The organism is Stenotrophomonas sp. YJH_SMC_57 (assembly GCF_059369755.1).
Genome location: NZ_JCAFSZ010000005.1, coordinates 1 through 56,383, shown reverse-complemented (window position 1 = coordinate 56,383; position 56,383 = coordinate 1). Strand labels below are relative to the sequence as shown.

General features: G+C 66.9%; 52 protein-coding genes. 28 read left to right on the top strand and 24 right to left on the bottom strand.

Annotated features, from left to right (window positions below):
- Positions 1-36: 36 nt before the first annotated feature.
- From AC5P7U_RS07725 to murJ, 7 genes are all read right to left on the bottom strand, one after another.
- Positions 37-726 (bottom strand): lysoplasmalogenase, encoded by a 690-nt coding sequence (locus AC5P7U_RS07725; protein ID WP_414555831.1) that lies wholly within the window; start codon positions 724-726, stop codon positions 37-39.
- Positions 723-2,606, bottom strand: a complete 1,884-nt coding sequence (locus tag AC5P7U_RS07720) for a M61 family metallopeptidase (protein ID WP_308308749.1) — start codon at positions 2,604-2,606, stop codon at positions 723-725. The genes AC5P7U_RS07725 and AC5P7U_RS07720 overlap by 4 nt, the downstream gene beginning before the upstream one ends.
- 207 nt (positions 2,607-2,813) lie before the next feature.
- Positions 2,814-3,764: a 4-hydroxy-3-methylbut-2-enyl diphosphate reductase gene (gene ispH, locus AC5P7U_RS07715; protein WP_308308750.1), complete on the bottom strand. Its 951-nt coding sequence runs from the start codon at positions 3,762-3,764 to the stop codon at positions 2,814-2,816.
- Between the two features lie 27 nt (positions 3,765-3,791).
- Entirely contained in the window at positions 3,792-4,316 is a 525-nt protein-coding gene (gene lspA, locus AC5P7U_RS07710; RefSeq protein WP_008266713.1) for a signal peptidase II, read from the bottom strand.
- Positions 4,316-7,147: an isoleucine--tRNA ligase gene (gene ileS, locus AC5P7U_RS07705; protein ID WP_197564405.1), complete on the bottom strand. Its 2,832-nt coding sequence runs from the start codon at positions 7,145-7,147 to the stop codon at positions 4,316-4,318. Before ileS ends, lspA begins: the two co-directional genes overlap by 1 nt.
- Positions 7,144-8,091: a bifunctional riboflavin kinase/FAD synthetase gene (locus AC5P7U_RS07700; RefSeq protein ID WP_006424830.1), complete on the bottom strand. Its 948-nt coding sequence runs from the start codon at positions 8,089-8,091 to the stop codon at positions 7,144-7,146. Before AC5P7U_RS07700 ends, ileS begins: the two co-directional genes overlap by 4 nt.
- Positions 8,092-8,166: 75 nt before the next feature.
- The gene (murJ, locus tag AC5P7U_RS07695; RefSeq protein ID WP_040008511.1) at positions 8,167-9,771 is read right to left on the bottom strand and encodes a murein biosynthesis integral membrane protein MurJ; all 1,605 of its coding nucleotides are present in this window, start codon (positions 9,769-9,771) and stop codon (positions 8,167-8,169) included.
- Between the two features lie 117 nt (positions 9,772-9,888).
- Here murJ and rpsT point away from each other — a divergent pair, with 117 nt between their 5' ends.
- Positions 9,889-10,158, top strand: coding sequence for a 30S ribosomal protein S20 (rpsT, locus tag AC5P7U_RS07690; protein WP_005408560.1), 270 nt, complete (start codon positions 9,889-9,891; stop codon positions 10,156-10,158).
- A 221-nt stretch (positions 10,159-10,379) separates the two neighbouring features.
- Here rpsT and cgtA read toward each other — a convergent pair whose 3' ends face one another.
- From cgtA to rplU, 3 genes are all read right to left on the bottom strand, one after another.
- Positions 10,380-11,432 (bottom strand): Obg family GTPase CgtA, encoded by a 1,053-nt coding sequence (cgtA, locus tag AC5P7U_RS07685; protein WP_006424789.1) that lies wholly within the window; start codon positions 11,430-11,432, stop codon positions 10,380-10,382.
- A gap of 203 nt (positions 11,433-11,635) precedes the next feature.
- The gene (gene rpmA, locus AC5P7U_RS07680; RefSeq protein WP_005415704.1) at positions 11,636-11,899 is read right to left on the bottom strand and encodes a 50S ribosomal protein L27; all 264 of its coding nucleotides are present in this window, start codon (positions 11,897-11,899) and stop codon (positions 11,636-11,638) included.
- A gap of 18 nt (positions 11,900-11,917) precedes the next feature.
- Positions 11,918-12,226: a 50S ribosomal protein L21 gene (rplU, locus tag AC5P7U_RS07675; protein WP_006424709.1), complete on the bottom strand. Its 309-nt coding sequence runs from the start codon at positions 12,224-12,226 to the stop codon at positions 11,918-11,920.
- Positions 12,227-12,544: 318 nt separating this feature from the next.
- Between rplU and uvrA the strand changes: the two genes are divergently transcribed.
- The 3 genes from uvrA (at position 12,545) to AC5P7U_RS07660 (ending at position 16,778) form a co-directional block, all read left to right on the top strand.
- Positions 12,545-15,547 (top strand): excinuclease ABC subunit UvrA, encoded by a 3,003-nt coding sequence (uvrA, locus tag AC5P7U_RS07670; RefSeq protein WP_197564406.1) that lies wholly within the window; start codon positions 12,545-12,547, stop codon positions 15,545-15,547.
- On the top strand, positions 15,547-15,954 hold the full coding sequence (locus tag AC5P7U_RS07665; RefSeq protein WP_197564407.1) for a thioesterase family protein: 408 nt from the start codon (positions 15,547-15,549) through the stop codon (positions 15,952-15,954). The genes uvrA and AC5P7U_RS07665 overlap by 1 nt, the downstream gene beginning before the upstream one ends.
- 98 nt (positions 15,955-16,052) lie before the next feature.
- Entirely contained in the window at positions 16,053-16,778 is a 726-nt protein-coding gene (locus AC5P7U_RS07660; RefSeq protein WP_197564408.1) for an enolase, read from the top strand.
- A 71-nt stretch (positions 16,779-16,849) separates the two neighbouring features.
- On the opposite strand, the gene AC5P7U_RS07655 is transcribed toward AC5P7U_RS07660, so the two are convergent.
- Complete coding sequence (locus AC5P7U_RS07655; protein WP_478431629.1) at positions 16,850-17,296, bottom strand: copper chaperone PCu(A)C; 447 nt, start codon at positions 17,294-17,296, stop codon at positions 16,850-16,852.
- A 34-nt stretch (positions 17,297-17,330) separates the two neighbouring features.
- Here AC5P7U_RS07655 and AC5P7U_RS07650 point away from each other — a divergent pair, with 34 nt between their 5' ends.
- From AC5P7U_RS07650 to AC5P7U_RS07635, 4 genes are all read left to right on the top strand, one after another.
- Positions 17,331-18,107 (top strand): enoyl-CoA hydratase/isomerase family protein, encoded by a 777-nt coding sequence (locus AC5P7U_RS07650; protein ID WP_308309647.1) that lies wholly within the window; start codon positions 17,331-17,333, stop codon positions 18,105-18,107.
- Between the two features lie 127 nt (positions 18,108-18,234).
- A complete protein-coding gene (tesB, locus tag AC5P7U_RS07645) occupies positions 18,235-19,155 on the top strand; it encodes an acyl-CoA thioesterase II (protein WP_005408551.1) in 921 nt (306 codons plus the stop codon).
- A 4-nt stretch (positions 19,156-19,159) separates the two neighbouring features.
- Positions 19,160-19,666 (top strand): pathogenicity-like protein, encoded by a 507-nt coding sequence (locus AC5P7U_RS07640; RefSeq protein WP_308309646.1) that lies wholly within the window; start codon positions 19,160-19,162, stop codon positions 19,664-19,666.
- Positions 19,667-19,821: 155 nt separating this feature from the next.
- Positions 19,822-21,039 (top strand): RNA polymerase sigma factor, encoded by a 1,218-nt coding sequence (locus tag AC5P7U_RS07635; RefSeq protein WP_197565098.1) that lies wholly within the window; start codon positions 19,822-19,824, stop codon positions 21,037-21,039.
- A gap of 51 nt (positions 21,040-21,090) precedes the next feature.
- Here the strand turns inward: AC5P7U_RS07635 and AC5P7U_RS07630 are convergent, their stop codons facing one another.
- Complete coding sequence (locus AC5P7U_RS07630; RefSeq protein WP_197565097.1) at positions 21,091-21,651, bottom strand: EF-hand domain-containing protein; 561 nt, start codon at positions 21,649-21,651, stop codon at positions 21,091-21,093.
- A gap of 156 nt (positions 21,652-21,807) precedes the next feature.
- Here AC5P7U_RS07630 and AC5P7U_RS07625 point away from each other — a divergent pair, with 156 nt between their 5' ends.
- Together AC5P7U_RS07625 and AC5P7U_RS07620 are read left to right on the top strand one after the other, a co-directional pair.
- On the top strand, positions 21,808-22,563 hold the full coding sequence (locus AC5P7U_RS07625; RefSeq protein ID WP_133934105.1) for an arginyltransferase: 756 nt from the start codon (positions 21,808-21,810) through the stop codon (positions 22,561-22,563).
- A gap of 38 nt (positions 22,564-22,601) precedes the next feature.
- Positions 22,602-23,810, top strand: coding sequence for an endonuclease/exonuclease/phosphatase family protein (locus AC5P7U_RS07620; RefSeq protein ID WP_006424268.1), 1,209 nt, complete (start codon positions 22,602-22,604; stop codon positions 23,808-23,810).
- A gap of 82 nt (positions 23,811-23,892) precedes the next feature.
- Here the strand turns inward: AC5P7U_RS07620 and purT are convergent, their stop codons facing one another.
- On the bottom strand, positions 23,893-25,080 hold the full coding sequence (purT, locus tag AC5P7U_RS07615) for a formate-dependent phosphoribosylglycinamide formyltransferase (protein WP_197564898.1): 1,188 nt from the start codon (positions 25,078-25,080) through the stop codon (positions 23,893-23,895).
- Positions 25,081-25,217: 137 nt separating this feature from the next.
- Between purT and AC5P7U_RS07610 the strand changes: the two genes are divergently transcribed.
- Genes AC5P7U_RS07610 through AC5P7U_RS07590 form a run of 5 tightly spaced genes read left to right on the top strand, consistent with a single transcriptional unit; the run spans position 25,218 to position 27,916 of the window.
- Positions 25,218-26,099 carry an SPFH domain-containing protein gene (locus AC5P7U_RS07610; protein ID WP_006424215.1) on the top strand — a complete coding sequence of 294 codons (882 nt, stop codon included), beginning with the start codon at positions 25,218-25,220 and terminating at the stop codon, positions 26,097-26,099.
- Positions 26,100-26,144: 45 nt separating this feature from the next.
- The gene (locus AC5P7U_RS07605) at positions 26,145-26,324 is read left to right on the top strand and encodes a type II toxin-antitoxin system antitoxin (RefSeq protein ID WP_005412615.1); all 180 of its coding nucleotides are present in this window, start codon (positions 26,145-26,147) and stop codon (positions 26,322-26,324) included.
- The gene (locus tag AC5P7U_RS07600) at positions 26,321-26,500 is read left to right on the top strand and encodes a DUF4177 domain-containing protein (RefSeq protein WP_006424209.1); all 180 of its coding nucleotides are present in this window, start codon (positions 26,321-26,323) and stop codon (positions 26,498-26,500) included. Before AC5P7U_RS07605 ends, AC5P7U_RS07600 begins: the two co-directional genes overlap by 4 nt.
- A 3-nt stretch (positions 26,501-26,503) precedes the next feature.
- A complete protein-coding gene (locus tag AC5P7U_RS07595; protein WP_006424207.1) occupies positions 26,504-27,097 on the top strand; it encodes a PH domain-containing protein in 594 nt (197 codons plus the stop codon).
- A 9-nt stretch (positions 27,098-27,106) separates the two neighbouring features.
- A complete protein-coding gene (locus tag AC5P7U_RS07590) occupies positions 27,107-27,916 on the top strand; it encodes a M15 family metallopeptidase (RefSeq protein WP_197564899.1) in 810 nt (269 codons plus the stop codon).
- A 231-nt stretch (positions 27,917-28,147) separates the two neighbouring features.
- On the opposite strand, the gene AC5P7U_RS07585 is transcribed toward AC5P7U_RS07590, so the two are convergent.
- The 4 genes from AC5P7U_RS07585 to AC5P7U_RS07570 all read right to left on the bottom strand — a co-directional run bounded on the left by AC5P7U_RS07585 (position 28,148) and on the right by AC5P7U_RS07570 (position 31,781).
- Entirely contained in the window at positions 28,148-28,519 is a 372-nt protein-coding gene (locus tag AC5P7U_RS07585; protein WP_495220946.1) for a DUF423 domain-containing protein, read from the bottom strand.
- 105 nt (positions 28,520-28,624) lie between these two features.
- Positions 28,625-29,698 carry a polyketide cyclase gene (locus AC5P7U_RS07580; protein WP_006424176.1) on the bottom strand — a complete coding sequence of 358 codons (1,074 nt, stop codon included), beginning with the start codon at positions 29,696-29,698 and terminating at the stop codon, positions 28,625-28,627.
- 233 nt (positions 29,699-29,931) lie between these two features.
- On the bottom strand, positions 29,932-30,573 hold the full coding sequence (locus AC5P7U_RS07575) for a response regulator (protein ID WP_006424175.1): 642 nt from the start codon (positions 30,571-30,573) through the stop codon (positions 29,932-29,934).
- Positions 30,573-31,781 carry a sensor histidine kinase gene (locus AC5P7U_RS07570; protein WP_006424174.1) on the bottom strand — a complete coding sequence of 403 codons (1,209 nt, stop codon included), beginning with the start codon at positions 31,779-31,781 and terminating at the stop codon, positions 30,573-30,575. Before AC5P7U_RS07570 ends, AC5P7U_RS07575 begins: the two co-directional genes overlap by 1 nt.
- A 149-nt stretch (positions 31,782-31,930) precedes the next feature.
- Here AC5P7U_RS07570 and AC5P7U_RS07565 point away from each other — a divergent pair, with 149 nt between their 5' ends.
- The 5 genes from AC5P7U_RS07565 to AC5P7U_RS07545 are packed head-to-tail and all read left to right on the top strand — an operon-like array spanning position 31,931 to position 34,952.
- Positions 31,931-32,527, top strand: a complete 597-nt coding sequence (locus tag AC5P7U_RS07565; protein WP_008267255.1) for a GNAT family N-acetyltransferase — start codon at positions 31,931-31,933, stop codon at positions 32,525-32,527.
- Complete coding sequence (gene minC / locus AC5P7U_RS07560; protein WP_049457735.1) at positions 32,473-33,318, top strand: septum site-determining protein MinC; 846 nt, start codon at positions 32,473-32,475, stop codon at positions 33,316-33,318. The genes AC5P7U_RS07565 and minC overlap by 55 nt, the downstream gene beginning before the upstream one ends.
- Before the next feature lie 35 nt (positions 33,319-33,353).
- Positions 33,354-34,163 carry a septum site-determining protein MinD gene (gene minD, locus AC5P7U_RS07555; protein ID WP_006424120.1) on the top strand — a complete coding sequence of 270 codons (810 nt, stop codon included), beginning with the start codon at positions 33,354-33,356 and terminating at the stop codon, positions 34,161-34,163.
- Positions 34,164-34,165: 2 nt separating this feature from the next.
- Positions 34,166-34,426 carry a cell division topological specificity factor MinE gene (minE, locus tag AC5P7U_RS07550; RefSeq protein WP_005408532.1) on the top strand — a complete coding sequence of 87 codons (261 nt, stop codon included), beginning with the start codon at positions 34,166-34,168 and terminating at the stop codon, positions 34,424-34,426.
- 46 nt (positions 34,427-34,472) lie between these two features.
- Entirely contained in the window at positions 34,473-34,952 is a 480-nt protein-coding gene (locus tag AC5P7U_RS07545; protein WP_197564900.1) for a hypothetical protein, read from the top strand.
- An 88-nt stretch (positions 34,953-35,040) separates the two neighbouring features.
- Here AC5P7U_RS07545 and AC5P7U_RS07540 read toward each other — a convergent pair whose 3' ends face one another.
- The 3 genes from AC5P7U_RS07540 to AC5P7U_RS07530 all read right to left on the bottom strand — a co-directional run bounded on the left by AC5P7U_RS07540 (position 35,041) and on the right by AC5P7U_RS07530 (position 40,660).
- On the bottom strand, positions 35,041-36,285 hold the full coding sequence (locus AC5P7U_RS07540; RefSeq protein ID WP_006424114.1) for a DUF819 family protein: 1,245 nt from the start codon (positions 36,283-36,285) through the stop codon (positions 35,041-35,043).
- A gap of 131 nt (positions 36,286-36,416) precedes the next feature.
- On the bottom strand, positions 36,417-38,495 hold the full coding sequence (locus AC5P7U_RS07535; RefSeq protein WP_006424113.1) for an alpha/beta hydrolase family protein: 2,079 nt from the start codon (positions 38,493-38,495) through the stop codon (positions 36,417-36,419).
- A 200-nt stretch (positions 38,496-38,695) separates the two neighbouring features.
- Positions 38,696-40,660, bottom strand: a complete 1,965-nt coding sequence (locus AC5P7U_RS07530) for an OPT family oligopeptide transporter (RefSeq protein WP_006424097.1) — start codon at positions 40,658-40,660, stop codon at positions 38,696-38,698.
- Between the two features lie 343 nt (positions 40,661-41,003).
- Between AC5P7U_RS07530 and AC5P7U_RS07525 the strand changes: the two genes are divergently transcribed.
- The 3 genes from AC5P7U_RS07525 to AC5P7U_RS07515 all read left to right on the top strand — a co-directional run bounded on the left by AC5P7U_RS07525 (position 41,004) and on the right by AC5P7U_RS07515 (position 44,601).
- Positions 41,004-41,486: a hypothetical protein gene (locus AC5P7U_RS07525; RefSeq protein WP_308309488.1), complete on the top strand. Its 483-nt coding sequence runs from the start codon at positions 41,004-41,006 to the stop codon at positions 41,484-41,486.
- Between the two features lie 91 nt (positions 41,487-41,577).
- Positions 41,578-42,726: an acetyltransferase domain-containing protein gene (locus tag AC5P7U_RS07520; protein ID WP_414554707.1), complete on the top strand. Its 1,149-nt coding sequence runs from the start codon at positions 41,578-41,580 to the stop codon at positions 42,724-42,726.
- A gap of 120 nt (positions 42,727-42,846) precedes the next feature.
- The gene (locus tag AC5P7U_RS07515) at positions 42,847-44,601 is read left to right on the top strand and encodes a peptide MFS transporter (protein WP_006424095.1); all 1,755 of its coding nucleotides are present in this window, start codon (positions 42,847-42,849) and stop codon (positions 44,599-44,601) included.
- Positions 44,602-44,658: 57 nt separating this feature from the next.
- On the opposite strand, the gene AC5P7U_RS07510 is transcribed toward AC5P7U_RS07515, so the two are convergent.
- Both AC5P7U_RS07510 and AC5P7U_RS07505 read right to left on the bottom strand, forming a co-directional pair.
- Entirely contained in the window at positions 44,659-46,641 is a 1,983-nt protein-coding gene (locus AC5P7U_RS07510; protein ID WP_197564684.1) for an alpha/beta hydrolase family protein, read from the bottom strand.
- 165 nt (positions 46,642-46,806) lie between these two features.
- A complete protein-coding gene (locus AC5P7U_RS07505; protein ID WP_308309163.1) occupies positions 46,807-47,442 on the bottom strand; it encodes a LysE/ArgO family amino acid transporter in 636 nt (211 codons plus the stop codon).
- A gap of 138 nt (positions 47,443-47,580) precedes the next feature.
- Here AC5P7U_RS07505 and AC5P7U_RS07500 point away from each other — a divergent pair, with 138 nt between their 5' ends.
- Both AC5P7U_RS07500 and AC5P7U_RS07495 read left to right on the top strand, forming a co-directional pair.
- Positions 47,581-48,486, top strand: coding sequence for a LysR family transcriptional regulator ArgP (locus AC5P7U_RS07500; protein ID WP_006424060.1), 906 nt, complete (start codon positions 47,581-47,583; stop codon positions 48,484-48,486).
- A gap of 91 nt (positions 48,487-48,577) precedes the next feature.
- The gene (locus AC5P7U_RS07495) at positions 48,578-49,024 is read left to right on the top strand and encodes a GNAT family N-acetyltransferase (RefSeq protein ID WP_006424059.1); all 447 of its coding nucleotides are present in this window, start codon (positions 48,578-48,580) and stop codon (positions 49,022-49,024) included.
- 62 nt (positions 49,025-49,086) lie between these two features.
- Here the strand turns inward: AC5P7U_RS07495 and AC5P7U_RS07490 are convergent, their stop codons facing one another.
- Entirely contained in the window at positions 49,087-49,575 is a 489-nt protein-coding gene (locus AC5P7U_RS07490; RefSeq protein ID WP_006424058.1) for a hypothetical protein, read from the bottom strand.
- Entirely contained in the window at positions 49,560-50,678 is a 1,119-nt protein-coding gene (locus AC5P7U_RS07485; protein WP_495220939.1) for a PAAR domain-containing protein, read from the bottom strand. The genes AC5P7U_RS07490 and AC5P7U_RS07485 overlap by 16 nt, the downstream gene beginning before the upstream one ends.
- Positions 50,679-50,899: 221 nt before the next feature.
- On the opposite strand from AC5P7U_RS07485, the gene mqo reads away from it, so the two are divergent.
- The 3 genes from mqo to AC5P7U_RS07470 all read left to right on the top strand — a co-directional run.
- Entirely contained in the window at positions 50,900-52,606 is a 1,707-nt protein-coding gene (gene mqo / locus AC5P7U_RS07480; protein WP_197564683.1) for a malate dehydrogenase (quinone), read from the top strand.
- A 264-nt stretch (positions 52,607-52,870) separates the two neighbouring features.
- Entirely contained in the window at positions 52,871-55,060 is a 2,190-nt protein-coding gene (locus AC5P7U_RS07475) for a TonB-dependent siderophore receptor (protein WP_312560375.1), read from the top strand.
- A gap of 179 nt (positions 55,061-55,239) precedes the next feature.
- The coding region (locus AC5P7U_RS07470; RefSeq protein ID WP_495220937.1) for a malonate decarboxylase subunit alpha at positions 55,240-56,383 on the top strand (1,144 nt) is incomplete at its 3' end.

The window sequence follows — 56,383 nt, the reverse complement described above, 5'->3', positions numbered from 1 at the left end:
GAATTAAGTCGTTTCTGCCACGATGCCGAATACGACTTAATCCCCTCCGTCCCCTTTTTGCTGTTTCACCGAGCGGGCGATGGCGTATTGCGCGGCGTAGTAAGTGGACAGCACCAGCAGGCTGGCCAACGGCAGGCCACCGGCGAAGCGGTCCCAGGCCAGCAAGGAATCGCTGGCGACGAACAGCAGCGCACCTGCGGCGGCCCAGCGTGCACTGCTTGCTTCCACGGCATCGGGCTGCGGGCGGCGCCACTGCCGTGCGAGGGCCAGCACCGCCATCGAGGCCAGCACCACCACGTACGCCAGCACCGGGATGCGCATCGGCGCCGGCAGGTGCGGCCACAGGCCCAGCACATTGAGTGCGGCAAACGCTCCCAGCAGCACGCTGGCAGCCACCAGACCGCGCCCACCGCGCAGGCCATCGCGGAACGCGGCGATGTAGCACAGGTGTGCCAGCAGGAACGCCACCAGGCCAGGCACGAACGCATCCATCGGCAGCATCAACGCGATGTCGCCCACGCACGACAGCAGCATGCCGGCCAGCACCGCGCGCCGGTAGAACGGTTGCGCGGGGGGGTGTACCTGCCAGGCGATGCCGGCGATCAGCAGCGTCGTGGCCGGCTTCGCCAGCCAGTGCAGCCAGCGCCCGTCACCGTGCAGGAACGTGCCGATGATGGCCAGGATCGCCACCAGCAGGATCATGCCGTCACGGGCGGACGCTTTCATCGCGCCTTCCACAGCTCGGCCAGGCGATCAGGCGTGCCGGCGATGCGCTCCAGCACCGGGTACTGCAGGCCACCGTGGTAGTCGATGTTCATTGTATCGATGCGGTCGAACTGCTTGACCAGCAGCACGATCGGCGACTTGTCCCTGGCCGCATCGGCCACGGCGTCCTTCAGCCGCTGGCTGCTGTACTCGCGGCCGCCGACCGCGATCACCTTCATGCCGGGCGCCAACCCTGCGTTGAACGCCGGGCTGTCCCAGATCACGTCACCCACCGTGCCGCTGTCGAGCACGGTCGCCCCGAGCGAATAAGCGAGCAATGCGCCCTTGGCGCGCTTTTCCTGCGCCTTGTAGGCGGCGTTCGGGGTGTCGCGGTAGACCAGCTTCCAGCCGGCCAGCGCCAGGCCACCGGTCAGCGGACCATGCCCGTCCAGGCGGCCGCGCAGGAACGTCGCCCAGTCGTACGGTGCGATGCCGTTCAAGGTCGCGACCACGTCATCGAAGGTGTAAGGATTGACGTCCCAGTCGCCATTGCCAACACCGAAGAAGGCGCGCGCGAAGTCGTCCAGGCTGCGGCGGTTGCCGCTCAGTTCGCGCAGCTTGCCCTCCACTTCCAGCCACAGCATCTGGCCGCCGGAATAGTAGTCCTCGCTCATCTGGTAGTTGCGGTACGGCAACGTGCGGCGCTGGGCGATGGTCGGGTCGTTGGTGGTGTCCTGCAAGGGCCGCCAGGCCAGGCCCGGGCGGCCACGGTCATAGGTGGCGGCCACATTGGCCAGCATGTCGCGCGCCTGCTCGACCGACCACAGCCCGGAACGCGCGGCCAGCACCTGGCCCCAGAACTGGGTCTGGCCCTCGTACACCCACAGCAGGCTGTCGCCCATGGGAACGTTGAAAGTGGCGGTGGCCAGGTCGGCACCGCGGCGGTACTTGCCGTTCCACGAGTGGGTGTACTCGTGCGGCAGCAGGTCGCGCATCCACGCGCTCTTGTCCCACTCGGTGAAGTAGCCCGGCTCGGCGCTGTTCTCGCTGGAGCGATGATGCTCCAGGCCGATGCCACCGAGGCGGTCAGTCAGCGCCAGCAGGAACTCATAGTGGTTGTAGTGGCGCGCGCCATAGAGCTTGTCGGCCTGCTGCACCAGCGCGCGGTGGAGCTTGATCTGTGCGTCCGTCGGCTTCAGCGACTTGGCGTCGTCGGCGAACACGTTGAGGTGCACCGGCACCTTCGCGCCCGGATCGAGGTCGATGCGCTGGTAGTGCTCGCCGGCGAACAACGGCGAATCGACCAGGTGGTCATAGGAAATCGGCTTGAACACAACGGTGTCACCGTCGCGGCGCGCGGTTTCCAGCGCGGTGGCGAACGACCAGCCCTTGGGCAGGGTCACGCTGGCCTGCGCCTGCAGCTGGCGGGCATCGACCCCGGCCGGATACAGCGAATTGGCGTTCCACTGCAGGTTGAGCATTTCCGGGGTCATCACCACCCGGCCCTGGCTGCCGCCCTGCGAAGACAGGAAATCGAAGTGGGCAACGATCTCGGTCACGCCTTCGGGCACGTCCACCTTGAACGCATAGACATTGAACTGATCGCGCTGCCAGGCCAGCGGCTTGCCGTTGGCGGTGACGCGCAGCCCGGCCAGCTTGTCGATCGGGCCGGTGGGCGAATGGTTGCCGGGAATCCACTGCGGATACAGCAGGGTCATCGGGCCGGGTTTGGCCGGCACGGTGGCGGTGACCTTGAAGATGCGCCGGGCCAGATCGCGTGCGTCCACGTCGATGCGCAGCAGGCCGGGAGCCGTCGCATTGGCCGGCGGCGCGGTCTGTGCCAGCGCAGGCGTGGCGGCCAGCGCGAACAGCAACGACATGGCCAAGGCTCGGGTTTTCATCGGGCAGCGTCCAACAGCGGAGAGTTCCCCGATGCTAGGCCTGTGGGATGCGTGGCCCCATGGCCAAAGGTCATGGCCCGCGCGAACGCCGCCAGAAGCGGCAAACCCGGCAACAAGGCCGTGAGCAGCAGATCCGTGCCATGCCTGGATGGAATGCATCCAGAAGCAGTGCGAACCAAGGTTCGCACCCACCAGAATCAGGCCCGGTCAGTCGACCAGGCGCAGGCGCAGTTCCTTCGGCAGCGCGAACACCATCGATTCCGGCTCGCCATCCAGCTCGCCCACGCCGCTGGCGCCCAGCTCGGCCAGGCGCGCCAGCACGCCATCGACCAGCACCTGCGGCGCCGAGGCGCCTGCGGTGACACCGATGTGCTGCTTGCCCGCCACCCACGCCGGGTCGATCTCGTGCGCGCCGTCGATCAGGTACGACTCGACGCCTTCACGGCGGGCCAGCTCACTGAGGCGGTTGGAATTGGAACTGTTCGGCGAACCGACCACCAGCACCAGGTCGCAGCGCTTGGCCAAGTCGCGCACGGCGTCCTGGCGGTTCTGCGTGGCGTAGCAGATGTCATCGTTCTTCGGGCCCTGCATCGCCGGGAAGCGCTCGCGCAGCGCATCGATGATGCCGCGCGTGTCATCCACCGACAGCGTGGTCTGGGTGGTGTAGGCGAAGTTCTCCGGCTGGTTGATCACCAGCGTGGCCACCTGTTCCACATCCTCGACCAGATAGATCTGGCCGGTGCCGGCTTCGCGGTTCCACTGGCCCATGGTGCCTTCCACTTCCGGGTGGCCGGCGTGGCCGATCAGCACCACGTCACGGCCGGCACGGCAGTGGCGGGCGACTTCGAAGTGGACCTTGGTCACCAGCGGACAGGTGGCGTCGAACACCTTCAGGCCACGGCGCTCGGCTTCCTGGCGCACCGCCTGCGAAACGCCATGGGCGCTGAAGATCACCGTGTTGTTGTCCGGCACTTCGTCCAGTTCCTCGACGAAGATCGCGCCGCGCTGCTTCAGGTCGTCGACCACGAAGCGGTTGTGCACCACTTCATGGCGGACGTAGATGGGCGCGCCCAGCGTTTCGATCGCGCGCTTGACGATCTCGATCGCACGATCGACACCGGCACAGAAACCACGCGGGTTGGCGAGCAGCACATCCATCAGTTCAATCTCCCGGCAGCGGCCGGCTTACGGTTTCGGATTGGCATTATCCGCCTTTTTGGCGGACTTGCCGTCGAACAGGCCAAACAGGGCGATGCCGATGGCACCCACCACGATGGCCGAATCGGCGATGTTGAACGAGGGCCAGGTGTAGCTGCCCACGTACCACTGGATGAAATCGACCACATGACCGTGCACCTGGCGGTCGATGACGTTGCCGATGGCACCGCCGATGATCAGCGCATACGGCACCGCGGCCTTCCAGTTGCCGCGGGCGGTACCGCGCAGCCACCAGGCCATCAGGCCGCTGATGGCGATCGCCAGCGCAGTGAAGAAGTACTTCTGCCAGCCACCGGCGTCGCTCAGGAAACTGAACGCCGCGCCGGTGTTGTAGGTGCGGTACCAGTTCCAGAAACCATCGATGACCACCACCGGCTGGAACTCCGGCAGGCTCGACAGCACCCAGGCCTTGGACCACTGGTCCAGGCCGATGATGGCCGCCGACAGCAGCAGCCAGACCAGGGCGTTGGGATGCGGGCGTGCAGTGCTCATCAGAACCAGCTCCGCAGTTCGCCGGCGCCGGTGATGTTGCTCACGCAGCGGCCGCACAGTTCGGGATGGTCGGCGTTGCTGCCGACATCGGCGCGGTGGTGCCAGCAGCGCACGCACTTGGCCTTGGTGGTCGGCTGGGCGCTGACGAACACTTCGTCGGTGGTTGCCGGGCGCACCTGCACGTCGCCGCTGATGAACAGGAAGCGCAGTTCATCGGCCAGCGGCTGCCACTTCGCGGCCTGTTCTTCGCTGGCGGCGATGGTGATCTCCGCTTCCAGCGCGGCGCCGATGGCACCGTTGGCACGCATCGGTTCCAGCACCTTGGCCACCTGCTCGCGCACGGCCAGCAGCTGCTCGAAGTCGGCGGCGTTGAGCTGCGCATCGGCCGGCAGCGGCGCCAGGCCGTCGTACCAGGTGGTGAACAGCACGTGCCCGGCACGCTCGCCCGGCAGGTAGCCCCACAGCTCGTCGGCGGTGAAGGTCAGGATCGGCGCCACCCAGCGGGTGAATGCTTCGGCGATGTGGTACATCGCGCTCTGCGCCGAACGGCGACCGTGCGAGTCGGTCGGCATCGTGTACAGGCGGTCCTTGGTCACGTCCAGGTACAGCGAACCCAGGTCCACGCTGCAGAAGTTCAGCAGCAGCTGCACGATCTCGGCCATGTTGTAGCCGTCGTAGGCCGCCTTGATCTTCTCCTGCAGCTCCCACGCGCGATGCACGATCCAGCGGTCCAGCGCGACCATCTGGTCGAGCGGGCGCAGGTGCTGGGCCGGATCGAAGCCGTCCAGGTTGCCGAGCAGGAAGCGCGCGGTGTTGCGCAGGCGGCGGTAGGCATCGGCGTTGCGCTTGAGGATTTCCTGCGACAGCGACATCTCGTTGCTGTAGTCGGCCGAGGCGATCCACAGGCGCAGGATGTCCGCGCCCAGCTTGTTCATGATGTCCTGCGGCTCGATGCCGTTGCCCAGCGACTTGGACATCTTGCGGCCGTGCTCATCCACGGTGAAACCGTGGGTGAGGCACTGCTTGTACGGGGCGCGCTTGTCGATCGCCACGCCGGTCAGCAGCGAGGACTGGAACCAGCCGCGGTGCTGGTCGGAACCTTCCAGGTACAGGTCGGCCGGCTTGCCGAAGCCACGCGCGGCGAGCACGCCTTCATGGGTCACGCCCGAATCGAACCAGACGTCGAGGATGTCGGTGACCTTCTCGTAGTCGGCTGCTTCGGCGCCCAGCAGTTCGGCCGCATCCAGCGAGTACCACACGTCGATGCCCTCGGCCTCGACGCGGTCGGCGACCTGCTGCATCAGCTCGACCGAACGCGGATGGATCTCGCCGGTCTGGCGGTGGGTGAACAGTGCGATCGGCACGCCCCAGGTGCGCTGGCGCGAGATGGTCCAGTCCGGGCGACCGTCGACCATGCTCTGGATGCGCGCCTTGCCCCAGGCCGGGAACCAGCCCACGGTGTCGATGGCGGCCAGCGCATCGGTGCGCAGGTTGGCCTTGTCCATCGAGATGAACCACTGAGGGGTGGCGCGGAACACCACCGGCGTCTTGTGGCGCCAGCAGTGCGGATAGCTGTGGCGGATCGGGTGGAAGGCCAGCAGCGAACCGTTGTCGCGCAGCACGCCGACGATGGCCTCCTGCGCCTTCCACAGGTGCTGGCCGGCCAGGACCACGTCACCGGCCGGCGGGGTCGATTCCAGGTACACGCCACGGCCGTCGATCGGGGTGACCTGGCCGGCGTTGTACTTGTCCAGCAGGCCGTACTTCTGGCTGACCACGAAGTCTTCCTGGCCGTGGCCGGGTGCAGTGTGCACCGCACCGGTACCGTCCTCGTCGGAGACGTGGTCACCGTTGAGCACCAGGATTTCGCGCTCCGGGTAGAACGGATGCGCCAGCAGCTGGTTTTCCAGCGCCGCGCCGGTGGTTTCACCGTGCAGCACCACTTCATCCACGCCGTAGCGCTGCAGCGCGCGCTCGGCCAGCGCGGCGGCCAGCACCAGCCAACGGCGCTTGCCGTTGTGGGCCGGGCCTTCGGCCAGCACGTAGTTGATCTCCGCGCCCAGCGAAACAGCCAGCGAGGCCGGCAGCGTCCACGGCGTGGTGGTCCAGATCGGCACGGCCACTTCGACGTCGGCCGGCACGCTCACGCCGAACGCCTGGCCGATGGCCTGCGCATCACGTGCGGCGTAGGCCACGTCGATCGCCGGCGATTCCTTTTCCTGGTATTCGATCTCGGCTTCGGCCAGCGCCGAACCACAGTCGAAGCACCAGTACACCGGCTTGGCGCCGCGCACCAGGTGGCCATTGGCCACGACCTTGGCCAGCGCGCGGATCTCGTTGGCTTCGAAGTCGAAGCTCAGGGTCTTGTACGGGTTGTCCCAGTCACCGGTCACGCCCAGGCGCTTGAAGTCCACGCGCTGGATGTTGATCTGCTCTTCGGCGAACTCGCGGCACTTCTGCCGGAATTCAACGGCGTCGAGCTTGGTGCCGACCTTGCCCCACTTCTTCTCGACCGCGATCTCGATCGGCAGGCCATGGCAGTCCCAGCCCGGCACGTAGGGTGCATCGAAGCCGGCCAGGTAGCGCGACTTGACGATGATGTCCTTCAGGATCTTGTTGACCGCGTGGCCGAGGTGGATGCGGCCGTTGGCGTACGGCGGGCCGTCGTGCAGCACGAACAGCGGGCGGCCGGCGGCGTTGTCGCGCAGCTGCTGGTAGAGCCCCTGCGCTTCCCACTGCGCCAGAATGCCCGGCTCGCGCTTGGGCAGGTCGCCGCGCATCGGGAATTCGGTGGCTGGCAGGTTCAGGGTGGTCTTGTAGTCCTGGCTCACGCAGTGGCTCGCAATCTATGTTCGGAAAGGATGGCGCGCGCCTGTTCGGCGTCGCGGTGCATCTGGTCGGTCAGCGCCGCCAGATCATTGAATTTCTCTTCGTCGCGCAGCTTGGCGACGAACTCCACGTCGATGTGGCGGCCGTACAGGTCGCCCTGGAAATCGAACAGGTGGGCTTCCAGCAGCGGCTCCACGCCGTCCACCGTCGGCCGAGTGCCGAAGCTGGACACCGAGGGCCATGGCTGGTCGAACACGCCGTGCACCCAGGTCGCGTAGATGCCCGACAGCGCCGGGGTCTTCGGGAAGCGCAGGTTGGCGGTCGGGAAACCCAGCGTGCGGCCGAGCTGGCGCCCGCGCACCACCCGCCCGCTGATCGCGTACGGACGGCCGAGCAGGTCGCCGGCGCGGGCGAAGTTACCGTCCTGCAGCAGCTGGCGGATGCGGGTGCTGGAAATGCGCTCGCCATGCAGGTCCACCGCTTCGATCTCGCCGGCGCTGAAGCCCAGTTCGGCGCCCATCTTCTGCAGCAGGGCCAGGTCGCCACGGCGGCGGTTGCCGAAGCAGAAGTCCGGGCCGATCCACACTTCGCGGGCGCCCAGCCGGTGCACCAGCAGCCGCCGCACGAAGTCCTCGGCCGGCATGGCGGCCATCGCCGCATCGAAACGCAGCAGGCCGACCGCATCGACGCCGAGCTCGCGCAGGATCTCGACCTTGCTGCGCGCCAGGGTCAGCCGCGGCGGCGGCGTGCCCTGGGCGAAGAATTCACGCGGCAGCGGCTCGAACGCCACGGCCACCGCGGCCACGCCCAAGGCGCGCGCGCGGGCGACCGCGTGGCGGACCAGCGCACGATGCCCCAGGTGGAGGCCGTCGAATGCACCGATACAGACCACGCTTCCGTTGGGGAACAGCTCCCCGCCCTCGACGCTTCTGAACAGCCTGCTCATCAACTCTCGTTCCGGCCCGACCGGGGCCGCCGCTTCAATGGTGTAACCCTGAAGTATAGCCGCCACGGGCCGCGATCAATGCCCGCGCAGGTCGCGCGGGCGGAAGCCCATGGCCACCATCGCCACCGCATAGGTCGCGCCACCGCCACCGACCAGCAGCGCCAGGGCACCGATCCGCTCCCACACGCTCATCGCCGAGAAGCCCGGCAGCCAGTACAGCAGCGCCAGCAGCACGCCGACCATGGCCAGGCAGGCCAGCAGCAGGCGCAGCAGATAGCCGCCCCAGCCCGGGCGGCGCTGGTAGACATCGGTCTTGCCCAGCCAGTACCAGAGCAGGCCCAGGTTCAGGTAACTGGACAGCGCGCTGGCAATGCCCAGCGCCAGGTGCAGGCCCGGCTGCTTGCCGATGGCCGCCATCACGCCCTGTGCCTTCAGTTCGTCCGGCACCATCACCTGGTACAGCACGGCCAGCAGCGCGAAGTTGAACACCATGTTGGCCACCAGCGCGGCGATACCGGCGCGCACCGGGGTCTTGGTGTCCTGCCGCGCGTAGAACGCCGGCAGCACCACCTTCAGCAGGGCGAACGCCGGCAGGCCGAAGCTCAGGCCGTACACCGACAACGCGGTCATGCGGGTATCGAAGGCACTGAACTGGCCGTGCTGGAAGATGGTCGCGATCAGGGGTTCCGCCAGCAGCAGCAGGCCGAGCATGGCCGGCACCGAGATCAGCAGGGTCATGCGCAGGCCCCAGTCCAGCGAGCGCGAGAAGCCTTCACGGTCGGTGCTGACGTGGTGGCGGGCCAGCGCCGGCAGGATCACCGTACCCAGCGCCACGCCGAACACGCCCAGCGGCAGCTCCAGGAAGCGATCGGCCAGTGACAGCCAGGACTGCGAGCCGTCGGTCAGCTTGGCCGCGATGACCGTGTCCAGCAGCAGGTTGATCTGCGCCACCGAGGAACCGAACAGGGTCGGCACCATCAGCGTCATCACCTTGCGCACGCCCGGATGGCTCCAGCCCCAGCGCGGCAGGGTCAGCAGGTTGATGCCCTTCAGCGAGGGCAACTGGAACAGCAGCTGCAGGATGCCGGCGGCCAGCACCGCCCAGCCCAGCGCCAGGATCTGTTTTTCCGGGGTGCCGCCCAGCCGCGGCGCCAGCCACAGCGCGCCGGCGATCATGCACAGGTTGAGGATGACCGGGGTCAGCGCCGGCATCGCGAAGCGCTGGAAGCTGTTCAGCGCGCCGCCGGCCAGTGCGGTGAGCGAGACGAACAGCAGGAACGGGAAGGTCAGGCGGAACAGGTCCACCAGCAGGCCCTGCTTGACCGGGTCTGTATCAACGCCGCTTGAGAAGACCGAGGCCAGCTGTGGCGCGAAGATCAGCGCCAGCGCGGTGACCAGCATCAGCACCCCACCCAGGGTGCCGGCGGTGCGGGCCATCAGTTCGCGCAGCTCGGCGTGGCTGCGGGTTTCCTTCACTTCCGTGAACACCGGCACGAAAGCGGTGGCGAAAGACCCCTCGGCGAACAACCGGCGCAGGAAATTGGGTACCCTGAAGGCGACCCAGAAAGCATCAGTGATGGCGTTGGTGCCGAACGTGGTGGTCACCACGAAGTCCCGGACAAGTCCAAGGACGCGCGAGACCATGGTCATGCTGCTGAACGACAGCAGGCCCCGCAACAACTTGGGTGAACTCACTCAGCGTCCCTCTTGACAATCGACTTGACGTGCATTTCTTACGCCATCATACTAGCTAGCTTGCTGTTCCCATAACACCGATTTTTTCAGGAAACCACCACCGTGGCCAATATCAAGTCCGCCAAGAAGCGCGCCAAGCAGACCGTCGTGCGCAACGCGCGCAACGTGGCTCAGCGCTCGATGCTGCGCACCGCTGTCAAGAAAGTGATCAAGGCGCTGGACGCCAACGATGCCGCCGGCGCCGAAGCCGCCTTCGCCGTTGCCCAGCCGATCCTGGATCGCTTCAGCGCGCGTGGCCTGATCCACAAGAACAAGGCTGCTCGCCACAAGAGCCGCCTGAACGACCGCATCAAGGCCCTCAAGGCCGCCTGATCCGGCGTTGCCGCCCTGCCCTTCGGGGTTGGGCAGCAGACAAAAGCCCGGCCTCGGCCGGGTTTTTTGTTGCCTGCAATCCGGGCGATCCACGGGGGCCGCACGGCCGGTAGCGCCGGGCGCTGGCCGGCAATTGCGAGGAATGCCGGCCAGCGGCCGGCACTACCGGAAAATGAAAAACCCGGCCGAAGCCGGGTTTTTCGCATGGAACCACAACAGCATTACTGCGCGTTGCGGGCTTCCAGCTCGTCTTCCTTCTGGCGATCGAAGAACGCCATGATCCGGCTCATGATCGGGAAGGTACCTTCGCGACCCAGCGCCGACACCAGGAACCACGGCTCCTTCCAGCCCAGCTCGGCGACGATCTGTTCGGCCGCCGCTTTCGCTTCGTCTTCGAACATCAGGTCGGCCTTGTTCAGCACCAGCCAGCGCGGCTTGTTCAGCAGCTCCGGGTCGTGCTTTTCCAGCTCGCGCTCGATCGCACGCACCTGCTCCACCGGCGAGATGCCTTCCACGCCACCTTCCATCGGCGAGATGTCCACCAGGTGCAGCAGCAGGCGGGTGCGCTGCAGGTGGCGCAGGAACTGCGCACCGAGGCCGGCACCGTCGGCCGCGCCTTCGATCAGGCCCGGAATGTCGGCGATCACGAAGCTGCGGTAGTTCTCCACCTTCACCACGCCCAGGTTCGGGTACAGCGTGGTGAACGGGTAATCGGCCACCTTCGGCGTTGCCGCCGAGACGGCGCGGATCAGGGTGCTCTTGCCGGCGTTGGGGAAGCCCAGCAGGCCGACGTCGGCCAGCAGCTTCAGCTCCAGCTTCAGCGTGCGCTCTTCGCCCGGCTCGCCCGGCAGCGCCTGGCGCGGCGAACGGTTGGTCGAGCTCTTGAAATGCATGTTGCCCAGGCCGCCGCGGCCGCCCTTGGCCACCAGCAGGCGGTCGTTGTGCTGGGTCAGGTCGCCGATGACTTCATCGGTGGCAACGTTGATGACCACGGTGCCGACCGGCACGGTGATGGTCAGGTCTTCGCCGCCCTTGCCATAGGCCTGGCGGCCCATGCCGTTCTCGCCGCGCTGCGCCTTGAAGATGCGGTCATGGCGGAAGTCGACCAAGGTGTTCAGGTTTTCGTCGGCGCGGATGTACACGCTGCCGCCCGCACCGCCGTCGCCGCCGTCCGGGCCGCCGAGCGGAATGAACTTCTCGCGACGGAAGCCAATGCAGCCGTTGCCGCCGTTGCCGGCGAACACTTCGATTTCTGCTTCGTCTACCAGTTTCATTGTTTCGATGCCTGCGATGGGCGCGGCATCTGCGCCGTCGCCTTGAATGTAATGCGGGCGCGCGTGGCCCGCAGCCCGGCGCGGCCGGTCTTCCTTTTACCCGGTAACTCTAACGAAAAGCCCCGCCGAAGCGGGGCTCTTCATGCAGCGTGCTCTTCATCCAGCACGGCCATGCCGAGGCACGGGTGCCGGCGATGCCTGGATCAGGCGTCGGCCGAGACGATGCTGACGGTGCGACGCTTCTTGGCGCCCTTGACCGAGAACTCCACCTTGCCGTCCACGAGGGCGAACAGGGTGTGGTCACGGCCCAGGCCCACGCCGGAACCCGGGTGGAACTGGGTGCCGCGCTGACGCACGATGATGTTGCCGGCTTCGATGGCCTGGCCGCCGAAGATCTTGACGCCCAGGTACTTCGGGTTGGAGTCGCGACCGTTGCGCGAGGAGCCTACGCCCTTTTTATGTGCCATGACTGCTTCTCCTGATGCTTAGCCGGCGATGCCGGTGATCTCGATTTCGGTGTAGTACTGACGGTGACCCTGACGCTTCATGTGGTGCTTGCGGCGACGGAACTTGATGATCCGGACCTTGTCAGCACGACCCTGGGACAGGACCTTGGCGGTGACGGCAGCGCCCTTCAGCGCATCGCCCAGCTTCACGCCATCGCTGTCGCCCAGCATCAGGATGTTGTCAAACTTGATCTCGCTGCCGACTTCGACTTCGAGCTTTTCGACGCGGAGCTTTTCGCCCTGCGCCACGCGGTATTGCTTACCGCCGGTGACCAGTACTGCGTACATGACCAGACTTCCTCTGTAGTTATTGTGGTCTATGGACTGCCGCCGTCGAGGGCGGACAGGAGCGGAATTGTACGCAGATCAATGCGACAGGGTCAAGTCAACCCCTGAACGACCCGGGAGACCCGGTCGGAACGGGGCCAGATGCCTTTTCACAGCGTGAAAAGGGATCTGACCCCTTCATAAAGCCTTGTCTCACAGGGTGAGACACCGGGCTGGCATTGTCGCCCATTGCCCCCATCTGGTCACCTCGGTAGGCTGACCGATTGCCGTTCCCTGCTGGCCCGGCACCCAGCCAACGCCCCCACAACCGGATCCCCCATGGCGATGGATTTCATCCGCATCCGCGGCGCGCGGACGCACAACCTGAAGAACCTCGACCTCGACCTGCCCCGCGACAAGCTGATCGTGATCACCGGCCTGTCCGGCTCGGGCAAGTCCTCGCTGGCGTTCGACACCATTTACGCAGAAGGCCAGCGCCGCTACGTCGAGTCGCTGTCGGCCTATGCGCGCCAGTTCCTGAGCGTGATGGAAAAGCCGGACCTGGACCACATCGAAGGCCTGTCCCCGGCCATCTCGATCGAGCAGAAGTCGACCTCGCACAACCCGCGTTCGACCGTCGGCACGATCACCGAGATCTACGACTACCTGCGCCTGCTGTACGCCCGCGTCGGCACCCCGCGCTGCCCGGACCACGGCTACCCGCTGGAAGCACAGACGGTCAGCCAGATGGTCGACCAGGTGCTGACCCTGGACCCGGAACAGCGCTACATGCTGCTGGCGCCGGTCATCCGCGACCGCAAGGGCGAGCACGCGCAGGTGTTCGACCAGCTGCGCGCGCAGGGCTTCGTGCGCGTGCGCGTGGACGGCGAGCTGCATGAAATCGACGCGGTGCCGCCGCTGGCACTGCGCCAGAAGCACACCATCGAGGCGGTGATCGACCGCTTCCGCCCGCGCGAGGACATCAAGCAGCGCCTGGCCGAGAGCTTCGAGACTGCGCTGAAGCTGGGCGACGGCATGGCCTCGGTGCAGAGCCTGGACAACACCGAAACCGCGCCGACGCTGTTCTCCTCCAAGTATTCCTGCCCGGTGTGCGATTACTCGCTGCCGGAGCTGGAGCCGCGCCTGTTCTCGTTCAACGCACCGATGGGCGCCTGCCCCGGCTGCGATGGCCTGGGCATCGCCGAATTCTTCGATCCGTCGCGCGTGGTGGTGCATCCGGAGCTGTCGCTGGCCGCCGGTGCGGTGCGCGGCTGGGATCGCCGCAACGCCTATTATTTCCAGCTGATCGCCTCGCTGGCCAAGCACTACAAGTTCGACGTCGATGCGGCGTGGAACTCGCTGCCTGAGAACGTGCAGCAGGCCGTGCTGTACGGCAGCGGCGATGAAGCGATCACCTTCACCTACTTCACCGAAGCCGGCGGCCGCACCCAGCGCAAGCACCGCTTCGAGGGCATCATTCCCAACCTCGAGCGCCGCTACAAGGAAACCGAATCGCCGGCGGTGCGCGAAGAGCTGTCCAAGTACATCAGCGAACAGCCGTGCCCGGAATGCCATGGCGCGCGCCTCAACAGGGCGGCACGCAACGTGTTCGTGGCCGACCGCCCGCTGCCGGACCTGGTGGTGCTGCCGATCGACGAAGCACTGAAGTTCTTCAGCGAACTGAGCCTGCCGGGCTGGCGCGGCGAGATCGCCTCGAAGATCGTCAAGGAAATCGGTGAGCGCCTCGGCTTCCTGGTCGATGTCGGCCTGGATTACCTGACCCTGGAGCGCAAGGCCGACACCCTGTCCGGTGGCGAAGCGCAGCGCATCCGCCTGGCCAGCCAGATCGGCGCCGGCCTGGTCGGCGTGATGTACGTGCTCGACGAGCCGTCGATCGGCCTGCACCAGCGCGACAACGAGCGCCTGCTCGGCACCCTCACCCGCCTGCGCGACCTCGGCAACACGGTGATCGTGGTCGAGCATGACGAGGACGCGATCCGCCTGGCCGACTACGTGCTGGACATCGGCCCGGGCGCGGGCGTGCACGGCGGCGAGATCGTCGGCCAGGGCACCCTGCAGGACATCCTGGAGGCACCGCGCTCGCTGACCGGCCAGTACCTGTCGGGCAAGCGCGCGATCGAGATTCCCGCGCGCCGGCACAAGCCGAACCCGAAGATGACCCTGCACCTGCGCGGGGCCAGCGGCAACAACCTGAAGGGCGTGGACCTGGCGATTCCGTCGGGCCTGCTGACCTGCGTGACCGGTGTGTCCGGCTCGGGCAAGTCGACCCTGATCAACGACACCCTGTTCTCGCTGGCCGCCAACGAGATCAACGGCTCCTCGCATCCGATCGCTCCCTACAAGGAGATCGATGGCCTGGATCTGTTCGACAAGGTGGTGGACATCGACCAGTCGCCGATCGGCCGCACCCCGCGTTCGAACCCGGCCACCTACACCGGCCTGTTCACCCCGCTGCGCGAGCTGTTCGCGCAGGTGCCCGAAGCGCGCGCGCGCGGCTACTCGCCGGGCCGTTTCAGCTTCAACGTGCGCGGTGGCCGCTGCGAAGCGTGCCAAGGCGACGGCCTGATCAAGGTCGAGATGCACTTCCTGCCGGACGTGTACGTGCCCTGCGACGTCTGCCACGGCAAGCGCTACAACCGCGAGACGCTGGAGATCCTGTACAAGGGCTTCAACATCAACGACGTGCTGGAAATGACCGTCGAGGATGCGCTGAAGCTGTTCGAGCCGGTGCCGTCGATCGCCCGCAAGCTGGAAACGCTGGTCGACGTGGGCCTGAGCTACATCAAGCTGGGCCAGAGCGCGACCACGCTGTCCGGTGGTGAAGCGCAGCGCGTGAAGCTGTCCAAGGAACTGTCGCGCCGCGATACCGGGCGCACCCTGTACATCCTGGACGAGCCGACCACCGGCCTGCACTTCCACGACATCGAAGCGCTGCTCGGCGTGCTGCACAAGCTGCGCGACGAAGGCAACACGGTGGTGGTGATCGAACACAACCTGGACGTGATCAAGACCGCCGACTGGATCGTCGACCTGGGTCCGGAAGGTGGCCATCGCGGTGGCACCATCCTGGTCACCGGCACGCCGGAAGACGTGGCGGCCTGCCCGCAGTCGTACACCGGCCAGTTCCTGGCGCGGATGCTGCCGTCCACCAGCGCGCGACCGGAACGCCCGGCCGCCGTGGCCAACAAGCCCGACGCCCGCCCGCCGCGCAAGGTGAAGCCTGAAAAGCCCGCCAAGGTGGCGAAGAAGGCGGTGGCGGCATCAAGCACCGGCAAGGCCAGCAAGACCGCTGCCGCCAACAAGAAGAAGAAGGACGCCTGATGAGCAGCGAACACAAGATCCTGGCCCGCATCCCGATCAGCGTGCGCTGGCGTGACATGGACAGCATGGGCCACGTCAACAACGCCAAGTACATCTCCTACCTGGAAGAAGCGCGCGTGCGCTGGATGCTGGGCGTGGACGGCGTGTCGATGACCGACCGCATCGCACCGGTGGTGGCCGCGACCAACGTCAACTACCGGCTGCCGATCGTGTGGCCCAACGACATCCTGGTCGAACTGTTCGTCGAGCGCCTGGGCAACAGCAGCGTGACCATCGGCCACCGCATCGTCGACCAGCAGGATGAGTCGAAGCTGTATTCGGACGGCAACGTGGTGGTGGTGTGGATGGATACCCAGACCGGCAAGAGCGCGTCGCTGCCGGAGGCGATCCGCAGCGCGTCGACCTGATTCGCTTCTGGTAGGTGCCGACCTTGGTCGGAACGTTTCGGCGGCAATGAGGATGCCGGCCAGCGGCCGGCACGACCGACACTGTTCAAAGGACTGACATGATCCACCACACCGAACTGCGCGACCTGCTGCCCGGCATGGTCCCCTTCCCCACCGATGTCTTCCCCGCCGACCAGGCCTGGCTCGGCCAGCACCTGTTGCCGCTGCTGAAGATCGACCTGGGCCTGCTGCGCCCGGAACTGGCGGGCCAAGTGGCAACCATGCTGTGCCCGATCGAGCCATATGACGGCTGTATCGGCGAGGCCACCGAAGAACACCACAACGCGTTCACCGGCACCAACTGGATCGCCTTCGAACTGACCGCCGGCAACGAGATGCGCTTCCTCGGCAACGAGGGCTATTTCATCGGTGATGCAGTGGACGACAAGTACGCGCGGGAACATATCGCGCAGATGCGCGAGAGCTACGCCAAGGCGCGCGACTACCACGCCACGCATGGCCGGTTGGCCTGCTACTCGCGCTTCGGCAAGGGCGAGGCCAGCGAACGCGATTATCTGGATACGCTGGGCGGCCCGATCGGGTTCGGCAACTGGACCGAGACCGCGGAGATTCCTGCGGCCTTCGCGCTGGCCTTCACTGAAGCCGCCGATGACCCCAACGCTGCGGACGATGCCGAAACGGTGATCATCACCCGCGACGGCAACAAATTCTTCGCTGTGGCCGACGTGGCCGGTTACAACTGGTGCGCCACCGGCGCCGATGCGATCGTGATGCTGTACGAACCGGTAAGCCGCACGGTGTTGTTCTCGTACGACTGGTCGTAACCCCCGTGGTAGTGCCGGCCGCTGGCCGGCATTTCCTGTGCTGCCGGCCAGCGCCCGGCGCTACCCCCGCGCTACGGCGCCGCCTTGCGCACCACCAGCGTGGCATTTACTTCGCCACCGCCTTCCAGCTGCAGCCGCAGTGGCAGCGCCTGCCCGTCCTTCAATGCGCCCTTGCCCTGCATCAGCATCAGGTGCAGGCCACCGGGCTTGAGCTCGGCACGGGCGCCCGATGCCAGCGGCAGGCGCTCGATCGCGCGCATCCGGCTGACCCCGTCAGTGATCGTGGTCTCGTGCAGCGACACATCACCAAAGCTGCTGCTGGCCGCACCGGTAATCACCACCGCCTTGCCGCAGCGGTTGTGGATCGCGCCGTAGCCGGCGGTCATCGGCATCGCCGGATTCGGCGGCAGCCGCGCCCAGCCCTGCTCGACGGTGACGCACGTGGTCTCGGCGGCAGAAGCCGATGCTGCGGCCGCACACATCATCAACAATACGCCAACGAATGGTTTGGTTATCATCGCCCAGGTTCCTTCTTCGCAACGAGACCGCAGCATGACGACGCTCATCGAGGTGATCAACCATGGCCCCATCCGCGAACTGCGCCTGGCGCGGCCGCCGGTCAACGCACTGGACACCGAACTGTGCCGGCAGTTGATCCACGCCATCGAGCTGGCCATGGCCGAAGATGCGCACGGCATCGTGCTGTCGGGCAGCGAACGCATCTTCACCGGTGGCATGGACGTGCCGCACCTGCTCTCGCACGGCGATGACAAGCACAAGTTGTTGGACACCTGGAACGCCTTCTTCGGCGCCGTGCGCACGCTGGCCGAGAGCCGCATCCCGGTGGTCGCGGCGATCACCGGCCACGCCCCGGCCGGCGGCTGCGTGCTGGCGCTGTGCTGCGACTACCGGGTGATGGCGCGCAGCACCGAGCCGTCGCGCCCGTATGCCATCGGCCTGAACGAAGTGCAGGTGGGCCTGATCGCACCGGAGGGCATCCAGCGCCTGCTGCGCCGCGCGGTGGGCGTGCACCGCGCCGGGGTCCTGCTGACCACCGGCTCGCTGGTGCCGGCCGAACAGGCGCTGCAGATCGGCCTGGTCGATGAACTGGCCGAGGGCGACCTGGTGGTGGCCCGCGCGGTGGCCTGGCTGCAGAACCTGCTCAAGCAGCCGCGCCAGCCGATGCTGCTGACCCGCGCGGTTGCCCGCGCCGACCTGCACGAAGCCCTGCACCCTGACCTGATCCAGCTGGACCGCTTCGTCGAAGCCTGGTTCGCCCCGGATGCACAGAACGCCCTGCAGGCACTGGTGGCGCGGCTCGGCAAGTAAGCGGCAGTGCCGGCCGCTGGCCGGCAATCGCAGGCACCCCAGGATGATCATGAGGTTGCCGGCCAGCGGCCGGCACTACCGATGATGGGCCGGCCTGCACCGGTATAATCAGGCCCTCTTCATTGCTGTGGCTGCCCCCTTGAACGACACGCCCGAACCCGTCGTCTCCGAGCTGATCGACCTGCTCACCCTGGAGCGGCTGGAGGACAACCTGTTCCGCGGGCAGAGCCGCGACATCGGCACCAAGTACGTGTTCGGCGGGCAGGTGCTGGGCCAGGCATTGGCCGCGGCGCAGGCCACGGTCGACAACGGCCGCCACGTGCACTCGCTGCACGCCTACTTCCTGCGCGCCGGCAACATCGACCACCCGATCGTCTACGACGTGGACCGCACCCGCGATGGCGGCAGCTTCTCGGTGCGCCGGGTCACCGCGATCCAGCACGGCAAGGTGATCTTCTTCTGCGCGGCCTCGTTCCAGCAGGCCGAAACCGGGGCCGAGCACCAGCACAAGATGCCCGAAGTGCCGCAACCGGAAGACATCGAACCGAATCGTCCGCTGCCGGCCGAAGTGCTGGAACGGCTGCCGATCAAGGTGCAGCGCTGGCTGTCGCGCGGCGGCCCGTTCGAGTTCCGCCACGTCTACCCGCGTGACGAACTGAACCCGCCCAAGCGCCCGCCCTACCACCAGGTGTGGCTGCGCCTGAGCGAGCCGGTCGGCGATGCGCCCGAGCTGCACCAGGCGCTGCTGGCCTATGCCTCCGACTTCCATCTGCTGGGTACCGCGACGTTCCCGCACGGCATCAGCTACTACCACCCGCATGTGCAGATGGCCTCGCTCGACCACGCCATCTGGTTCCACCGCCCGTTCCGTGCCGACGACTGGCTGCTGTACTCGCTGGACAGCCCCAGCGCGCAGGATTCGCGCGGCCTGGCCCGCGGCCAGTTCTTCACCCGCAACGGCGTGCTGGTGGCCAGCACCGCGCAGGAAGGCCTGATCCGCGTCGTTCCCGACCAGGCAGCGGCGGCCGCCGTGCCGGCCAAGGAGTAATCCGATGCGCCAGATCTTCAGCAGCCAGCGCGTGGAAACCGTGGAAGGCGTGGCCGAGCTCCTGCGCGGGCATGGCATCGAGGTCAAGGTGACCAACGGGCGCTCGTACAAGACCCGCCGCCGCGGCCAGTTCAGCTATACCGACCTGGGCAACGCCAGCGCCTACCCGGCGGTGTGGATCGTGCGCGCCGACGACCAGCCGCGCGCACGCGAAATCCTGCGTGACGCGCGCCTGCTCGACACCACCCGACGCGACCACCCGACCGCCGAGTTCGCCTTCCGCGACATGCCGGAACAGGGCAGCGGCGGCCGCGGCTGGGCCTGGCGCATCCGCATCGCCCTGCTGGTGGTGATCGCCGGCGTGGCGCTGGTGATCGGCCTGCGCCATCGCGGCACCCCGGCGCCGGCCGCACCGGTCCCTACCCAACAGGCGCAGCCGCAACAGGCCCCTGCCCAACCGGCTCCCCCGGAAGAGGAAGAAATCCGGGTCCGCATCCAGCCCCCGAAATGACACACGGGTAGTGCCGGCCGCTGGCCGGCAACCGCAGCCCGCCGGACGGGTTCATGAGGTTGCCGGCCAGCGGCCGGCACTACCGCACTGAAGGCCGGTCACACTTCGCGCGCGGTTCCGTCATGGGACACAATCCCAGCAGGAGAGCCGCCGCCGTGACGACCTTCGCCGCATCGATCGACCAGACCCTGGAACGCGAACTGCCAGCCGCCGCCGGCGGCTGCCAGCATGCCTATGGCCGCATCGTGCTGGCCTGCCAGAACACGGTCACCGCCATCGCGCTGGCCATCACCCGCGACCGCCAGGCCAGCGAGGACATCGCCCAGGAAGCCTTCGTGAAGGGCTGGCAGCAGCTGCACCAGCTGCGCAGTTCAACCAGCTTCCTGCCCTGGCTGCGGCAGATCACCCGCAACCTGGCCCGCGACTGGCTGCGTGCGCAGCGTGGCCGGCCGCTGACCGGCGAGGCGGCCGAAGTGGCGCTGGGCATGGCCGCCGACCCGGCGCCAGGTGCCGCCGACCGGCTGCAGCGGGTGGAAGAAGAGATCGCCGCCGAAGACATCATTTCCGCGTTGCCGGCCGACAGCCGCGAAGTCCTGCTGCTGTACTACCGCGAAGGCCAGCGTTCGCAACAGGTAGCCGACCTGCTCGGGCTCAGCGACGCCGCCGTGCGCAAGCGGCTGTCGCGTGCCCGCGCCCAGGTGCGTGACGGCCTGCTGCAACGCTTCGGCGAATTCGCCCGCAGCAGTGCCCCGAGTGCGGCGTTCGCCACGGCCGTGGTGTCGATGGTGCTGGTGGCCGCGCCCGGCACCGCCAGCGCGGCGATCCTGCTCGGCACCGGCGTCGGCATCGGCGGCAGCAAGCTCGGCCTCGGCGGCGCCAGTGCGGCAGGCGGCACCGCGCTGGGCTCGTTGACCGCCACGCTGGGCCAGCTGCACGTGCTGCCGGCGGAAAGCTGGGGCGCGGTCATCGGTGGCGTGATTGGCGGAGCGGTCGGCAGCTATCTGGGCGGGCGCTTCCTGATGTCGTACACCGAGACCGATGCCGAGCGCGCCGACGTGCGTCGCTTCCTCTACCTCAACATCACCACCGGCATGTTCTGGTGCCTGGCGATCCTGCTGGCAGTGATGCTGCAGGTGCCGGTCTGGGCACAGCTGGCGGTGCTGGCGGTCGGCCTGGGCGTGGTCAACTACCAGTGCCTGGTACCCCTGCAGCGGGTGATGGCGCCGATGATCGTGCGGGACTCGGCACGGCGCGGGCGCACGGGCATCAACTGGAAATACGAGTCGATGTACGGCCGCACCGGCATCATCGCCATGAACCTGATGGTGATCGCACTGGTGCTGTACTCGCTGGTACGCAGCGGCCGCCTGTAACGGACAACGCCGGCAGTGCGCCGGCGTTGTCGTCGATCAATGCGTTGGCTCTCAGCGCTGCGGCTTCGGCATGGCGCCGTCACGCGGGCCGCCCTGACGCGGACCACCGTGCATCGGGCGCTTGGCCGCATCGAACTCGGCCCTGCTCAACTGGCCGTCCTTGTTGGTGTCGGCCGCGGCGAACCAGGCATCACGCATCTGCTTCACGCGCAGCTCGCGGTCGGCCTTGTCCAGGTAGCCGTCCTTGTTGAGGTCGAGCTGGTCGAAGCGTGCGGCCAGGCGCGGATCGGCCTTGGCTTCCTCGCGGCTGATGCGGCCGTCCTTGTTGACGTCCAGCTTGGCCCAGCGCTCGCCGCCGTGGCCACGACGGCCGTGCTTCCAGCGCGGCAGTTCATCGCGCGAGAGCTTGCCGTCCTTGTTCTTGTCCAGTTCGTCGAACTTCGCCGCCAGACGCGGGTTGGCAGCGGCTTCGCTGCGGTCGATGACGCCGTCGCCATTGGTGTCCAGCTTGGCCGGGCGCTGCGCCGGCGTGGTCGGGGTGTCGGCCGCCAGCGCGATACCGGAAGCGGAGGTGCCGAGCAGCAGGGCCAGCAGCAGGGGGGTACGGATCATGAGGTCACTCCTGGGGATGGGAACAGCGTCGGGGTGATCACTTCACCCTCGGGGGACAACAACGCCCGGGCGCGACATCGGTTGACGCCGCTGCCGGTTCCATTCATCCGGCGGACAGTCGCCGCCACTGCGACGGGCTGGGGCTATGCTGTGCCCATGGCGATGCATGGCGACAGAGACGACGAACTGCGACTTTTCCAGACCGGCGAGCACCCCTGCGGGTACTGGTCGGACCGGGTGGCGCGCGACCTGGTGCTGGACCCGCACGACCGCCGCCTCGGCGGCCTGTACCCGCTGGCGCTGAGCTGGGGCTTCCGCCGCAGCGGTGACCTGGTCTACCGGCCACATTGCGCGCACTGCCAGGCCTGTGTGGCGGTGCGCATCCCGGTGGCGCGCTTCGCCCCGGACCGCAGCCAGCGCCGTTGCGCGGCCCGCAATGAAGACCTGGAGGTGCGGATCACCGCCGCCACCGCCCGCGACGACCTGTTTGCGCTGTATCACCGCTACCTGGTGCATCGCCACGCCAACGGTGGCATGGACGACCATGGCCCGCACGAATTCGAGCAGTTCCTGATCGGCAGCTGGTCGCACACCCGCTTCATGGAGATGCGCCTGCCCGGCCACGACGGCCAGCCCAGCCAGCTGCTGGGTGTGGCGGTGACCGACGTCACCGAGCACGGCCTGTCGGCGGTCTACACCTTCTTCGACCCGGAGCACGCCGCGCGCGGGCTGGGTACCTTCGCGATCCTGCAGCAGATCGAATGGGCCCGCCGCGAGGGCCTGCCGCACGTCTACCTGGGTTACTGGATCCGCGGCCACCAGAAGATGGACTACAAGCGCCGCTTCCATCCGCTGGAGGCCTACGACGGCCGCCGCTGGCACGATTTCGACAACGATCTGGACGGGCGCTGACAAACCGCTGACACCGGGCCGGGTGCACAATACGGCCCATGAACGCCAAACCCCTGATCCTCGCCCTGGCCCTGCTCTGCGGCGCCACCGCCCCCGCCTTCGCCACCTCCCCTGCGATGACCGAAAAGCCGTCCGCTGCGCTGCGCCTGGCCACCTACAACACCTCGCTGTACTCCGATGACGCCGGTGGCCTGATCAAGGAACTGGAAGGCGACAGCGAGCACGCACGCAAGATCGCCGCGGTGCTGCAGCAGGTGCGCCCGGATCTGGTGCTGCTGAACGAGTTCGACTTCGACGACGCCCACCGCGCCGCCGACCTGTTCCAGAAGCGCTACCTGGAAGTGGCCCAGCCCGGCGGCGGCAAGCCGCTGCACTTCGCCTACCGCTACCTGGCCCCGGTCAACACCGGCGTTCCCAGCGGCCTGGACCTGGACAACAACGGCGTGGTCGGCGGCGAAGGCCGCAGCCGCGGCAACGATGCCTGGGGCTACGGCCTGCACCCGGGCCAGTACGGCATGCTGGTGCTGTCGCGCTACCCGATCGACGAAGCCAAGGTGCGCAGCTTCCAGCTGCTGAAGTGGAGCACGATGCCGGGCGCGATCCGTCCGGTTGATCCGCGCACCGGCCAGAGCTTCTACAACGACCACGTGTGGTCGCAGCTGCGGCTGTCGTCGAAGTCACATTGGGACGTGCCGGTGAAGACGCCGGACGGCGTTGTGCACGCGCTGGTCTCGCACCCGACGCCGCCGGTGTTCGACGGCCCGGAAAAGCGCAATGCCGCGCGCAACCACGACGAACTGCGCCTGTGGCAGGAATACCTGTCCAAGGGTGACAAGCCGTGGCTGTGCGACGACAAGGGCCAGTGTGGCGGCCTGGCCCAGGACGCACGCTTCGTGATCCTCGGCGACCTCAACAACGACCCGGTCGATGGTGATGGCCGCCATGAAGCGATCGTCGAACTGATCGAGAACGCCCGCGTGCTGCGCTACCCCACCCCGCGCAGCGTCGGCGGCGAGCAGACCAGCCTGGCCTATGCAGCCAAGGGCATCGCGCGCAAGGGCGCGCCGTTCCATGCCACCGGCGATTTCGGCCCGAAATCCGGCACCATGCGCCTGGACTACGTGCTGCCCTCGACCGGTTTCGAGTACATCGGCAGCGGCATCTTCTGGCCGGCCAATGAAAGCCCGGAAGCGAAGATCGCCGACGGCAGCGACCACCACCTGGTGTGGGTGGATGTAAAGCCGTAAGGCGATGTTGATGCGGTACCGACCAATGGTCGGTACCCACCGGAATGCGGTAGGCGACGACCGTTGGTCGTCGCACCTTCCTTTACGGACGCAGTTCGACGCCGATGGCGTCGGCGGCATCACGCGCGATGGCGCGTGCTTCGTCGATGGATTCCGCGCGTGCCAGGGTCACCCCGACGCGGCGATGGCCGTGCACGCTGGGCTTGCCGAACAGGCGCACCGCGGTATCCGGCACCTGCAGCGCGGCAGCGACGTTGTTGAAGTACGGCACGCCTTCGCCATGCGCCAGCAGCGCGCACGAGGCCGACGGGCCGCTCTGGCGGATCACCGGAATCGGCAGGCCGAGGATCGCACGCGCATGCAGCGCGAACTCGCTCAGCTCCTGCGAGACCAGCGTCACCAGGCCAGTGTCGTGCGGGCGCGGCGACACTTCGCTGAACCACACCTCGTCACCCTTCACGAACAGCTCGACGCCGAACAGGCCCCAACCGCCGAGGTCGTCGGTGATCGCACGCGAGATTTCTTCCGCACGCGCCAGCGCCTTGTCCGACATCGGCTGCGGCTGCCAGCTCTCGCGGTAGTCGCCGTCCTTCTGCAGGTGGCCGATCGGCGCGCAGAACGAGGTGCCACCGGCGTGGCGCACGGTCAGCAGGGTGATCTCGTAATCGAAATCGATGAAGCCCTCGACGATGCAGCGGCCGGCACCGGCGCGGCCACCGGTCTGCGCGTAGTCCCAGGCCGGGGCGACGTCCGCCTCGCTGCGCAGCGTGCTCTGGCCCTTGCCCGAGGACGACATCACCGGCTTGACCACGCACGGCAGGCCGATCGCGGCCACCGCGGCCCGGTACTCGGCCTCGGTATCGACGAAGCGGTACGGCGAGGTCGGCAGCCCGAGGGTCTCGGCGGCCAGGCGGCGGATGCCTTCACGGTCCATGGTCAGGCGTGCGGCGCGCGCGGTCGGGATCACCCGCAGGCCCTGCTCCTGTTCCAGCTGGACCAGGGTCTCGGTGTGGATGGCCTCGATCTCCGGCACCACCAGGTGCGGCTGCTCCTGGGCGATCAGCGCGCGCAGGGCCATCGCGTCCAGCATGTCGATCACGTGCGAGCGATGCGCGACCTGCATTGCCGGCGCATCGGCGTAGCGATCGGCGGCAATCACTTCCACGCCCAGCCGCTGCAGCTCGATGGCCACCTCCTTGCCGAGTTCACCCGACCCCAGCAGCAGCACCCGGGTGGCGGAGGGGGACAACGGAGTTCCAAGCTTGGCCATGGCGGTTCCAGCAGCGATGTGAAGGCGGGTGGGCATTCTAGCTGGCCGGGCACCCCGGCCACGGCATCCGACGAACGGTAGCCCGCATCTGATATCACTTTGATATCTTAATTCCGACCCCTCAAGGACGTACTGCCATGAAAGAGAAGTCGCTGTCCTCGCTCAACGGCCTCGGCACGCTGGCCGGCGCCCTGCTGGTCGCCCTCGCCGGTGCCGCCGTGTTCGTGCTCGGGGTTGCCGCCAAGGCCAGCACCGGCTCGCCCAACCTGCTGCTGATGCTGCTGGGCGTCCTGCTGGTCGCGGCGGGCATGTTCGTCCTGGCCGGCCTGTACACCATCCAGCCCAACCAGGCCGCGGTGCTCAGCCTGTTCGGCAAGTACGTCGGCACCGTGAAGGACAACGGCCTGCGCTGGAACAATCCCTTCTTCAGCAAGCGCCGGGTCAGCCAGCGCGTGCGCAACTTCGAAAGCGGCAAGCTGAAGGTCAACGAGCTGGACGGCAGCCCGATCGAGATCGCCGCGGTGATCGTCTGGCAGGTGGTCGATGCCTCCGAGGCGGTCTACAACGTGGATGACTACGAGAGCTTCGTGCATATCCAGTCCGAATCGGCGCTGCGCGCGATGGCCACCAGCTATCCCTATGACCAGCATGAGGACGGCCAGCTGGCCCTGCGCAGCCACGCCAGCGAGATCTCCCAGCACCTGAAGAACGAGTTGGCCGAGCGCCTGGCCGATGCCGGCGTGCAGGTGATCGACGCGCGTATCAGCCACCTCGCCTACGCCGCCGAAATCGCCCAGGCGATGCTGCAGCGGCAGCAGGCCAATGCGGTGATCGCCGCGCGCACGCGCATCGTGGCCGGCGCGGTCGGCATGGTCGAGATGGCCCTGGCCGAACTGCAGAAGAACGGCGTGGTGCAGTTGGATGAGGAACGCAAGGCGCACATGGTCAGCAACCTGTTGACCGTGCTGTGCTCGGACCGCGGCACCCAGCCGATCGTCAATGCCGGTTCGCTGTACTGAACCACCCTCGCAACGGGGCGCCCCACCGCCCCGCCAGGAGTTTTCATGAGTGAGAAGAAAGCCTATCCGCTGCGCATCAATGCCGAGGTCCTGGCCGCGGCACAGCGCTGGGCTGACGACGAGCTGCGCAGCCTCAACGCGCAGATTGAATACGTGCTGCGCGACGCCCTGCGCAAGGCAGGACGCCTGCCGAAACCCAAGCCATCGCCGGAGGACAAGGAATGAGCAAGCGCTGGAGCTACCAGACCATCGAGGTCAAGACGTCCATGATGGGCCTGCACAAGGCCGAGGACATCCAGGCCGAACTCAGCCGCCAGGGCCAACTCGGCTGGGAGCTGGTGAACATCATCATCCCGGCGCCGATGCGCCCGGCGATGCTGGTGTTCAAGAAGGAGGCCTGAGCCATGGGCGCCAGCGACCCGAAACAGTACGAGGTGGCCGACAGCTCGCCGTTGCGCGTGCTGTGGATCGTGCTGCCGCTGCTGGCCGCCTTCGTGGCCTGCCTGTATGCGCAGCTGTACAAGGCACCGGCCTCCGCCCCCTGGATCGAAGTGACGCTCTCGCCGCCCTGGTTCCGCATGGGCGGCAGCGCCGCCTGGAGCCTGCTGGTGATCGCCGCACTCGGCATCGGGCTGGGCGCGGCCTTCTTCCGCCGCCGGGTGGAACTGGCCGGCGACGTGCTGGATGTGCGCTCGACGCTGTATCGCCGGCGTGTCCCAGTGGCAACGCTGCGGCTGGACCAGGCGGAGGTGGTCGATCTCGGCCGCGACCGCCGCTATGGCATCCGTTTCAAGACCAACGGCTATGCAATGCCAGGCTTCTATTCGGGTCACTTCCGCCTGCAGGGCGGCGGCAAGGGATTCGCCCTGGTCACCGATCGCGCGCGCGTGCTTGCCCTGCCGGTCAGCGACGGCAGCACGCTGCTGCTCAGCGTGGATCGGCCGCAGGTGCTGCTCGATGCCCTGCGCAAGGTGGCCGCATCGGCGCCGCGGCAGTAAGCTGCGGCGATGCAACGACGCCCGCCCCTGCTGATCAACACCGCGACCATCGAGTTGTGGCCCGCCGGCCTGCTGCGCGCGCGCAGCAACCTGGACGCGCGCCTGCTGTCACAGGCGTACTGGGTGCTGCGGCGCAAGCGTGATGGCCGCTATCTGGCGGCCGTACTGCCGCGCGGCGTGCATTCGATGGTGCCACGCCTGACGCGTGAGCCCGGGACCGAGGAGGCGCTGGCACTGCTGGACGCAGCGGCAGCTCGGCCATTCGGGGCAGCGCTGGAAGATCAATGGCTTCCGCTGGCCGGGCTGCAGCAGCGCCTGCAGCAGCTGGGCCTGGACGCCCAGCGCTACGCAGACGACAGCGGCCTGCCGCTGGAAGCCGAACCCTGCCTGCTGCATTTCGCTGGTCGTGACCGCTTCGCCCGCCCGCTGTGGCTGCGCCGCGGCGCCGCGCAGGGCTGGCGGCGGATGCGCCTGCACGCTGCACGGGATGGCGTGGCACTGGACGCGATCTCCGGTTTCCGCAGCCATGCCTACCAGCTGGGCATCTTCGAACGGAAACGGGCGCGCGGGCTGAGCGTGGCGGAGATCCTGAAGGTCAATGCCGCACCGGGCTTCAGTGAACACCATAGCGGCCATGCGCTGGACATCGGCACGCCGGGCGATGCGCCGGCAGAGGAATCCTTCGACGCTACCGATGCATTCGCCTGGCTGCAGCGCCATGCCGGCGCGCACGGCTTCCAGCTGAGCTACCCGCGCGACAACCCGCACGGCATCGTCTACGAACCGTGGCACTGGTGCTGGAGACCGGCCAACGGCTGAGCCCCTCGTGGTGGCCGCAAGGCGAAGTCCATGGAGCTGTCCGGGCGGGTAGGCCGCGCAGGGGACGCCGTGAATCCGTCCCTGGAGGCTTAGCCGCGCCATCCATGGCGCGGATACCCCTGCCCAGCCCACCCGCCCGGCCTCTGACAGTTTCCGCGTGCGTCCGCCACGGAATGGAACAAGAGAGCAAAGACAAAAGCGGGTCGCTTCGCTCGAAGCCGAGCAGTGCCGTCACCGCCTCAACGCATTGATCGCCAGCAGCACCCATCCGGCCATCATGCTGGTACCGCCGATCGGCGCCATCCGCGTCGGCCACTGCCATAGCGCCCCGCCCACCAGGCTGCCGGAAAACAGCAGCACGCCCAGCAGCACTACGTACAACGCCAGGTGCGCGATCGCCCCTTGCGCGCGCGGGCCCAGCGCCACCAGCACCGCACCGTGCGCGAATGCGTACAACGCTGCCATGTTCAGATGCTGCTGCGCCAACGGATCGGGCACCCCATGCGAGGCATAGGCGGACAGGCCGATCGAGGTGGCGGCCAGCAATGCACCCAGGCAGGCCAGCAGGGAAGGCTTACGGGCACGGCGTTCCAGATTGAACATGAGGGCTCCTTGCGCAGCGCCGCTTGCCGGGCGCCAGATGAAAAAAAAACGCGCCGCAAGGAGCGGCGCGTTTTCGTGTCCAACACTACATGGGTCAGCCGAGGCTTACTTGACGGCCCAGTAGATGTCGTAGGTCGCTTCCGGGGTGAACGACTTGTCGATGCCATCCTTCCAGGTTTCGTACGGACGGTCGATGACTTCGTTGCCCGAGGTCACGGCCCAGGCACGCAGGCCGTTGCGGGCCACGTCCAGACCTGCCATGTGGCCGGTGTAGGCCGCATGCGCCGAACGGTGCGGAGCAACGTGCACGTACTTGACCGGGGCGCCGCCGTCGATCTTGACGGTCAGCTCTTCAGCGGTGGCACCTTCAGTACCCTTCTTCTTCACCGGCTGGGCGATGTCGAAGGCGTACTTCTCAGCACCGAAGTCGGTGGTGATGATGCGGAACGGGCCGGCGGCTTCAAGGCCATTGGCCTCCATCACGCGCTTGATCCACTCCTGGTTGTCCTTGATGGACTTGGTGATCGTGTCCTGACCGCGGTCCACGTTACCGGCGTTGACGACCAGCAGGTCTTCAACCGGCACATCGACGATGGCCAGATCGGTCAGCGGCGCTTCCGGGGTGCGGTAGTCGACGTTCGGGACGGTGGCGAGCATGTTGGCCATGCGCGACAGGCCCATCTTGATGTCGTCGCCGATCTGGCGGCTGACATACAGGCCGGCATAACGACCGAACAGGTCGAAGCCGTACTTCACCGAGTAGTCCTGGGTGATCTTGACGTTGCGGCCACCCTTGCCGGTCGGCTCCAGGGTGAAGGTGGTGACCTTGTCGTGACCCTTGGTCGGGTCTTCGATGGCGATCGCAACGCGCTTGTTCTCTTCGGCTTCGGTGATCTTCCAGGAGCCGGTGCCCAGGTCCTTGGAGGTGAAGTCGAGAGTGGCCCCGACGCCGGAGGCCGGGCCGGACAGCTTCAGTTCAACGGCGGGATCGCGCAGTACCAGCGGGTTCCAGTCCTTGAAGCGGCGCAGGCTGCTGACCGTGTCGTACACGATCGTCATCTTGCGGTTGGTCTCGATGCTTTCGGTGATGTGACGCTCGCCCGGCAGACATACGCCAATGATGACGAACAGGCCAGCCACGATCCCCAAGGCGATCAGGAACTCGATAATACGGGTCATTCAGAGAGTCTCCGGGGCCGATCCCACGGCCGGGTTGATTGAAGCGAAGCGCCAATCCTAGCAGGCTTCGCGGGCATTGTTTATCGGGATTGGCGCACCGGTTTCCCTGCCGGCTGCGTATTTGTATGGACAAAGAATTCGAAGGGTAACGCATACCGTCACCCGCCAGTAGGGGGCGCGCTTGGCCGGAACCCCCGGTCGTCACCCAAGTTGTTGTACCGGAACGATTTTCCCTAGACCAGCTGAAGTTCGAACGCCTTCAGTACGGCGCGCGTGCGGTCGCGCACACCCAGCTTGGAGAGGATGTTGGACACGTGGTTCTTGATCGTGCCTTCGGCCACGCCCAGCGAGTTGGCGATCTCCTTGTTGGAGAACCCACTGGCCATCAGCCGCAGGATCTCGGTCTCGCGGTCGGTCAGCGGGTCGGGCCGGTCCAGGCTGACGAACTCGTTGCGCATGTGCTCCAGGCCGGACAGCAGCCGCTGGGTCACTGCCGGCTGCACCAGTGAACCGCCGTCGGCCACGGTGCGGATGGCCCCGACCAGCTGCGCCAGGGTAACGTCCTTGAGCAGGTAGCCCTTGGCACCGGCCTTGAGCCCGGCCAGCACCAGCTGGTCGTCATCGAAGGTGGTGAGGATGATGGTCGGCGGCAGCTGCTCCTGCCTCGACAGAACCTGCAGTGCTTCCAGCCCGGACATCACCGGCATGCGCATGTCCATCAGGACCACATCGGGACGCACCTGCGGGATCAGTTCGACCGCCTGCCGGCCATCGCCGGCCTCGGCCACCACCTCGATGCCATCATCGAGCGCCAGCAGGGAGCGGATTCCCTGCCGCACCAGGGTTTGGTCATCGACCAGGCAGACGCGAATCATCAACGTACTCCTTCAGGAACCTTGGTAAGGGCGGCCACCAGCACCGTTGCCGGCACCGTCGCCCGCAGGCGGAAGCCTTCGCCGGGACGGGTCTCGACCTGCAGCTGGCCACCACATTGTTGCAGGCGCTCGCGCATGCCGCGCAAGCCATTGCCCACATTGACCATTTCCGCGCCGACGCCGTCGTCGCGGGCCTCCACCACCACCCGGTCCGGCGCTTCACGGTACACCTTGATCCACAGGTGGCGGGCACTGGCGTGGCGCACGGCATTGGTGATGATCTCTTGGGTGCAGCGCAGCAGCACGTGGGCCCGCTGCGGGTCCTCCACGTTCAGGGGATCCTCGATCTCCAGCTGGATGTCCAGCGAGGGCACGTTCTCGGTCAGCGGGCGCAGCGCTGCGGCCAGGTCGATGGCACCGGTCTCGCGCAGCTGGCTGACCACCTCGCGCACGTTGCCCAGCAGCAGCTTGGCCAATGCGTGGGAACGCTTCACATGCTCCAGCGCCTGGCCGTCGGCCAGGTGGCCGGCCACTTCCAGGTTCAGGGTCAGCGCGGTCAGCTGGTGGCCCAGCAGGTCATGCAGCTCGCGCGAGATGCGCGTGCGCTCATTGACCCGGGCGCTCTCGGCCAGCAGGGCGCGGGTGGCACGCAGTTCCGAGTTGAGCCGGCGCTGTTCGTCGCGGGCCTCGGCCTGGCGACGGGCCACCAGCGCGATCACGAACACGAAGCTGGAGAAGCCCATGTAGCCCACCGCCTGCAGCACGGCGATGAACGGCGGGAAGCCCAGCGGCTGGATGTATACCGGCAACACCGCCAGGTTGCTGGCCACCAGCCAGACCACGCCGATGCGCGGCCCCAGCAGCCATGGCAGCAGGCCGGCCACCACCATCAGCAGGATGCTGCCCAGCGCGGTACCGGAAAAATAGCTCACGCCGATCGCGCAGGCGGTCAGCAGGATCAGCGCCGCGTGGTCGAAGAAGCCCGGACGGCCCTCGCCCAGCGAGCGGGTCAGCGCCCAGTACACGATGCCGAAAGCCAGGTAGGCCGAGGCCCAGGGAATGATGCGGAAGCCGGCTTCGCCGTCCAGCGTCTCCAGCGTCAGCGAGACAGGATCGATCAGGTAGATCGCGAGCCAAAGGCCGACGGTGCCCCAGGTGAACAACCCGGAGTAGCGCAGCATCGCATTGTGGTTCAGTCGGGCCAGCATCCCTCATCGTAGCCCGTGCACGGCCGCTCCCAAGCGCCGAAAGTCATGCTCGGGCATATCCCCTGTTCATGCCGCAGCCCACCCCGGGCATGCAATAATCGTGCGCAGGGTCCCTTGATGGACCAACCGCGTTACCCCACGGAGTCACAATGTCGATTGTCATCCGCGACGTGCGCGAGCACGAGCTCGATTCCGTCCTGGCTTTGAACAACAACGCTGGCCTGGCCATCCTTCCCCTGGATGCGGCCCGCCTGCGCCTGTTCTACGAAACCGCTGAGTATTTCCGCGTCGCCGAGCGCGACGGCAACCTGGCCGGATTCCTGATCGGCTTCGGCAGCGACAGCCAGCACGACAGCAGCAACTTCGCCTGGTTCAAGCAGCAGCTGGACACGCCCTTCTTCTATATCGACCGCATCGTGGTCGCCAGCCGCCGCCGCGGCGGTGGCGTCGGCCGTGCGTTCTATGCCGACGCCCAGAGCTTCGCCGAGCTGCGCTACCCGCAGATGACCTGCGAGGTCTTCCTCGACCATGGCGCCGATGCCGCCCTGCTCTTCCACGGCAGCTTCGGCTTCCGCGAGCTGGGCCAGAACACCATGGCCCAGGTCGATGTGCGTGCCAGCATGCTGGCCAAGGAACTGTGCAGCTACCCGTGGGTGCAGGAGACCTACCGCGGCAAGCTGCCGGATGTGGCATGGACACGCGCCCGGCAGCTGCCGGCGCAGGCACAGCGGCCGACGGGGACCTGAGCGTGGCGGTGAATTTCGATTACGAACAGGCCGGTGAACTGAAGATCGGCCAGGTGGGCATCGCCAACCTGCGCATCCGTACCCTTGATGTCGAACGCCTCGTGCAGGAAATGCGCGAGCGCGTGACCCGCGCACCGAAGCTGTTCGGCCGCGCTGCGGTGATCCTCGATTTCGGCGGCCTGAGCCAGGTGCCGGACGTGGCCACCGCACAGGCGCTGGTCGACGGCCTGCGCAGCGCGGGCGTGCTGCCGGTGGCACTGGCCTACGGCACCAGCGCGGTCGATCTGCTTTCGCAGCAGCTCGGCCTGCCGTTGCTGGCCAAGTTCCGCGCGCAGTACGAGCGTGCCGAAGCCGAACCGGCCCCGCCGGCGCCCGCACCGGAACCGCGTCGCGCCGTCCGCGCCGAGCCGAAGCCGGCCCCCGCCGCGCCGGTGGCCAAGGTCGCCGATGCCGCAGCGCCGCAGCCGGGCCGCATGCAGCTGGGCAACGTGCGTTCGGGCCAGCAGCTGTACGCGGAAAACTGCGACCTGACCGTGATGGCCACCGTCGGCGCCGGCGCCGAGGTCATCGCCGATGGCAGCATCCATATCTACGGCACCCTGCGCGGCCGCGCGCTGGCAGGAGCCCAGGGCAACACCGCGGCACGCATCTTCTGCCGTGATTTCCATGCGGAACTGGTCGCCATTGCAGGCCATTACAAGGTACTGGACGATGTCCCGGACAACCTGCGCGGCAAGGCCGTGCAGGTGTGGCTGGAACAGGACCAGATCAAGATCGCTGCGCTGGACTGACGCAGCCCCCAAACAGAATCATCAGGAGAAGTCCTTTGGCTGAAATCATCGTAGTCACCTCCGGCAAGGGCGGCGTCGGCAAGACCACTTCCAGCGCGAGCCTGGCCTGCGGCCTGGCACGGCGCGGCAAGAAGGTGGCGGTGATCGACTTCGACGTCGGCCTGCGCAACCTCGACCTGATCATGGGCTGCGAGCGCCGCGTGGTGTACGACTTCGTCAACGTCGTGCACGGCGAAGCCACCCTCAAGCAGGCCCTGATCAAGGACAAGCGCTTCGACAACCTGTACGTGCTGGCCGCCTCGCAGACCCGCGACAAGGACGCACTGACCCAGGAAGGCGTGGGCAAGGTCCTGAAGGACCTGGCCGCCGACGGCTTCGACTACATCATCTGCGACTCCCCGGCCGGCATCGAGAAGGGCGCCTTCCTGGCGATGTACTTCGCCGATCGCGCGGTGGTGGTGGTGAACCCGGAAGTGTCTTCGGTGCGCGACTCGGACCGCATCATCGGCCTGCTCGATTCGAAGACCCACAAGGCCGAGTCCGGCCAGGACGTGCCGGCCTTCCTGCTGCTGACCCGCTACACCCCGGTGCGCGTGGAAAGCGGCGAGATGCTGAGCATCGCCGACGTCGAGGAAGTCCTCGGCCTGAAGGCGATCGGCGTGATTCCGGAATCGGGCGACGTGCTCAACGCCTCCAACAAGGGCGAGCCGGTGATCCTGGATGTCGAATCCGCTGCCGGCCAGGCCTATGAAGACGCCGTCGCGCGCATCCTCGGCGAAGAACGCCCGATGCGCTTCACCAACGTCGAGAAGAAGGGCTTCTTCAGCAAGCTGTTCGGAGGGTAAGCATGGGCCTGTTTGATTTCCTCAAAGCGAAGAAGACCACCGCCGAAACCGCCAAGAACCGCCTGCAGATCATCATCGCGCAGGAACGCAGCCACCGCGGTGGCCCGGACTACCTGCCGCTGCTGCAGCGCGAGCTGCTGGAAGTGATCAAGAAGTACGTGAACATCGACGTCGACGCGGTGAAGGTCGACCTGGTGAAGGATGGGCAGCACGACGTGCTGGACATCTCCGTGGCGCTGCCAGAAGGCCCGGACAAACCCTGATGCCCTGCCCCGCCCGTGCCTGCATGGGCGGGGCTGCATGACCCGCATGACCGATACGACAACCGCCGTGGACATCACCTGCGTGGGCGACATCGCCTTCGCCGATGCGCAGTGCCTGCTCGCCGCGCATGGCCTTCGGCTGCACCACGTGGCCGCCGGTGAACCGATTCCCGGCAGCTACTGGGGCGAACCGGAGGCGGGCATCATCGCCAGCAACGTGTACGTGCGCGATGACACGCCCGTGCATTCGATGCTGCACGAAGCCTGCCACCTGATCGTATTGCCGCCGGAGCGGCGTGCACTGGTGCACACCGACGCCACCGACTCGGTGGCCGAGGAAGACGCTACCTGCTACCTGCAGATCGTGCTGGCCGGGCAACTGCCCGGGGTCGGCAGCGACCGGCTGATGGCCGACATGGATGCGTGGGGGTATACGTACCGGCTGGGCTCTACGAGGGCGTGGTTCGAGCAGGATGCCGAAGACGCGAAAGCCTGGTTGATCGAACGCGGCTTGCCGGCCGCGTAACGCATCGGTAGTGCCGGCCGCTGGCCGGCAAACCCCTGAACCTTTGAAGCATCGCCTGGTTGCCGGCCAGCGGCCGGCACTACCCCGGTCAGCCCTGCCCGGCCAGTGCGCGCAGGGTGATGCCGACGACATAGGCCAGATAGGTGCCGGTGGCGTAGCCCATCGTACCCAGCAGCACGCCGACCGGCGCCAGGGCCGGATGGAACGCTGCGGCCACCACCGGCGCCGAGGCCGGGCCTCCGATGTTCGACTGCGAACCGATGGCGAAGTAGAAGAACGGCACCTTCAGCAGCTTGCCCAGGCACCACAGCAGCACGATGTGCACGGCGATCCAGATCAGGCCGAGCAGGAACAGCCACGGCCGGTCCAGCAGCGCCAGCAGATCCATCTGCATGCCGATGCAGGCGATCAGGAAATACAGCAGCAGCGAACCCAGCCGCGATGCGCCGGCCCCTTCGAGGGTGCGCGCACGGGTGAAGCTCAGGCCCAGGCCCAGCGTGGTCGACAGCACCACCACCCACACGAACGGCGCGTCCAGGCTGAACTGTGCGGCCCAGCTGACGTTGATCTTGAACCATGCGGCCAGCGGCGCACCGATGGCATGCGCCAGGCCGACGCCACCGAAGGCCACCGCCACGATCAGCATCAGGTCGGTGAGGCTGGGAATGCGCTCGTGCTCGGCCTGGAAGCGCGCGATACGCTCCTTCAGTTCATCGATGGCCGAGGTATCGGCGCCACTGCGTGCATCGATCCTTGCCGCGCGGCCGGCCAGGAAGATCAGCGCCGCCATCCACACGTAGCCGACGCCGACATCCACCACCGCAAACTGGCCGAACGTGGTGGCGTTGACGTCGAACACTTCGCGCATCGCCAGCATGTTGGCACCGCCGCCGATCCAGCTGCCGGCCAGCGCAGCCATGCCGGCCCAGGTATCGCCGGCCACGGTGTCAGGATGGATCGCGCGCATCACCAGGAAGGCCACCACCGCGCCCAGCATGATGCTGGCCGAAGCGCCCAGGTACATCAGCACCAGCTTCGGGCCCAGCCGCAGGATGCCCTTGATGTCCACCGCCAGGGTCAGCAGGATCAGCGCCGCCGGCAGCAGGATGTCGCGCGCGACCGGGTTGTAGAGCCTGGTGTTCTGGCCGTCGATCAGGCCGACGGTGTTGTAGATGCCGGGAAGCAGATAGCACAGCAGCAGTGCCGGCACGAAGGTGTAGAAGCGCTTCCACAGCCCCTGCTCGCGCGAGGCGGTCCAGAACACGGCGCCGAGGGTGGCGGCGATCAAACCGAAGACGACGATGTCGTTCTGGATCAGGGCGGTCGAGGGCATGCAGGCGCTCTGGGTAGTGCCGGCCGCTGGCCGGCAATCTGGCAGGGGTGGGAAGCAGAATGGGGTTGCCGGCCAGCGGCCGGCACTACCAGAAAGCAGAGCGCCGCCCCGAAGGGCGGCGCCGGAACCGCTTATTCGCCGATGTGCTGCTTCAGCCAGGCATTGACGGTGTCATGCCACAGGATGCTGTTGTTCGGCTTCAGCACCCAGTGGTTCTCGTCCGGGAAGTACAGGAACTTCGATTCGATGCCCTGGCGCTGGGCGGCGGTGAACGCGGCCAGGCCCTGCTCGACCGGAATGCGGAAGTCCTGCTGGCCGTGGATGACCAGGATCGGCTTCTTCCAGTCCGCCACGTGGTTGACCGGGTTGAACTTCTCGTAGTTCGCGGCCTTCTGGTACGGCGTACCGCCCTGCTCCCACTCGGTGAACCACAGTTCTTCGGTGGCGTAACCCATCATGCGCTGGTCGAACACGCCGTCATGGTTGACCAGGCACTTGAACGGGCCGTTCCAGTTGCCGGCGATCCAGTTGACCATGAAGCCGCCGTAGCTGGCGCCCAGCGCACAGGCCTTGTCGCCGTTGAGGAAGGAATACTTCTTCAGCGCCGCGTCCCAGCCCTTCTGCAGGTCTTCCAGCGGGCGGTCGCCCCAGTGCTGGCTGATCGCATCGGTGAAGGCCTGGCCGTAACCGGTGGAACCGTGGAAGTCGATCATCACCACCGCATAGCCCTGGCCCGCGTACGTCTGCGGATTCCAGCGGTAGCTCCAGCCGTTGCCGAAGCTGCCCTGCGGGCCGCCGTGGATCAGGAACGCGACCGGGTAGGACTTGCCTTCCTGGTAGTTGTGCGGCTTGACCACGTAGCCGTGCACGGTGTCGTTGTTCCAGCCCTTGAACTCGAACTGCTCGTAGTCGCCGAAGGACACGTCCTTCAGCACGTCGCCGGCGGCCGGGGTCAGCGCGCGCAGCTCGCCGATCGGCTGGCCAGCGGCCGGCAGCAGGCCGACCAGCACCTGGTCGTTGCTTTTCAGGCTGTTGCGGGTGATCGCCACGCTGTTGCCGGCCACGTCGACCGCGGTCACGCTGCCGTCGCCGATCAGCTTGGTGGCCTTGCCGCTGGCCACGTCGATCTGGAACAGCGGGTGCTCGCCGAGGTCATCGGCGGTGGTGTAGATGCTGGCGCCGTCGGCGGACAGGGCGATGCCACCGGCCGAGCGATCCCACTGCGGGGCGATCTCGCGGGTCTTGCCGCTGGCCAGGTCCATCGCCATCAGGCCGAAGCGATCGGCCTCGAAGCCCGGGCGCTTCATCGCGCGGTAGAACAGGGTCTTGCCGTCGGCGCTGAACACCGGGCCGGCATCCCAGGCCGGGTTGGACGCGGTCAGGTTGACCGGCGCCTGCTTGCCGGCGGCGTCGAAACGGTACAGGTCGAAGTTGGTCGACCACGGTTCCTGCTTGCCGGCCACGCGGATGCTGGCCACCACGCTGGCGCCATCCGGCGACCACACGAAATCATCGTTGCCGCCGAACGGCTTGGACGGTGCATCACCGTCGATGGTCGCGCTCAGCGCCGACGCCCCCTTGACCGGACCGGCCTTGGCCGCCGGCAGCGGCGCCACGAACAGGGTGTTGCGACGGCCGTCATTCCAGGTATCCCAGTGGCGCACGAACAGCGAATCGAAGACCTTGCCGCTGGCCTTGGCGTCCTTGTTGTCCTTGAGCTTCTTCGCGGTGCAGGCCAGGTCAGAGGCGCACGCCTGGAACACGCCGGCGCTGAACAGCACGCGGTCGTCCTGCGGCGACACGTGGTAGCTGTCCACGTCGACCGCGAAATCGGTCAGCTGGCGCGGCGTGCCGCCGCTGAGCGGCTGTGCATACAGCTGCTGGCTGCCGTTCTTGCCGCTGAGGAAGTACACGGTCTGGCCATCGGCCGACAGTGAAGCGGAATTGACGTTCCAGCCAGCCGGGGTGATCTGCTTCGGCGGTGCCGCATCACGGGTGAGCAGGTTGCGTGCGAACAGCGCGGTGGAGGCCTTCAGGTTGGCATCCACGCTGCGCTTGGCGAACACCACGGTGCTGCCGTCAGCGGTCAGTACCGGCGCGGAGACGCGGTCCATGGCCACCATGTCGCGGACTTCCAGGCCACGGGCAGCGGCAACGCTGGGCAGGGCGGCCAGCAGGCTCAGTGGCAGCAGGGCATGACGCAGTTTCATCGGGGTCTCCGCAGGGACGGCAAAAAACCGATGTTAGGCCCGTGCGGCCGGGGCTGCCAAGGCCATCGGTCATGGCCGCGACGGGGGACGGCCCCGCCGCCAGAAAAAGCAAACCGCGCCGTAGCGCGGTCTGCGGTAGTGCCGGCCGCTGGCCGGCATTCCGTTGGCGTAGCCGGCCAGCGGCCGGCACTACCCATTCCTTACGCCACGGCGCGCTTGCCGGTGCGGTAGATCAGCCAGCCGACCAGGAACAGCACGGCCAGGCCGATCCACTGTGCGCCCGGCAGGTGGAACGGCACGGCCAGCACGTCGGCGCGGCTGCTGACCACGATCGGCACGGCGATGGCAATGCCCATCAGCGCTTCGCCGGTGATCAGGCCAGCGGCAAACAGCACGCCCGGCTTGTGCACGCGGTCGCGGCCCTCTTCGTCATCGGCGCGCACCTTGTGGAAACGCTCGACCAGATGGGCAATCAGGCCACCGAGGAAGATCGGCACCATCAGCTCCAGCGGCAGGTAGATACCGATGGCGGCAGCCAGCACCGGCACGCGGAAACGTGCATTGCGCGACTTCAGCCAGCTGTCGAAGGCGATGATCGCGGCGCCGACCACGGCACCGATGCCGATGAAGGTCCACGGCAGTTCACCACCAAACAGGCCCTTGGCCACCGAGGCCATCAGGTTCGCCTGCGGCGCGGCCAGCGCGTTCGGGTGCAGCTCGGACTTGACGCCGATGCCGTAGGCGGTGGCCAGCAGGTTCAGCACCGGGGCCATGATCAGCGCGCACGAGAACGCACCGATGCCCAGCATCAGCTGCTGCTTCCACGGGGTGGCGCCGACAATGTAGCCGGCCTTGAGGTCCTGCAGGTTGTCACCGCCAACCGCGGCAGCACAGCACACCACCGCGCCGATCATGATCGCGGCCACCGCACCCAGCGGCGCACCGAAGGCACCGACCGGCTGCAGGCCATCCTTGCCCAGCAGCAGCACCAGCACCGCCGAGGCGAACAGGATGGTGGAAATGGTGATGCCCGAGACCGGGTTGTTGGACGAACCGATCAGGCCGGCCAGGTAGGCCGAGACCGAAACGAACAGGAAGCCGGCGACGATCATGATGAGGGTCATCGGGATCGACACATGCCACTGGCCGACGATGGCCTGGTACAGGGCCAGCAGCGGCAGCACGAAGACCACCAGGGCCACCAGCATCCACTTCATCGGCAGGTCGCGCTCGGTGTGCGCCAGTACCGGGCCACCGCTCTTGCGCGCAGCCGCGAAGCCGCTCTTGACGCCGTTCAGCAGCGACTTGCGCAGCGAGATGAGGGTCCAGATGCCACCGATCAGCATCGCGCCGACGCCCAGGTAGCGCATCTTCGCGCCCCAGATGGCGAACGCGGCCTCGGTGGACGAGGCGGTGGCAACCGACGCGGCCAGGGCCGGATCGGTATTCATGAAGAATGCCTGGTAGATCGGAATGGCGATGTGCCAGGTCAGGATCGAACCGGACACCACCACGATGCCGACGTTGAGGCCGACGATGTAGCCCACGCCGAGCAGCGCCGGCGACAGGTTGGTACCGATGAAGGCGGTGATCTTGGAGCTGCCGACGTAGGCCGAGGTGGCCCAGGCATCGGGAATCAGGCGCATGCCGCTTTCGGCGGCCAGCTTGACGAAGGCACCGATCACCGCCGACAGGCCGAGGATCTTCAGGCCCGGGCCCGGGTTCTCACCGGCCTTGAGCACTTCCGCCGCTGCCTTGCCTTCCGGGAACGGCAGCGGGTCTTCGACGATCATCGAACGGCGCAGCGGCACCGAGAACAGCACGCCCAGCAGGCCGCCCAGCCCAGCGATGCCCAGCACCCACCAGTACTTGAAGTCGGGCCAGTAGCCCATGATCACCAGCGCGGGGATGGTGAAGATCACACCGGCGGCGATCGACGAACCGGCCGAAGCACCGGTCTGCACGATGTTGTTCTCGAGGATGGAGCCACCGCCCAGCAGGCGCAGCACGCCCATGGAAATCACCGCGGCGGGAATGGCGGTGGCGATGGTCAGGCCTGCGAACAGACCAAGGTAGGCGTTAGCGGCCGACAGCACCACCGCCAGCACGATGGCCAGGGCCACTGCGCGGAAGGTGAGCTGCTTGGGCGCAGCGTCGTGGTTCATGGAAGCCCCTGCTGGCAAAAAATCCTGGTCACGCTAGCGTTCAGGGGGCGTCACGTCCAGTGCGGTTCGGGAGGGTTGCAGCCGGGTCGCCGGTGGGGTAGTCGCTTTTGACCAAACTCGGCCAACGCATCAAGCTCATCAGGCACATCCCAATGGGCTGCCGGGTACCGGATACCGCGATCCCCCTGCCCCACATCGGCCAGGCCAGCCACCGCTGCAGCATTCCAGCCAACATCGTTTGAAGTGTCTCGACTCCCCATGCATCGTGTTCACGATCCAAATGCTGTCGCCGAGCCGACCTATGAAAAACACACTTCGTATGCGCCCGATCAATGGACCGGTCATGGCCATCGTGACCTTGCTCTGCTCGCTGCCCCTTTGTGATCACGCATCGGCCTGGAGTCGCGTTGGCGCGATCGAGGTCACAGACCACGCCGGCAGACCCTGTTTCGGGCTTCCCAGGAAAGAGCGCAAGCGTATCGGCGAGACTCCTCAGGTGTTTGGTGTGGAGGTGCATGACGCGATTACTCCACCGCTGCGGCGGCTATGGTCTTTCGACTTTTCCTATCCCGCGTCACTCCCGCTTCCACCCGGCGCTTGCGTCCTCTATGGAGAAGTGCCAGCCAACGCCGCTGCAGGGCAAGCGGCCATGACGCTGCAGTCTGGACGCCTGTACAACGTCACGATGTCGGCCACCAGAACGGGCGCCACCCGGTTCTATAGCGCCCGATTCTGCGTGAAGGCGAACGCCGATGGCAGCCTGCGGGCGATCCAGGTCCGCTACGACGACGCTCTGGGCTGGAGTCCTGCGGTCTGCCTGCCCTGAGCTGATGGACGCGCTCGTCGGCATCTCTCAGCGCCTGCTGGAAACAGGCAATTGTTATGTTATATCCTGTCGCGCCGAACGAACATCGTACGTGGCTTCTCCTTCCTCCCCTCGGCTGGCCTCCATCGACCAGCTGCGCGGCACCGTCATGCTGCTGATGCTGCTCGACCACGTGCGCGAGACCTTTTTCCTGCAGCACCAGGTCGGCGACCCGATGGATGCGGCCAGCGTATCCCCTGCCCTGTTCGCCTGCCGCCTGCTGGCCCATCTGTGCGCCCCGGTGTTCGTGCTGCTCACCGGCCTGTCGGCGTGGCTGTACGGCCAGCGCCAGGCCGACCCGCGCCGCGCGATCGCCGCCTTCCTGCTCAAGCGCGGCCTGTTCCTGGTGGTGCTGGAACTGACCCTGGTCAACTTCGCCTGGACCTTCCAGTTCCCGCCGGACACGCTGTACCTGCAGGTGATCTGGGCCATCGGCCTGAGCATGATCGCGCTGGCCGGCCTGCTGTGGCTGCCGCGCCCGGCGCTGCTGGTGCTGGGCGTGCTGCTGGTGGCCGGCCATAACCTGTTCGATGGCGTGCGCGTGGAAGGCGACGGCGTGCTGGCCGTGCTGTGGAAAGTGCTGCACCAGCGCGACTGGATCGAGACCGGCGTGTTGCGCCTGCGCACGTCCTACCCGGTACTGCCGTGGATCGGGGTGATCGTGCTGGGCTACCTGATGGGGCCGTGGTTCGCGCGCGATCGCGATCCGACGCAACGCCAGCGCTGGCTGCTGTGGGCCGGGCTGGCCGCACTGTCAGCCTTCGCCCTGCTGCGCCTGGCCAACGGCTACGGCGAAGCGCCGTGGCAGCACCAGGACAGCACCCTGCGCACCTGGATGAGCGTGTTCAACGTGACCAAGTACCCGCCTTCGCTGCAGTTCCTGCTGCTGACCCTGGGCGTGGGCCTGTTGCTGCTGCGCCTGTACGAATGGCCGCCAGTGGCCCGCGCCCTGCGCCCGCTGGCCGACATCGGAGCGGCGCCGATGTTCTTCTACCTCCTGCACCTGTATGTGCTCAAGCTGCTGTACGTGGCTGCGCTGGCCACGTGGGGCCCCACCCACGGCAGCCTGTACGCGCTGGATTCGGTGGCCGGCCTGCTGCTGGTGGCCTGCGCGCTGGCGGTGGCGATGTACCCGCCGACGCTGCTGTTCGGCCGGTTCAAGGCCCGCCGCCGCGACCTAGCTTGGCTGCGCTACCTGTAGGCCGCCAATCGGGCAGCCATCCACGCATGGCGTGGATCTACTGAAGGCGGGCACGGCGTTACCGGGCGCACCCGCGGCTGCAGGCCTATAATCGCGCCCTTTCCGCTGTTCCCGCCGTCGATGACCGTTGCCGCTACCGCCTCCGACGACTTCCTGGGCCATCCCAAGGGCGTCTACGTCTGCTTCTTCACCGAGATGTGGGAGCGCTTCTCCTTCTACGGCATGAAGGCGCTGCTGCTGCTCTATCTCACCAAGTACCACCTGTTCGGCGACAAGGCCGGGCTGGACCTGCTCGGTGCCTACGGCGGCCTGGTGTACTGCATCCCGGTGTTCGGCGGCATGCTGGCCGACCGCTGGCTGGGCATGCGCCGGGCGGTGCTGTTCGGCGGCATCCTGCTGGTGCTCGGCCACCTGGGCATGGCCTTCGAGGGCCACGCCGCGTACCGGGTGAACGGTGAAGTGGTGCGCGACACCTCGGCGCTGGCGGTGACCTACCTGTCGCTGGCGCTGATCATCATGGGCGTCGGCTTCCTGAAGCCGAACATCTCCACCATCGTCGGCAAGCTCTACGCCAAGGACGACCCGCGCCGTGACTCGGGCTTCTCGCTGTTCTACGCCGGCATCAACCTGGGCGCGCTGTTCTCCTCGCTGGTGTGCGGCTTCCTCGGTGAGGCCTACGGCTGGAAGTACGGCTTCGGCGCGGCCGGCATCGGCATGCTGGCCGGCCTGGCGATGTTCCTGTGGGGCCAGAAATACCTGCAGGGCCATGCCGAACCACCGCAGCCGGCCGCACTGAAGCAGAAGGTGCTGGGCCTGCCCCGCGAATGGCTCATCTATCTGTGCGCGGTGCTCGGTGTGCTGCCGGTGGCGTGGCTGATGTGGGCCGCCGGCAACGGCGCCTTCGCGCTGGGCGGAGAAATCAGCCTGGCGCTGATGCTGATGCTGGTGGTGCTGGGCGGCGTGCTGGTCTGGTTCGCCTGGTTCACCGGCACGAAATGCACGCCGGTACAGCGCCAGCAGATGATCGCGCTGATGGTGCTGATCTTCATGGCGCTGGTGTTCTTCACGATGTACGAGCAGTCGTATGGCTCGTGGGTGACCTTCACCGACCGCCTGCTGACCAAGGACATCGTGCCGTCGCTGGTGATCACCGGCGGTACGCCGCTGCCGTGGTCGATCATCTCGCTGCTGCTGGCACCGCTGGGCTTCGTGGTCAGCGCGCGCCTGTCCGAGCGGCGCCCCGGTTCGGCCGCACCGCGTGCGTTCTTCATCGGCATCGTGGCACTGATGCTGGTGCTGCTGGTGCGCGACTGCCTGGTGATTCCGCAGACCGCCGGTTCGCTGACCTACCTCGGCGGCCTGTTCCTGGTACTGCTGGCACCGGCCTTCGCCGCGTTGTGGACGTGGATGGACCGCCGCGGCTGGGAGCCGGGCAAGCCGGTGAAGTCGGCATGGGGCCTGGTGATCGGTGCGCTGTCGTTCGTGCCGCTGGCGCTGGCGGCGCAGCAGGTCGGCGCCACCGGTGAGATGGCCAGTGTCTGGTGGCTGGTGCTGGCCTACTTCCTGCTGGCCAGCGGCGAGATGTGCCTGTCGCCGGTCGGCCTGTCGGCGGTGACCCAACTGGCGGTACCACGGGTGATGAGCCTGATGATGGGCACCTGGTTCCTGGCCACTGCGTTCTCGGAAACGCTTGCCGCACTGTTCGGCAAGCTCGCTGCCATCGAGGTGCCGGAAGGCGAATCACTCGACATGGTGGCTGCCGCCGGTGCCTATGCGCACCTGTTCTGGCTGCTGATGTGGATCGGCCTGGGCTGTGCGCTGGCCGCCTTCATTGCCGCACCGCTGCTGAAGAAGATGATGCACGGGGTCAAGTAAGCCCGCTGCAGGCGAAATCCGGGGCGGCGGATCGATCATCCGCCGCCCCCGGCTTGTTCAGGGCGCGCTGCTCTTTTCCGCAGGCGTGGCCTGCGCGGCCACCTGTCCCCCCAGGCTGCGCGAGAGGAAGGCCAGCAACCTGCTGTAGTACGTGCGTTGATTGGCAGGAGAATAGAAACCATGCCCTTCGTTCTTGACGAACAGGGTTTCCACCGGCGAGCCGGCCTTCTTCAACGCCGCCTCCATGCGCTCGCTGTGCACGATCGGTGCGCGCTGGTCCTGGCCCCCTGCGGCCAGGAATACCGGCACCCGCACCTGCCCGGCCAGGTTCACCGGCGAGCGTTCCGCCAGCTCATTGGGCGACCCCAGCCAGTTGCGCAGGTACGCCAGGCCTGATTCATCGCTCTGGATGTCGCCCCGGGCATACATCAGCGGCAAGTCGTAGATGCCGACATAACCGGCCGCACACTGGTAGAGACCCGGTTCGCGCACCGCGCCCATCATCGCCGCATAGGCGCCGTAGCTGGCGCCGTAGATGCAGATGCGGTCCTTGTCCGCCACGCCCTGTTCGATGGCCCAGCGCGTGGCATCGGTGACGTCATCCTGCATCGACAGCCCCCATTGCTTGCGCGCTGCCTGCATGTGCGCCCGGCCATAGCCGGAAGAACCGCGGAAATTGACCTGCAGCACCGCGTATCCGGCCGCTGCCAGCATCTGGGTCTCGGCCTCGTAGGCGCCATGGTCGGAAACACCGATCGGCCCACCATGCGGCAGTACCACCATCGGCAGTGCACGCGCCTCGCGCCCGTGCGGGACCGTCAGGAAGCCATGCAGCGGGCGGCCATCGCGCGCCTTGACGCTGATCGGGCGGACCTCGGCGGTCAGCGCCGGGTCGACCCAGTCGCTGCGGCTGATCAGGTGCCGGGCGCTCTTGCCCACCGTGTCATACAGATAGAAGTCACCCGGATTGCGGCCTGACCAGCTCTCCACCAGCACAGTCCTGCCATCGCGCGTGCTGGAGGTGATGTAGACCGGCCCTCCCAGGCCCGCTTCAAGGCTGCGGTAGAGGCGCGCTTCGTCCGAGGCGTCATCGAAGAACGCCGTTCGCGGCGCGCCGCCAAGGAACAGCGCTCCCACCGGCACGCGGCTGCCGGGGCGACGGATGATGCGTGCCGGATCGGCGGTTTCATCGCGCAGCACGGTGCGCCGCTCATTGCTCTGCGGGTCCCAGCTGACAATCGCGTCGGGCCCTTCGGCCTGCTCGACCTGCAGATAGGCCAGGCGACCGTCGGCCGAAAAACCGAGGGGGACTTCGATGCGCTTGCTCAGGGCCTCGTCGTTGAGCAGGATCCATTCGCTGTTGCTGCCCGCCCGGTAGTAGAGCTTCTGCGTTCCATCGGTGACGGCAGCGCGCGCGAATCGCACCTCGCCCTGCTCATCGGTGGTGAAGTGCGCATCGGCAACCGGCGCCCGCGCCACCGCGTTGCGGCGACCGGTCATCACGTCCATGCGCTCGATCTGCGCATGCGTGTTGCCGACAAAGGGAACTACGGTGACCAGCACGTTGCGGTCGTCGTCCTTCAGTTCGTCGCTGAGGTACGCAGCGACCATGCCCGCCGGCTTGACCTTGATGTTGGTACCCAGGCTCTGGTCGGCAACCCGGTACCCCACCAGCAGCTCGCCGCCCTTGCCGTTGGCATTGATGCCGAACAGCTCGCCGGTCGGCGTGGGCCGGTCCAGCAGACCGAGTTTCTGCGCCATGCCCACCAGCAGCCGTTCGTTGCTGACCCAGTCGAAGGTGTGGGCGTGGTCGTTGCGTGGCGGACGGAAGCTGCCGACCATCTTCATGTCGGCAATGCGATAGATCGCCAGTGCCGTCCCGGCTTCCAGCGGTACCGTGGCGGCAACGTACTCTCCGCCCGGCGAAATCTTGATGTCGGTGAACGATTCCTGCCGCAGGAAACGATCCAGATCCAGCGTCGCCGCCGCTGCCCCGCCCGATACGGCCCCCAGCACCACAGCCAGCACAATCCTGCGCATCCTTCCCCCATGGAAAACCGGACAGCCTGTCCGGATACGCGATTCTAGGCACGTACATGCGGCGGATGCCACAGGGACAAAAAACGACGGCACCGTTGCCGGTGCCGTCGTTACCACTACCTTGGAGAGAGAGTCAGGACGTGGGTTCGGGGGGCGTGCGCCGGGTCAATGGACCCCGCGCACCGCCAACGTGAGGGCCAGGATGCTGAGGATCACGGCGATGGTGCCATCCAGCACGCGCCAGGTACTGGGCTTGGTGAACAGCGGCGCAAGCAGGCGCGCGCCCAGGCCCTGTGCGGTCAACCACATGCAGCTGGCGGTGACCACGCCGGCGGCGAACGCCATGCGGGCATTGCCGAAGTTCTCGGCAATCGAGCCGATCACCATCATGTCCAGCCAGAAATGCGGGTTGATCAGCGAGAAACCGACCGCGGCCATCAGTACGGCACGGCGGCTGCCGTCATCGCTGTCAGCCTCGCCCATGCCGCCGCCACCGGCAATCGCACGGCGCGCCGACTTCATCGCATACCAGGCCAGGAATGCCACGCCGGTCCACAGCACGGCGGTGGTCAGCCACGGCAGCGCCGAGGTAAGCGTGCGCAGGCCGGCCACGCTGGCGAAGATGAAGATGGCATCGATGGCCGCGCAGGTGGCGACCACCGGCACGATGTGCTTGCGCAGGATGCCCTGGCGCAGAATGAAGGCGCTCTGGGCCCCGACCACGGCGAACAGGCCGATGCCGGTAGCTGCACCAGAGAACCAGGCACCGAGGCCGGTGCTGGCGGAGATGACCGAGAACATGGGATGGACTGCCTTGTATTGCTTGGGGGGACGGTGCCTCGCGAAGGCGGACAGCACCGGAACGGGCGCCATTGTCGCGCCGCAACATGAAAAAGACGAGCTAAACTTCCTAAACCAACATTAGCGGAACTTAATTCGATGCGTATCGACCATGCCCAGCTGCGCGCCCTGGCCGCGGTGATCCGCGAAGGCAGCTTCGACCGCGCCGCACAGTCGCTGAATGTCACCCCTTCGGCCATCTCGCAGCGGGTCAAGGCGCTGGAGGACCGGGTCGGTCGCCTGCTGGTCAAGCGCGGCACTCCGGCCACCGCCACCGCCGAGGGCCAGGTGCTGGTGCAGCTGGCCGAGCAGACCGCCCTGCTCGAACACGACGCGCTGCACCGGATGGGCCTGGCCGACGAGGACCTGCCCCAGGCCAGCATTCCGGTGGCGGTGAACCACGACAGCCTGGAGACCTGGTTCCCGCAGGCCGCCTCGCAGTTCGCGCAGAGCACCGGCACCACCCTGGACCTGCGCGTGGAGGACCAGGACCACACCGTGGAACTGCTGCGCCAGGGCACCGTGCTGGGCGCGGTGACCACCCTGGACGAGCCGGTGCAGGGCTGCCAGATCCACGCGCTGGGCAGCATCCGCTACGCCGCGACCTGCACCCCGGAGTTCCGCGAGCGCCACTTCGCCAAGGGCGTGACCGCGCAGGCACTGGCGCAGGCGCCGGTGCTGGTGTTCAACCGCAAGGATGAGATGCAGTCGCGCTTTGCCCGGCGCATGGCCGGCGACGACCTGCCGAGCACCGCGCCGACCTGGTGGATTCCCTCCACCCGCGCCTTCGTGCAGGCCAACCTGGGCGGCATGGGCTGGACCATGAACCCGCTGCCGCTGGTCAAGCGGCACCTGGACGCCGGCCGCCTGGTCTACGTGCGGCAGCGCGCGTGGGAAGACGTGCCGCTGTACTGGCAGCACTGGAAGGGTGACGTGCAGACCATGGCGCTGCTGACCCGCGCGGTGCTGGACGCGTCCTCGGCGCTGATCCGGCGCAAGCGCTGAGCGGCGCTCCATGCAATCTCCACGCGTCCTCCACACCGGGTCCATGCGCGATGCGGATACTGGCGGGCCGTTCATTGCAAGGATGCCCCGCATGCCCCTCTCCGTGCGCGATGCCCGCCCCGACGATGCCGCCGTCTGCATCGACCTGCGCGGGCGTACCCGCGAGAACGCCTTCAGTGCCGCGCAACTGGCGGAGCTGGGCATCACCGCGGAAAGCTGGGCGGCCGGCATCGCCCACGGCGAATCGATCGGTCGCATCGCCTGGGAAGGCAAGCGCATGGTGGGCTACTGCTTCGCCGACCGCGCCAGCGGCGAGGTGCTGGTGCTGGCGCTGCTGCCGGACTACGAGGGCCGTGGCATCGGCCGCCAGCTGCTGCAGGAGGTGGTCAGCCTGACCCGCGATGCCGGCCACCAACGCTTGTTCCTGGCCTGCACGGCCGATCCGCGCTCACGCTCGCATGGCTTCTACCGCCGCCTGGGCTGGCGCCCCACCGGTGAGCTCGATGAGGCCGGTGACGAGATCCTGGAACTGCGCTGAAGCAGGGCATGGCCGGATGATCGGGCCGCATTGACCCGGCGCCGCATCGCTGGGCGCGGCAATCAGTCTGCGTCGAGCACGCGCAGCTGCGCCTGCACCACCTGCGCTTCGGTACTGCCTGCACCGGGCGTCAGGTTCACCGAAAGCTGCAGGGTCACATCCATTGGGCGCAACGCGAACCGGGTCAGTTCCTGCGGCTTGATCGGAAAACCAATGCGCAGGGACTGGCCCGCACGCAGCTCCTGCATCTGATCCCGCAGTGCAGCGGCGGCCATGCCACTGCGCAGGGCGGTCGTCTTCCCGGAGTGGTTGTCCTTCACCTTCACCGACGGGCCACGACTGCGGATGTACTCCAGCGGCAATGACACCGGCTCACTGCCGCTGTTGCGCAGCTCCAGCTCGACATTGAGCGTCTGCCCACGGAAACGGCACTGGGCATCGTCCACGCAGCGCGCATGAAGTTCGATCACGGGAGGCAGCTCCTTGCTGTGGGCCGGCAGCGCGGTGGCGGCGGCAAAAGTGGCGATCAGTGAAATCACTTGACGGTGCATGTTATCTCCCGGCCGATCTGGCGGCTCAGCAGCTCGCGTATCTCGCGCGCGATGTTCCAGGCATGTCGCGGCAGGGTCACGGCGCAGTCGACCGAATTCATGATGGTGGCTGCCGGGTCGGACAGCGCGCGCGAATCGGGAACGGCAACCAGCACCTCCGGATCGAGGGTACCGTCGGGCTGGAGGTAGCGCACGGTTTCCTCGTCCGGGTCATTGTAGGAATACTCATCCGGCACGCCCAGCGTATGGGCGAACTCGTGGGCGAAGGTCCACGGCGTTGTTGATACCGAGACGTCGATATCCGGAAACTCGACCTGCTCGCGGTCGTAGCTGCGGTGGATGATCAGTTTGTAGTCGCTGCCGCCCTGCACCCAGCGCACTTCGTAGCGGAGCGGGAAACTGCGGGTACCGCACTGCGGGTCGTGTATGTCCAGGGTGAAGCGGCCATTCCAGAACTGATCGATTCCCTGCTCCATGCGTGCCCGCGCCGCAGTCACTTCGGCCGCGGTGACCCCGGCCTGTGGCATCGGCTGCACCTTGATCGACACCACCACCTCGCCCTGCGCATGCAGCGGGATTTCGATGCGGTAGCTGACCGGGAAGGCGTAATCGTGCTTGTCACCGTTGACGTCGTACGCCTCGTAATAGCGTCCATCCACATCGCGATCGATCCGGGTATCGTGATCGTCCACCCAGCACTGCGGCGCCACCGGCTCTTCCGGCGCGGGCGTGCCGGGCGGTGCGAACGGCGGCGTCTGCAACGGCATCGTCTTCAGCAGCGGCGCCACGATGCCCGCCACCTTGGCCAGCGCACCCAGCGTGGCCTGCCCACCACCACCCCCACCACCGGCGGCGACATGCGCCCGCTGCTGCTTGCCTGCCATCAGCGCGCAGCCGCAGCTGGCCTTGTCGCCGTCGCGGGCGACCGGCTGGCCGTCAATGACCAGAGTGCTGTCACCGGTCACGATCGAGCCGGGCCCGTGCCGGGCGCACATCACCCGATCGCCGACGCGTGCCACGGCGCGGCCTTCGATATCGGTGTGCGGGGAACCTGTCAGTACCGAACCGCCCGTCTGCAGGGCGTCACCTACCACGATCAGCATCCGTGACATCGTTGCGCGGCCACTCCATGGCCAGTAGTCGTTGCGAATCAGCCGGCAATCGTACCGCAGCGCGCACGCCAACAGGATGATGCATTGCACAAAAACCGGACCGGTTCCGGTTAGAATCGTCTCCAGGATGCCGCAAGGCGTTGTTTCTTCACGCCCTTTCCCTGCCCCATGCGCATCCTGAACTCCTCCCCTCCGCCAACGATCCCGCCCCCATGAAGAAATTTGGCAAGGCCCTGCTCGCCCTGCTCGTGCTGCTGTTGCTGGCCGCCGCGCTGTTCCTGTACTGGCCGCTGACCCAGCGCTCGGTGCCCGCCGCCAGCAACGACAAGCCCGTCGACGTTGTGCTGGTCGGCGCCGGCATCATGAGCATCACCCTGGCCACCTACCTGCAGGAACTGCAGCCGGACTGGAACATCCAGGTCTACGAACGCCTCGACGGCGTCGCCGGTGAAAGCTCCGATGGCTGGAACAACGCCGGTACCGGCCATTCGGCGTTCGCCGAACTGAACTACACCCCGGAACTGCCCGATGGCAGCATCGAGACCAAGCGCGCGGTCGGCATCGCTGAATCGTTCGAGGTCTCGCGCCAGTTCTGGTCGCACCAGGTCAAGGAAGGCCGGCTGAGCCAGCCCAGCGACTTCATCAACCCGACCCCGCACATGAGCTTCGTCTGGGGCGATGACAACATCGCCTACCTGCACAAGCGCCAGCAGGCCCTGGTGAAGAACCCGCTGTTCTACGGCATGCAGTACTCCGAAGATCCCAGGCAGATCCAGCAGTGGGCACCGCTGCTGATGGAAGGCCGTGATCCGAAGCAGAAGGTGGCCGCGACCTGGATGCCGCTCGGCACTGACGTCAACTTCGGCGTGATCACCCGCCAGCTGACCACCGGCCTGCAGCGCAGCCCGAACTTCAGCCTGCACCTGAACCACGAAGTGAGCGCGCTGCGGCAGAACGCCGACAAGAGCTGGAACGTGACGGTGAAGGACCTCAAGGCCGGCACCGAGGCCACCACCCACGCCCGCTTCGTGTTCATCGGTGCCGGCGGCGCCGCGCTGAAGCTGCTGCAGATGTCGGGCATCCCAGAGTCGAAGGACTACGCCGGCTTCCCGGTCGGCGGCCAGTTCCTCGCTTTCCAGGGCCAGGACGTGACCTCGCGCCATGGCGTGAAGGCCTACGGCATGGCCGAAACCGGTTCGCCGCCGATGTCGGTGCCGCACCTGGATGCGCGCAAGCTGGACGGCAAGCCGGTGGTGCTGTTCGGGCCGTTCGCGCTGTACAGCACCAAGTTCCTCAAGCACGGCTCGTGGTGGGACCTGTACTCCTCGGTCACCCACAACAACGTCGGCCCGATGCTGGAAGTGGGCAAGGACAACCTGGACCTGGTGCAGTACCTGATGGGCCAGGCACGCCTGAACGATGCCGACCGCCAGGCCGAGCTGGTCAAGTACTTCCCCAACGCCAAGCCGGGCGACTGGAAGCTGGTCACCGCCGGCCAGCGCGTGCAGATCATCAAGCGTGACCCGCTGAAGGGCCCGGTGCTGCAGTTCGGTACCGAGATCGTGACCGACAAGGACCACACTCTTGCCGCCCTGCTCGGCGCCTCACCGGGTGCCTCGACCTCGCCGCCGATCATGCTGGACCTGATGGCCAAGGCCTTCCCGGAGCAGATGAAGGCCGGTTGGGAAGCGCGCCTGCGCGAGATCGTGCCGTCGTACGGGCGCAAGCTCAACGACAGCGCCGCGCTGACCAACGAGATCCGCACGCTGACCAGCCAGGCCCTGCACCTGCCGTACCTGGAGGTGCCGGTCGATGCCAATGCCGCAGCGCCGGCACCGGCACCGGCAGCGGTTCCGGCACCGGCACCGGCACCGGCCAAGGAAAAGCGCAACGCCAACGAGGAACTGCAGGCGCTGTAAGCCCGCAGCATCCCCTGTAGTACATGGACGGACGGCCACCTTCGGGTGGCCGTTCGCGTTTGCGCGGAGGGGACCTGCCCGCTGCCACGCGCCCGAATGACCCTGCGCAGCGATGCGAATTGTAATGTTGTTAAGAATTATTTACATTTGCGCACTGCGCAGTGACCGCGCCGCTCCCAGATGGACCTGACGTGCCCGAAGCCGCCGCCCCGGGTGCTGGACGACTGTTGCCGCCCTTCCCCGCCTCCACGTTTCGAGCCCACCATGTCCCAGATCCGTATCCCCCTTCCGCGCCGCGCGCTGCTGCCGGCTGCCCTGCTGCCATCCCTCACCCTGCTGGCCTCTCCCCTGCTCGCCGCGACCGTTGCCGATGCCTCCGATGCCAAGACCCTGGACCGGGTCAGCGTCCGCGCCGAACAATCCGCACCGCCGTCCAGCTCGACCCGCCTGCCGATCACCCTGCAGGAAACCCCGCAGTCGGCCACCGCGATCAGCCTGCAGCGCCTGCAGGACGAATCGCTGTTCAGCATCAACGACGTGATGCGTACCGTGCCCGGCGTCAGCGTGTCCTTCTATGACACCCAGCGCCCGCTCTACTACGCGCGCGGCTTTGCCATCACCGATTTCCAGGTCGACGGCATTCCCACCTACAGCGGTTCCACCAATCAGGAATACGACACCGCCTTCTACGACCGCATTGAAGTGATCCGCGGCGCCAACGGGCTGCTCAGCGGTGCGGGCGTGCCGTCGGCCACGGTCAACCTGCTGCGCAAGCGTCCGGGCAAGGAGTTCGACGCATCGTTCTCGGTCAGTGCCGGCAGCTGGGACTACCGCCGCATGCAGGCCGACGTGACCGCGCCGCTCACCGATGATGGCCGCTTCCGCAGCCGGGTAGTCGCCGCCTACACCGATCGCGGGCTGTACTACGACCGCTATGACGAAACCAAGATGGCGGGCATGGCGGTGCTGGAAGGCGATGTCACCGACAGCACCACCCTCACCCTGGGTTACCAGAGCCAGGACAACAACCCGACCGGCTCGACCTGGGGCACCGTCGCGTTCTTCGACAACCAGGGCAACTTCGCCCATCTCGCGCGCTCGACCAACCTGTCGCCGAAGTGGAGCTACTGGAAGCGCGAGAGCAATACCGCCTTTGCCAACCTGGAACAGCGCTTCGGCGAGGACTGGCTGCTGAAGATCAACACCGCCTACACCCGTGGCAACGTGCAGAACGTGCGCCTGTACGGTACCGGCTACCCGGACCCGAATTCCGGCGCGGGCATCTACCTGCGCGCCGCCGCAGGCGATTCAAAGGATACGCGCCGCAACGTCGATGCCTACCTGACCGGCACCTTCCCGCTGTTTGGCCGCGACCATGACCTGACCGTGGGTGCACAGTGGTCCGACCTGGAAGGCACCACCAATACCGTGGCGCTGAATTTCCCGGGCGACTGGGCGACCTGCGGCCGTGAGCGCTGCTACTACATCCCCAACGTGTTCAACTGGGACGGCGACATTTCCGAAGTGACCTACAGCCGCACCGGCGCGCGCCGCGTGGCCAAGACCACGCAGAGCGGCGTCTACCTGGCCGCCCGCCTGCGCCTGGCCGATCCGCTGTCGCTGATTGCCGGTGCGCGCCTGAGCCGCTGGCAGACCCTCAGCCGCTCGTACAACGCGGCCGGCGCCTACACCGGTACCAGCGGCGCCTACAAGGTGAGCGATGAGGTCACCCCGTACGTGGGCCTGGTCTACGAGATCACCCCGAACGTCTCGGCGTATGCCAGCTACACCGAGATCTTCAACCCGCAGAACTACAAGGACCGCAACGAGAACCTGCTGGCGCCGGTGCAGGGCTCGAACCTGGAAGCGGGCATCAAGACGCAGTGGTTCGATGGCCGCCTGACCGCCAATGCCGCGGTGTTCGAGGCCAAGCAGGACAACTACGCGGTGCGTGACATGAGCGTTCCGGAAGGCACGCTGAGCGATGGCAGCTCGGCCTACATCGGCATCAATGGCACCAAGGCGCGCGGCTGGGAAATGGACGTCAACGGCGAAATCCTGCCGGGCTGGACGGTCAACGCCGGCTACACCCACGTCAAGGTGACCCGTGCCGCCACCGACCTGCTGTACGCCAACCCGCCCGAGAACCTGCTGCAACTCAACACCCAGGTGCAGCTGCGTGGCGCACTGGAGCGGCTGAGCATCGGCGGCGGCCTGCAGTGGCAGAGCCGGGTACAGGGCTACAACATCGCCTACCCGCTGGGGGGCACGGTGACGGTGAACCAGCCGGCGTACTCGCTGGTGCAGTTCAATGCCAACTACCGCATCAGCGACAACTGGACCGCGACGTTGAGCGTGCGCAACGCGCTGGACAAGACCTACTGGGCCAACCTGGACTACAACAACTTCGGCGAACCGCGCTTCGTGGCGGCCAGCCTGCGCTGGAAGTTCTAGGCAACCGGAAACGGTAGTGCCGGCCGCCGGCCGGCACTACCCCGATCGATGCGGGTCATCCTCCATCTCAAACTGAATGGGCCCGCCTGCGCGCGGGCCCTTCTTTTTGCTGCACTGCGGGTTGCACACCCCTCCATAATTATGTCGTAATTATCTCAACGCCAATCGGAAGCCGGTCGATGAACCCGAGCTGGGATACGTTGCAACGCAGCCGCCGGGCACGCCTGGAGCGCGCTTCGCGCTGGGCCCGCGGCCATGAGGTCGCGGCCGCCGATATCGGCGAACTGCTGCACGCGCTGCTGGAGCCGGGCGACAAGGTCTGCCTGGAGGGCAACAACCAGAAGCAGGCCGACTTCCTCGCCCAGGCACTTGCCGGCCTCGACCCGGCACGGATTCACGACCTGCACATGGTGCAGTCGGTGCTGTCACTGCCTTCGCACCTGGATGTGTTCGAACGCGGCATCGCCTCCAGGCTGGACTTCTCCTTCTCCGGCCCGCAGTCGGTGCGGCTGGCCAACCTGGTGGCCGAGGGGCGCATCCAGATCGGCGCCATCCACACCTACCTGGAACTGTTCGGCCGCTACTTCATCGACCTCACTCCGCGGCTGGCGCTGGTCACTGCGCAGGCCGCCGACCGGAACGGCAACCTCTACACCGGCCCGAACACCGAAGACACGCCGGTGATCGTCGAGGCCACCGCCTTCGGTGGCGGCATCGTGATCGCCCAGGTCAACGAAATCGTCGACACTCTCCCCCGCGTCGACATCCCTGCTGACTGGGTCAACTTCGTGGTGCAGGCGCCGCGCCCGAATCACATCGAACCGCTGTTCACCCGCGACCCGGCACAGATTTCCGAGATCCAGGTGCTGATGGCGATGATGGCGATCAAGGGCATCTACGCCGAGTACGGCGTCAACCGGCTCAACCATGGCATCGGCTTCGACACGGCCGCCATCGAGCTGCTGCTGCCGACCTATGCCGAATCGCTCGGGCTGAAGGGGAAGATCTGCCAGCACTGGGCCCTCAATCCGCACCCGGCGTTGATTCCGGCGATCGAATCGGGCTTCGTAAAATCGGTGCATTCATTCGGCTCCGAACTGGGCATGGAGAAGTACATTGCCGCACGAAGCGATGTGTTCTTCACCGGCACCGATGGCTCCATGCGCTCCAACCGCGCGTTCTCGCAGACCGCCGGCCTGTATGCCTGCGACATGTTCATCGGCTCGACCCTGCAGATCGACCTGCAGGGCAACAGCTCCACGGCCACGCGCGACCGCATCGCCGGCTTCGGCGGCGCACCGAACATGGGCTCGGATGCGCGTG

Bases quoted from the DNA above. Each gene is read 5' to 3' on its own strand.
- AC5P7U_RS07725 (WP_414555831.1), bottom strand. From the start codon at position 726: ATGAAAGCGTCCGCCCGTGACGGCATGATCCTGCTGGTGGCGATCCTG.
- AC5P7U_RS07720 (WP_308308749.1), bottom strand. From the start codon at position 2,606: ATGAAAACCCGAGCCTTGGCCATGTCGTTGCTGTTCGCGCTGGCCGCC.
- ispH (WP_308308750.1), bottom strand. From the start codon at position 3,764: ATGGATGTGCTGCTCGCCAACCCGCGTGGTTTCTGTGCCGGTGTCGAT.
- lspA (WP_008266713.1), bottom strand. From the start codon at position 4,316: ATGAGCACTGCACGCCCGCATCCCAACGCCCTGGTCTGGCTGCTGCTG.
- AC5P7U_RS07700 (WP_006424830.1), bottom strand. From the start codon at position 8,091: ATGAGCAGGCTGTTCAGAAGCGTCGAGGGCGGGGAGCTGTTCCCCAAC.
- cgtA (WP_006424789.1), bottom strand. From the start codon at position 11,432: ATGAAACTGGTAGACGAAGCAGAAATCGAAGTGTTCGCCGGCAACGGC.
- rpmA (WP_005415704.1), bottom strand. From the start codon at position 11,899: ATGGCACATAAAAAGGGCGTAGGCTCCTCGCGCAACGGTCGCGACTCC.
- rplU (WP_006424709.1), bottom strand. From the start codon at position 12,226: ATGTACGCAGTACTGGTCACCGGCGGTAAGCAATACCGCGTGGCGCAG.
- uvrA (WP_197564406.1), top strand. From the start codon at position 12,545: ATGGCGATGGATTTCATCCGCATCCGCGGCGCGCGGACGCACAACCTG.
- AC5P7U_RS07665 (WP_197564407.1), top strand. From the start codon at position 15,547: ATGAGCAGCGAACACAAGATCCTGGCCCGCATCCCGATCAGCGTGCGC.
- AC5P7U_RS07660 (WP_197564408.1), top strand. From the start codon at position 16,053: ATGATCCACCACACCGAACTGCGCGACCTGCTGCCCGGCATGGTCCCC.
- AC5P7U_RS07655 (WP_478431629.1), bottom strand. From the start codon at position 17,296: ATGATAACCAAACCATTCGTTGGCGTATTGTTGATGATGTGTGCGGCC.
- AC5P7U_RS07650 (WP_308309647.1), top strand. From the start codon at position 17,331: ATGACGACGCTCATCGAGGTGATCAACCATGGCCCCATCCGCGAACTG.
- AC5P7U_RS07640 (WP_308309646.1), top strand. From the start codon at position 19,160: ATGCGCCAGATCTTCAGCAGCCAGCGCGTGGAAACCGTGGAAGGCGTG.
- AC5P7U_RS07630 (WP_197565097.1), bottom strand. From the start codon at position 21,651: ATGATCCGTACCCCCCTGCTGCTGGCCCTGCTGCTCGGCACCTCCGCT.
- AC5P7U_RS07625 (WP_133934105.1), top strand. From the start codon at position 21,808: ATGGCGATGCATGGCGACAGAGACGACGAACTGCGACTTTTCCAGACC.
- AC5P7U_RS07620 (WP_006424268.1), top strand. From the start codon at position 22,602: ATGAACGCCAAACCCCTGATCCTCGCCCTGGCCCTGCTCTGCGGCGCC.
- purT (WP_197564898.1), bottom strand. From the start codon at position 25,080: ATGGCCAAGCTTGGAACTCCGTTGTCCCCCTCCGCCACCCGGGTGCTG.
- AC5P7U_RS07610 (WP_006424215.1), top strand. From the start codon at position 25,218: ATGAAAGAGAAGTCGCTGTCCTCGCTCAACGGCCTCGGCACGCTGGCC.
- AC5P7U_RS07605 (WP_005412615.1), top strand. From the start codon at position 26,145: ATGAGTGAGAAGAAAGCCTATCCGCTGCGCATCAATGCCGAGGTCCTG.
- AC5P7U_RS07600 (WP_006424209.1), top strand. From the start codon at position 26,321: ATGAGCAAGCGCTGGAGCTACCAGACCATCGAGGTCAAGACGTCCATG.
- AC5P7U_RS07595 (WP_006424207.1), top strand. From the start codon at position 26,504: ATGGGCGCCAGCGACCCGAAACAGTACGAGGTGGCCGACAGCTCGCCG.
- AC5P7U_RS07590 (WP_197564899.1), top strand. From the start codon at position 27,107: ATGCAACGACGCCCGCCCCTGCTGATCAACACCGCGACCATCGAGTTG.
- AC5P7U_RS07585 (WP_495220946.1), bottom strand. From the start codon at position 28,519: ATGTTCAATCTGGAACGCCGTGCCCGTAAGCCTTCCCTGCTGGCCTGC.
- AC5P7U_RS07580 (WP_006424176.1), bottom strand. From the start codon at position 29,698: ATGACCCGTATTATCGAGTTCCTGATCGCCTTGGGGATCGTGGCTGGC.
- AC5P7U_RS07575 (WP_006424175.1), bottom strand. From the start codon at position 30,573: ATGATTCGCGTCTGCCTGGTCGATGACCAAACCCTGGTGCGGCAGGGA.
- AC5P7U_RS07570 (WP_006424174.1), bottom strand. From the start codon at position 31,781: ATGCTGGCCCGACTGAACCACAATGCGATGCTGCGCTACTCCGGGTTG.
- AC5P7U_RS07565 (WP_008267255.1), top strand. From the start codon at position 31,931: ATGTCGATTGTCATCCGCGACGTGCGCGAGCACGAGCTCGATTCCGTC.
- minC (WP_049457735.1), top strand. From the start codon at position 32,473: ATGGACACGCGCCCGGCAGCTGCCGGCGCAGGCACAGCGGCCGACGGG.
- minE (WP_005408532.1), top strand. From the start codon at position 34,166: ATGGGCCTGTTTGATTTCCTCAAAGCGAAGAAGACCACCGCCGAAACC.
- AC5P7U_RS07545 (WP_197564900.1), top strand. From the start codon at position 34,473: ATGACCGATACGACAACCGCCGTGGACATCACCTGCGTGGGCGACATC.
- AC5P7U_RS07540 (WP_006424114.1), bottom strand. From the start codon at position 36,285: ATGCCCTCGACCGCCCTGATCCAGAACGACATCGTCGTCTTCGGTTTG.
- AC5P7U_RS07535 (WP_006424113.1), bottom strand. From the start codon at position 38,495: ATGAAACTGCGTCATGCCCTGCTGCCACTGAGCCTGCTGGCCGCCCTG.
- AC5P7U_RS07530 (WP_006424097.1), bottom strand. From the start codon at position 40,660: ATGAACCACGACGCTGCGCCCAAGCAGCTCACCTTCCGCGCAGTGGCC.
- AC5P7U_RS07525 (WP_308309488.1), top strand. From the start codon at position 41,004: ATGGCCATCGTGACCTTGCTCTGCTCGCTGCCCCTTTGTGATCACGCA.
- AC5P7U_RS07515 (WP_006424095.1), top strand. From the start codon at position 42,847: ATGACCGTTGCCGCTACCGCCTCCGACGACTTCCTGGGCCATCCCAAG.
- AC5P7U_RS07510 (WP_197564684.1), bottom strand. From the start codon at position 46,641: ATGCGCAGGATTGTGCTGGCTGTGGTGCTGGGGGCCGTATCGGGCGGG.
- AC5P7U_RS07505 (WP_308309163.1), bottom strand. From the start codon at position 47,442: ATGTTCTCGGTCATCTCCGCCAGCACCGGCCTCGGTGCCTGGTTCTCT.
- AC5P7U_RS07500 (WP_006424060.1), top strand. From the start codon at position 47,581: ATGCGTATCGACCATGCCCAGCTGCGCGCCCTGGCCGCGGTGATCCGC.
- AC5P7U_RS07495 (WP_006424059.1), top strand. From the start codon at position 48,578: ATGCCCCTCTCCGTGCGCGATGCCCGCCCCGACGATGCCGCCGTCTGC.
- AC5P7U_RS07490 (WP_006424058.1), bottom strand. From the start codon at position 49,575: ATGCACCGTCAAGTGATTTCACTGATCGCCACTTTTGCCGCCGCCACC.
- AC5P7U_RS07485 (WP_495220939.1), bottom strand. From the start codon at position 50,678: ATGCTGATCGTGGTAGGTGACGCCCTGCAGACGGGCGGTTCGGTACTG.
- mqo (WP_197564683.1), top strand. From the start codon at position 50,900: ATGAAGAAATTTGGCAAGGCCCTGCTCGCCCTGCTCGTGCTGCTGTTG.
- AC5P7U_RS07475 (WP_312560375.1), top strand. From the start codon at position 52,871: ATGTCCCAGATCCGTATCCCCCTTCCGCGCCGCGCGCTGCTGCCGGCT.